50 protein-coding genes (1 of these 50 cut by a window edge) are annotated in these 49,560 nt (G+C 40.2%); 24 read left to right on the forward strand and 26 right to left on the reverse strand.

Annotation, left to right across the window (positions count from 1 at the left end; translation table 11 throughout):
• On the reverse strand, positions 1-41 hold the beginning of the coding sequence (locus tag H5154_RS07300) for a VolA/Pla-1 family phospholipase (RefSeq protein ID WP_182717890.1). The gene continues 2,365 nt to the left of window position 1, outside the view; only the first 41 of its 2,406 coding nucleotides appear in the window; it begins with the start codon at positions 39-41; its stop codon lies beyond the left edge, outside the window.
• 250 nt (positions 42-291) lie between these two features.
• On the opposite strand from H5154_RS07300, the gene H5154_RS07305 reads away from it, so the two are divergent.
• Positions 292-1,038: a YciK family oxidoreductase gene (locus H5154_RS07305; protein WP_149981190.1), complete on the forward strand. Its 747-nt coding sequence runs from the start codon at positions 292-294 to the stop codon at positions 1,036-1,038.
• A gap of 221 nt (positions 1,039-1,259) precedes the next feature.
• On the opposite strand, the gene rluB is transcribed toward H5154_RS07305, so the two are convergent.
• From rluB to H5154_RS07320, 3 genes are all read right to left on the reverse strand, one after another.
• The gene (gene rluB / locus H5154_RS07310) at positions 1,260-2,129 is read right to left on the reverse strand and encodes a 23S rRNA pseudouridine(2605) synthase RluB (RefSeq protein ID WP_145233749.1); all 870 of its coding nucleotides are present in this window, start codon (positions 2,127-2,129) and stop codon (positions 1,260-1,262) included.
• A complete protein-coding gene (gene scpB / locus H5154_RS07315) occupies positions 2,126-2,716 on the reverse strand; it encodes an SMC-Scp complex subunit ScpB (RefSeq protein WP_182717891.1) in 591 nt (196 codons plus the stop codon). The genes rluB and scpB overlap by 4 nt, the downstream gene beginning before the upstream one ends.
• A 169-nt stretch (positions 2,717-2,885) precedes the next feature.
• Positions 2,886-3,317 carry an exonuclease III gene (locus H5154_RS07320; RefSeq protein WP_182717892.1) on the reverse strand — a complete coding sequence of 144 codons (432 nt, stop codon included), beginning with the start codon at positions 3,315-3,317 and terminating at the stop codon, positions 2,886-2,888.
• A gap of 248 nt (positions 3,318-3,565) precedes the next feature.
• Here H5154_RS07320 and xthA point away from each other — a divergent pair, with 248 nt between their 5' ends.
• From xthA to rlmA, 3 genes are read left to right on the forward strand one after another with little or no spacing between them, the layout of a single operon-like run.
• On the forward strand, positions 3,566-4,372 hold the full coding sequence (xthA, locus tag H5154_RS07325; RefSeq protein ID WP_182717893.1) for an exodeoxyribonuclease III: 807 nt from the start codon (positions 3,566-3,568) through the stop codon (positions 4,370-4,372).
• Positions 4,373-4,401: 29 nt separating this feature from the next.
• Positions 4,402-5,049 (forward strand): energy-coupling factor ABC transporter permease, encoded by a 648-nt coding sequence (locus H5154_RS07330; protein ID WP_182717920.1) that lies wholly within the window; start codon positions 4,402-4,404, stop codon positions 5,047-5,049.
• Complete coding sequence (gene rlmA, locus H5154_RS07335) at positions 5,046-5,858, forward strand: 23S rRNA (guanine(745)-N(1))-methyltransferase (protein WP_145233741.1); 813 nt, start codon at positions 5,046-5,048, stop codon at positions 5,856-5,858. Before H5154_RS07330 ends, rlmA begins: the two co-directional genes overlap by 4 nt.
• Here the strand turns inward: rlmA and yfbV are convergent.
• Positions 5,839-6,285, reverse strand: coding sequence for a terminus macrodomain insulation protein YfbV (yfbV, locus tag H5154_RS07340; protein WP_145234096.1), 447 nt, complete (start codon positions 6,283-6,285; stop codon positions 5,839-5,841). The two genes, rlmA and yfbV, sit on opposite strands and share 20 nt — an antisense overlap.
• A gap of 318 nt (positions 6,286-6,603) precedes the next feature.
• Between yfbV and H5154_RS07345 the strand changes: the two genes are divergently transcribed.
• The 7 genes from H5154_RS07345 to H5154_RS07375 all read left to right on the forward strand — a co-directional run bounded on the left by H5154_RS07345 (position 6,604) and on the right by H5154_RS07375 (position 13,263).
• Positions 6,604-7,815: an acetate kinase gene (locus H5154_RS07345; protein ID WP_182717894.1), complete on the forward strand. Its 1,212-nt coding sequence runs from the start codon at positions 6,604-6,606 to the stop codon at positions 7,813-7,815.
• A 2-nt stretch (positions 7,816-7,817) separates the two neighbouring features.
• Positions 7,818-9,968, forward strand: a complete 2,151-nt coding sequence (gene pta, locus H5154_RS07350; RefSeq protein ID WP_182717895.1) for a phosphate acetyltransferase — start codon at positions 7,818-7,820, stop codon at positions 9,966-9,968.
• 224 nt (positions 9,969-10,192) lie between these two features.
• The gene (locus tag H5154_RS07355; RefSeq protein ID WP_145233734.1) at positions 10,193-10,591 is read left to right on the forward strand and encodes an ACT domain-containing protein; all 399 of its coding nucleotides are present in this window, start codon (positions 10,193-10,195) and stop codon (positions 10,589-10,591) included.
• The gene (locus H5154_RS07360) at positions 10,591-11,085 is read left to right on the forward strand and encodes a PTS glucose transporter subunit IIA (protein ID WP_145233732.1); all 495 of its coding nucleotides are present in this window, start codon (positions 10,591-10,593) and stop codon (positions 11,083-11,085) included. Before H5154_RS07355 ends, H5154_RS07360 begins: the two co-directional genes overlap by 1 nt.
• A 5-nt stretch (positions 11,086-11,090) precedes the next feature.
• Positions 11,091-11,438, forward strand: a complete 348-nt coding sequence (locus H5154_RS07365; RefSeq protein ID WP_182717896.1) for an ArsC family reductase — start codon at positions 11,091-11,093, stop codon at positions 11,436-11,438.
• Positions 11,435-12,565, forward strand: a complete 1,131-nt coding sequence (gene dapE, locus H5154_RS07370; protein WP_182717897.1) for a succinyl-diaminopimelate desuccinylase — start codon at positions 11,435-11,437, stop codon at positions 12,563-12,565. Before H5154_RS07365 ends, dapE begins: the two co-directional genes overlap by 4 nt.
• Positions 12,562-13,263, forward strand: a complete 702-nt coding sequence (locus H5154_RS07375) for a M15 family metallopeptidase (RefSeq protein ID WP_182717898.1) — start codon at positions 12,562-12,564, stop codon at positions 13,261-13,263. Before dapE ends, H5154_RS07375 begins: the two co-directional genes overlap by 4 nt.
• On the opposite strand, the gene H5154_RS07380 is transcribed toward H5154_RS07375, so the two are convergent.
• On the reverse strand, positions 13,260-14,126 hold the full coding sequence (locus H5154_RS07380; protein ID WP_182717899.1) for a DMT family transporter: 867 nt from the start codon (positions 14,124-14,126) through the stop codon (positions 13,260-13,262). The genes H5154_RS07375 and H5154_RS07380 overlap by 4 nt on opposite strands.
• A 341-nt stretch (positions 14,127-14,467) precedes the next feature.
• Between H5154_RS07380 and H5154_RS07385 the strand changes: the two genes are divergently transcribed.
• The 4 genes from H5154_RS07385 to H5154_RS07400 are packed head-to-tail and all read left to right on the forward strand — an operon-like array spanning position 14,468 to position 17,401.
• Positions 14,468-15,832 carry a COG3014 family protein gene (locus H5154_RS07385; protein WP_182717900.1) on the forward strand — a complete coding sequence of 455 codons (1,365 nt, stop codon included), beginning with the start codon at positions 14,468-14,470 and terminating at the stop codon, positions 15,830-15,832.
• A gap of 8 nt (positions 15,833-15,840) precedes the next feature.
• On the forward strand, positions 15,841-16,266 hold the full coding sequence (locus tag H5154_RS07390; protein ID WP_182717901.1) for a YcfL family protein: 426 nt from the start codon (positions 15,841-15,843) through the stop codon (positions 16,264-16,266).
• A gap of 11 nt (positions 16,267-16,277) precedes the next feature.
• Positions 16,278-16,913, forward strand: coding sequence for a penicillin-binding protein activator LpoB (lpoB, locus tag H5154_RS07395; protein ID WP_145233716.1), 636 nt, complete (start codon positions 16,278-16,280; stop codon positions 16,911-16,913).
• Between the two features lie 20 nt (positions 16,914-16,933).
• A complete protein-coding gene (locus H5154_RS07400; RefSeq protein WP_149981188.1) occupies positions 16,934-17,401 on the forward strand; it encodes a glycine zipper 2TM domain-containing protein in 468 nt (155 codons plus the stop codon).
• Positions 17,402-17,472: 71 nt separating this feature from the next.
• On the opposite strand, the gene H5154_RS07405 is transcribed toward H5154_RS07400, so the two are convergent.
• Positions 17,473-18,690 carry a pyridoxal phosphate-dependent aminotransferase gene (locus tag H5154_RS07405; protein ID WP_182717902.1) on the reverse strand — a complete coding sequence of 406 codons (1,218 nt, stop codon included), beginning with the start codon at positions 18,688-18,690 and terminating at the stop codon, positions 17,473-17,475.
• Positions 18,691-18,796: 106 nt separating this feature from the next.
• Complete coding sequence (locus H5154_RS07410) at positions 18,797-19,141, reverse strand: Hpt domain-containing protein (RefSeq protein ID WP_145233710.1); 345 nt, start codon at positions 19,139-19,141, stop codon at positions 18,797-18,799.
• Between the two features lie 150 nt (positions 19,142-19,291).
• On the opposite strand from H5154_RS07410, the gene H5154_RS07415 reads away from it, so the two are divergent.
• The gene (locus H5154_RS07415) at positions 19,292-19,897 is read left to right on the forward strand and encodes a tRNA-uridine aminocarboxypropyltransferase (RefSeq protein WP_182717903.1); all 606 of its coding nucleotides are present in this window, start codon (positions 19,292-19,294) and stop codon (positions 19,895-19,897) included.
• The gene (locus H5154_RS07420; RefSeq protein WP_182717904.1) at positions 19,894-20,673 is read left to right on the forward strand and encodes a CLCA_X family protein; all 780 of its coding nucleotides are present in this window, start codon (positions 19,894-19,896) and stop codon (positions 20,671-20,673) included. Before H5154_RS07415 ends, H5154_RS07420 begins: the two co-directional genes overlap by 4 nt.
• Here the strand turns inward: H5154_RS07420 and H5154_RS24040 are convergent.
• From H5154_RS24040 to apbC, 3 genes are all read right to left on the reverse strand, one after another.
• Positions 20,624-23,143, reverse strand: coding sequence for a bifunctional diguanylate cyclase/phosphodiesterase (locus H5154_RS24040; protein ID WP_182783624.1), 2,520 nt, complete (start codon positions 23,141-23,143; stop codon positions 20,624-20,626). The genes H5154_RS07420 and H5154_RS24040 overlap by 50 nt on opposite strands.
• A 217-nt stretch (positions 23,144-23,360) precedes the next feature.
• Entirely contained in the window at positions 23,361-23,948 is a 588-nt protein-coding gene (gene dcd / locus H5154_RS07430; RefSeq protein WP_145233702.1) for a dCTP deaminase, read from the reverse strand.
• 3 nt (positions 23,949-23,951) lie between these two features.
• Positions 23,952-25,031: an iron-sulfur cluster carrier protein ApbC gene (apbC, locus tag H5154_RS07435; RefSeq protein ID WP_182717906.1), complete on the reverse strand. Its 1,080-nt coding sequence runs from the start codon at positions 25,029-25,031 to the stop codon at positions 23,952-23,954.
• A gap of 176 nt (positions 25,032-25,207) precedes the next feature.
• Between apbC and metG the strand changes: the two genes are divergently transcribed.
• Complete coding sequence (gene metG, locus H5154_RS07440) at positions 25,208-27,232, forward strand: methionine--tRNA ligase (RefSeq protein WP_149981018.1); 2,025 nt, start codon at positions 25,208-25,210, stop codon at positions 27,230-27,232.
• A gap of 133 nt (positions 27,233-27,365) precedes the next feature.
• Here the strand turns inward: metG and H5154_RS07445 are convergent, their stop codons facing one another.
• The 3 genes from H5154_RS07445 to lepB form a co-directional block, all read right to left on the reverse strand.
• Positions 27,366-27,755: a hypothetical protein gene (locus H5154_RS07445; protein WP_182717907.1), complete on the reverse strand. Its 390-nt coding sequence runs from the start codon at positions 27,753-27,755 to the stop codon at positions 27,366-27,368.
• A 115-nt stretch (positions 27,756-27,870) separates the two neighbouring features.
• Positions 27,871-28,299 (reverse strand): hypothetical protein, encoded by a 429-nt coding sequence (locus H5154_RS07450; RefSeq protein ID WP_182717908.1) that lies wholly within the window; start codon positions 28,297-28,299, stop codon positions 27,871-27,873.
• A gap of 347 nt (positions 28,300-28,646) precedes the next feature.
• Positions 28,647-29,297 (reverse strand): signal peptidase I, encoded by a 651-nt coding sequence (lepB, locus tag H5154_RS07455; RefSeq protein WP_182717909.1) that lies wholly within the window; start codon positions 29,295-29,297, stop codon positions 28,647-28,649.
• A gap of 163 nt (positions 29,298-29,460) precedes the next feature.
• On the opposite strand from lepB, the gene H5154_RS07460 reads away from it, so the two are divergent.
• Positions 29,461-30,186 carry a flagellar brake protein gene (locus H5154_RS07460; protein WP_257325865.1) on the forward strand — a complete coding sequence of 242 codons (726 nt, stop codon included), beginning with the start codon at positions 29,461-29,463 and terminating at the stop codon, positions 30,184-30,186.
• 54 nt (positions 30,187-30,240) lie between these two features.
• On the opposite strand, the gene H5154_RS07465 is transcribed toward H5154_RS07460, so the two are convergent.
• The 4 genes from H5154_RS07465 to aceK form a co-directional block, all read right to left on the reverse strand.
• Positions 30,241-30,495 carry a DUF2999 family protein gene (locus H5154_RS07465; protein ID WP_182717910.1) on the reverse strand — a complete coding sequence of 85 codons (255 nt, stop codon included), beginning with the start codon at positions 30,493-30,495 and terminating at the stop codon, positions 30,241-30,243.
• A 62-nt stretch (positions 30,496-30,557) separates the two neighbouring features.
• Positions 30,558-31,520: a zinc-binding dehydrogenase gene (locus tag H5154_RS07470; RefSeq protein WP_182717911.1), complete on the reverse strand. Its 963-nt coding sequence runs from the start codon at positions 31,518-31,520 to the stop codon at positions 30,558-30,560.
• Positions 31,521-31,541: 21 nt separating this feature from the next.
• Positions 31,542-31,934: a hypothetical protein gene (locus H5154_RS07475; protein ID WP_182717912.1), complete on the reverse strand. Its 393-nt coding sequence runs from the start codon at positions 31,932-31,934 to the stop codon at positions 31,542-31,544.
• 82 nt (positions 31,935-32,016) lie between these two features.
• Positions 32,017-33,804, reverse strand: a complete 1,788-nt coding sequence (gene aceK, locus H5154_RS07480) for a bifunctional isocitrate dehydrogenase kinase/phosphatase (RefSeq protein WP_182717913.1) — start codon at positions 33,802-33,804, stop codon at positions 32,017-32,019.
• Positions 33,805-33,908: 104 nt separating this feature from the next.
• Between aceK and H5154_RS07485 the strand changes: the two genes are divergently transcribed.
• Positions 33,909-34,856 carry a LysR family transcriptional regulator gene (locus tag H5154_RS07485; protein ID WP_145233680.1) on the forward strand — a complete coding sequence of 316 codons (948 nt, stop codon included), beginning with the start codon at positions 33,909-33,911 and terminating at the stop codon, positions 34,854-34,856.
• Positions 34,857-35,005: 149 nt separating this feature from the next.
• The gene (locus H5154_RS07490; RefSeq protein WP_149981184.1) at positions 35,006-35,455 is read left to right on the forward strand and encodes a hypothetical protein; all 450 of its coding nucleotides are present in this window, start codon (positions 35,006-35,008) and stop codon (positions 35,453-35,455) included.
• A 1-nt stretch (position 35,456) separates the two neighbouring features.
• On the opposite strand, the gene icd is transcribed toward H5154_RS07490, so the two are convergent.
• Positions 35,457-36,716: an NADP-dependent isocitrate dehydrogenase gene (gene icd, locus H5154_RS07495; protein WP_182717914.1), complete on the reverse strand. Its 1,260-nt coding sequence runs from the start codon at positions 36,714-36,716 to the stop codon at positions 35,457-35,459.
• Positions 36,717-36,883: 167 nt separating this feature from the next.
• On the opposite strand from icd, the gene H5154_RS07500 reads away from it, so the two are divergent.
• Complete coding sequence (locus H5154_RS07500) at positions 36,884-37,696, forward strand: hypothetical protein (RefSeq protein WP_182717915.1); 813 nt, start codon at positions 36,884-36,886, stop codon at positions 37,694-37,696.
• Here the strand turns inward: H5154_RS07500 and H5154_RS07505 are convergent.
• The 5 genes from H5154_RS07505 to H5154_RS07525 all read right to left on the reverse strand — a co-directional run bounded on the left by H5154_RS07505 (position 37,685) and on the right by H5154_RS07525 (position 46,626).
• Entirely contained in the window at positions 37,685-40,387 is a 2,703-nt protein-coding gene (locus H5154_RS07505; RefSeq protein WP_149981010.1) for a 7TM diverse intracellular signaling domain-containing protein, read from the reverse strand. The two genes, H5154_RS07500 and H5154_RS07505, sit on opposite strands and share 12 nt — an antisense overlap.
• A 30-nt stretch (positions 40,388-40,417) precedes the next feature.
• Positions 40,418-42,688, reverse strand: coding sequence for a TonB-dependent receptor (locus tag H5154_RS07510; RefSeq protein WP_182717916.1), 2,271 nt, complete (start codon positions 42,686-42,688; stop codon positions 40,418-40,420).
• 106 nt (positions 42,689-42,794) lie between these two features.
• Complete coding sequence (locus H5154_RS07515; protein ID WP_182717917.1) at positions 42,795-45,041, reverse strand: NAD(P)-binding protein; 2,247 nt, start codon at positions 45,039-45,041, stop codon at positions 42,795-42,797.
• A 9-nt stretch (positions 45,042-45,050) separates the two neighbouring features.
• Complete coding sequence (locus tag H5154_RS07520; RefSeq protein WP_182717918.1) at positions 45,051-46,007, reverse strand: acetoacetate decarboxylase family protein; 957 nt, start codon at positions 46,005-46,007, stop codon at positions 45,051-45,053.
• Between the two features lie 67 nt (positions 46,008-46,074).
• The gene (locus H5154_RS07525) at positions 46,075-46,626 is read right to left on the reverse strand and encodes a dienelactone hydrolase family protein (protein WP_149981006.1); all 552 of its coding nucleotides are present in this window, start codon (positions 46,624-46,626) and stop codon (positions 46,075-46,077) included.
• 449 nt (positions 46,627-47,075) lie between these two features.
• Here H5154_RS07525 and H5154_RS07530 point away from each other — a divergent pair, with 449 nt between their 5' ends.
• Together H5154_RS07530 and H5154_RS07535 are read left to right on the forward strand one after the other, a co-directional pair.
• Positions 47,076-47,219, forward strand: coding sequence for a hypothetical protein (locus tag H5154_RS07530; RefSeq protein ID WP_182717921.1), 144 nt, complete (start codon positions 47,076-47,078; stop codon positions 47,217-47,219).
• Between the two features lie 126 nt (positions 47,220-47,345).
• Complete coding sequence (locus H5154_RS07535; protein WP_182717919.1) at positions 47,346-48,233, forward strand: TIGR02285 family protein; 888 nt, start codon at positions 47,346-47,348, stop codon at positions 48,231-48,233.
• Positions 48,234-48,252: 19 nt separating this feature from the next.
• On the opposite strand, the gene H5154_RS07540 is transcribed toward H5154_RS07535, so the two are convergent.
• Both H5154_RS07540 and H5154_RS07545 read right to left on the reverse strand, forming a co-directional pair.
• Complete coding sequence (locus H5154_RS07540) at positions 48,253-48,831, reverse strand: YceI family protein (RefSeq protein ID WP_145233661.1); 579 nt, start codon at positions 48,829-48,831, stop codon at positions 48,253-48,255.
• 3 nt (positions 48,832-48,834) lie between these two features.
• Positions 48,835-49,389: a cytochrome b gene (locus H5154_RS07545; RefSeq protein WP_149981004.1), complete on the reverse strand. Its 555-nt coding sequence runs from the start codon at positions 49,387-49,389 to the stop codon at positions 48,835-48,837.
• Positions 49,390-49,560 lie beyond the last annotated feature (171 nt).

The raw sequence follows: 49,560 nt of genomic DNA on the forward strand, positions 1-49,560 counted from the left end.
AGAGCAGCTGTAATTGCAAGTGAGAGTAGCATTTTTTTCATATTGTTTGCTCCGCACGTAATCTTTTTTTTATGTGTGTTGATAAATAAGTGTAGCTAATTTTGTTACTAATTCTTTTAAGTTTTCGCGTAATATTTAGTTAAAATAATGTAATTAGGTTATTAATAAGACATTAGACCAGTTAAAGTTAACGTAAAGTTTCAAATTTCGCCACCTTATTTTGCAATAAATTCGATAACTTGGTGTTTTGCTATGTTAAAATCAATCAAATTGATTTTTTGGACCTTTATTATGCAAACCTATAAAGCGGCTGATAATGCCCTACAAGACAAAGTGATCTTAGTAACTGGTGCAGGTGACGGCATTGGCCGAGTGGCTGCAATAACTTATGCCAAACATGGCGCAACGGTTATATTATTGGGTAAAACCACCAGCAAACTGGAAGCGGTATACGATGAAATCATTGCCGTTGGCGGGCCAAAACCTGCCATTGTACCGATGGATTTAAAAGGTGCAAGCAAACAAAACTTTCGTGATTTAGGCGCTACCATCGAACAGCAATTTGGTAAACTAGATGGCTTGCTCAATAATGCAGGAATAATTGGCTCACTGGGTCCACTTGAGCATTTTTGTTCATCAACGTTTGATAACATCATAAAAGTGAATGTTACCGCTCAAGCGATGATCACAAAATATATGTTTCCAGTTTTACGTAAATCTCCAAGTGCTTCAATTATTTTCACCTCTTCTGGGGTTGGTCGCCAAGGCCGTGAGTTTTGGGGCGCGTATGCCATTTCAAAATTTGCAGTTGAAGGAATGATGCAAACATGGGCATGTGAAGTAGGTAAAACGAATATCCGGATAAATTGTATTAATCCCGGCGCCACCCACACAGCTATGCGTGCCAGTGTCTATCCAGGCGAAGATCGCGATAAACTAGCCTGCCCTGAAGACTTAATGCCAACTTATTTATACTTAATGAGTGATGATTCAAAAGACGTCAATGGTCAATCATTAGACGCGCAAACAAAGAAATAATACCAGTCGTGTTAAGTACTGAGCATTTATAGCGACAGATAAATACAGTGATAACAAGGCAGGAATTTTGACATGTAATTGTTCTACATAAAAAATCCCTAACGCAGTTAGCGATTTATTTAGCCTGCTAGAATGGTTAAATATTTAAGTCGATTGGTATAAACCAAGTACTAAACATAAAAAAGCCGCTAATTAGCGGCTTTTTTAATGCAAGGCAGATATTAACGGCGTTTAGTTTGTTTAACGCGATTATTATGTTTTTTGACTGCTTTACGAATTTGATTAATTTTAGCGCGTTTATCTTTGCGTTTTTCAGGCATAACAGATAATTTTGTTTGCGTTTCACGGCCAAGCTTAACTGTTTTACGTAAGTAATTTACAGTCTCTAAATCTAGCTCAGCCCAACCACCTTGTGGTAGACGTTTATCGAGCTCTAACTTACCATAACGAATACGAATAAGGCGAGAAACCTCAACGTCTTGAGACTGCCATAAACGACGAACTTCACGGTTACGCCCTTCAGTCAGCGTTACATTATACCAGCGGTTAATACCTTCGCCGCCCAGTGGTTTAATAGTAAGAAATTTTGCCATACCATCTTCAAGCTCAACCCCTTTGGTTAAATTTTTGATAGTTTCTGCTGTTACTTCACCAAATACACGTGCTGAATATTCACGCTCTACTTCGTAACTTGGGTGCATTAAGCGATTAGCAAGCTCACCATCATTGGTGAACAACATTAAACCTGCTGTATTTATATCTAAACGACCAACAGCAATCCAACGTTCACCATCAACGCGCGGCAGGCGGTCAAATACCGTTCTACGTCCTTCAGGATCTTTACGTGTACATAACTCACCTTCAGGTTTGTTATACATAACAACGCGACAGATACGTTCAGCTTTTTCTTCAATTTTTACCGTATGGCCATCAACACGGATCTGGTCGGTTTCTTCAACACGATCACCCAGCTTTGCTACTTTACCATTAACACTGACACGATTTGCATCAATGTATTTTTCCATCTCACGTCGCGAACCTACGCCCGCTCTTGCTAAGACTTTTTGTAACTTTTCACCTTGTATACTCATTCGGATAGTTCTCTCACAGAAGGATCACTCAATAACTGGTCAATTTTACTTTGCTGCTGTTTTGGCAGTGGCGGTAAGTTATCTAAACCTGTTAACGAAAAATAATCTAAAAATTGTTTGGTTGTGGCATATAAAGCGGGCCTACCTGGCACCTCTTTATGACCAACAACATGTATCCACTCACGCTCGAGCAGACTTTTAATAATAGTTGAGCCTACGGTCACTCCACGTACTTGCTCTATCTCGCCCCGAGTTATCGGCTGACGATAAGCAATAAGCGAAAGAGTTTCTAATAGTGCACGGGAATATTTAGGCGCCCGTTCTTGCCAAAGGTTATTTAACCAAGGGGCTAAGCTGGCACACGCCTGAAATCTAAATCCACTACCGACTTCAACTAAGCGAATACCACGGGTTTGATAATGAATTTGGATCTGTTCAATCGCGAGGTTAATACGTGCCATAGACACACTTAACTCAGTTAATACGGTGTCTTTTAAATGCCGTTTACTGACTGGTTTTCCCGCAACAAAAATCGCCGCTTCAATGATCTCAACAAGCTGCTCATCACTGATTCGTTTCGTAGCCATTTTCGTAGCAGATTTTGTCACCATAGGCACCAAGACGTTGACGTATATTCAGCGCGCTATTATGCCAGATCAATACAAAGGTTGGAAAAGTTATTCTATAAAAATGTAAAATAGCAGCGATTAAAGCGCTGCTATTTTAGATAAACGAGCTAGTGCGTTACATTTTTAATCAAATTGTCGCACCTTGATAGCGTTTCACAAACTCAGTAACCACTTCACCATTACAAATCAATGAGTTTAAGTTTGCTATTTTTTCTTTCACTGGAGCCAAACCTTGCTTCAAGGCAGTAATACATAGCTGTGTTTCTGCCTGTGAGTTTTTAGCAAACAGTTCAATTACTTTTTCTTGGCGAACTTTATCATCCACTTTTTTTGCAATATCACGAATATCATCACCATTACACAAAATACTTTTTGAATAACGTGATAAATACACCCCGTGCTGGGCTGCAACTTTGCGTGCTGCAGTAAATCCTTCGTTAGCACTGATTGAGCATAATTTAGATTCAATTTTATGATCAGCATTATAATAATGTGCTGCACTAGCAGTCTCAGAGAAAGCAGTCGCTGCGACGAATAATGCTAATAATTGTAGTTTCATGATTTACCTTTAAGTGGAGTTATATTGTGAGCAATTTTTGCGCATTATATAGACCAAAGTTTACAAATCAAACGAATTATCTATTTAATTTTTTATTTAAAAAAGCGTTAACAATGTTTAATCAAAATTCATACTTTGTTCAACAATTGAGCGGCTTATTATTATAAATAAGCGCATGTACCATACGCTAATTGATGGTAGAATTTGCCATAATCTGCAAAAAGATAACTCTAATTAAAGGTCAAGCCATGAAAGTAATTTCATTTAACATTAACGGGCTGAGAGCTCGTCTGCACCAATTACAAGCAATCATAGATAAACATCAGCCTGATATAATCGGCTTACAAGAAATAAAAGTACATGATGAAGCTTTCCCACTCGAAGATGTTCAAAATATGGGTTACCACGTTTATTTTCATGGTCAAAAAGCACATTATGGCGTAGCCATGTTATGCAAAACTGAACCTAAGTCTGTGGTTAAAGGATTCACAACAGATACTGATGAATCACAAAAGCGCATGATCAGCGTCACTGTTAGCCAAGAAAATGGCCGTGATCTAACCGTAATGAATGGCTATTTTCCACAAGGCGATAACATTACTCATGAAACAAAATTTCCGTATAAGCGACAGTTCTACCGTGATCTAATGACTCACTTACAAAGCCACCACAGTAACGACGAGGATGTCATTGTCATGGGCGACATCAATATTTCTCCTACTGATCTTGATATTGGCATTGGTGAGGTTAATCGCAAGCGTTGGTTAAAAACTGGCAAATGTTCATTCCAGCCTGAAGAACGTCAATGGCTTGCAACCTTGCTAGATTGGGGCTTTACAGACACCTTCCGTGAACTTCACCCAGACACAAGCGAACAGTACTCTTGGTTTGATTATCGCTCTCGAGGCTTTGATGATAATCGTGGTCTACGCATTGACGTTATCCTAGCGACTCCAACTTTGGCTGCTCGTTGTATTGAAGCGGGAATTGACTATGAATTACGTGGTATTGAAAAGCCATCAGATCATGCGCCAATATGGTCAACCTTTAGTTAACGCTAATGGATAAGCTAACGACAATCCCGATAATAAGCATTGAACTTCAGGCAATTGCTTGGCTTGTTATCGGCAGTGTTTTTTGGTCGAGTGTCAATAAATCACACTACCAACATTTAATAACCACGCCAGCCCGTCAAACAGGCCTATTTGTCTGTGCGTTAGCATTTGCCTTATTGTGGCGAATTAAAGCCGGCATATTACCCGGTCTTGAACTGCATATTTTAGGTGTAACTGCCATAACGCTTATTTTAGGCTGGCGCTTTGCATTATTGAGCGCCACCCTAGCAAGTCTGCTATTAACGGCTTTCAACCAAATAAGCATTGCGCAATTACCTATCCACTTATTGTTAACCGCTTACTTACCCATTTTAGTCAGTTATGGGGTATTTATACTGTGTTATAACCTATTACCACGGCATTTTTTCATTTACATTTTTGTATGTACTTTTATTTGCGCCGCTTTCATCGCCTGCTTTAAGATTATCACCATTAGCTTATTTTATTATTTAACCGGCAATTACAATTGGTTTGAGTTAAGTGAAAACTATCTCTATTTATGTGTCATTATTTGCTTTCCTGAAGCGATGTTAAACGGCATGGCTATTACCCTATTGATCACCTATCGCCCACATTGGGTAAAAACATTTTATGATAAGGATTACCTAGATCCATGAGTCTCGATTACCAATGCCCGCTCTGCCAACAATCGCTTGAGTTACATGCCAAAGTGCTAAAATGTATTAACAACCATAGCTTTGACACTGCAAAAGAAGGCTATGTGAATTTATTACCTGTGCAACAAAAGAACTCTAAGCAACCTGGCGATAATCTTGACATGGTACAAGCAAGGCGTGCTTTTTTAACCACTGGGCACTACCAGTTTTTACAACATGCCGTTGCACAGCGAGTTGCTCTGCAAGCACCACAACAGGTAATTGATTTAGGGTGCGGGGAAGGTTTTTATACTCATGCGATTGCCAATGCATGTACTGCACACGTTTATGGCGTCGATATATCAAAATCAGCGGTTAAATATGCTGCAAAGCGATACAGTAATTGTAATTTTAGCGTTGCATCAATCAGCCAAGCTCCATTTAATGATGGCTCAGCAGATGTATTAGTGAGTATTTTTGCCCCATTATTTGATGCTGAATTGGCTCGATTAGCAAAACCAGACGCTACATTGGTAGTTGCAAGCCCTGGCCCTTGGCATTTAAAAGAACTCAAGCACTATATTTACCGAGACGTCAATGCGCATACACCGATTGCTGCGCCTGTAGGGTTTGAGCTTATAGAGCAAACATTATTAGAACAACAGATAAGCTTGCCATTTAAAGATGTGAAGAACTTGATCACCATGACTCCCTTTGCTTGGAAGTTTCGTCCTGAACATTGGCAACAACTAGAACAACAAGGTGAGCAAGTCGTCACCCTGTCATTTTATGTTAGTCAATTTAAACGTGTTACAGATTCTCTCGGGTAAACGCGCGGTCCATTTTATCAAACATATCATTGAGTAAATGGGCCAACTCTGCATAACGTGGTTTATCTTTAGGGACATGCCCTTGGTAGCCATTGGCTACCATTTTTGTATGAAGCTCTTTATACCAATGCTCCATCGCAGGCTCAAGTACAGTATCTGCACGCTTGCCTAACCACAGCAATCCCTGTAGCGGTAGAGATAAAAAAAACAACGCGATAGCGACTGCTTGAGGTAAAAAACTGCTGCCTAAATAATTAATTTGCATAAATAAAGTGAGCATTGCCAAAATCGGCATTACTGTAATTGCCAGCTCGGTGGCTTTGATCACTCTAAACTCCGTGAACAGAGGCGCTAATTCTTTACGCATAGGCCATTTTTTTGCATATTCACGACCAGTTTGGACTTGTGACATCACACTTTTTTGCATCATGACTCCTAGGTGTCGCTGGTATATTTATTAATGTTACCGCAATGAGTGTATCATATTCACGGTAACATTCCTGTGTAAAATCCCTTCCACCTTTTTCGTCCAAAACGTGTTTTTGATCATGGTTTAAACTTACCTTAAAACAATTAATGAGTTAAAATAAGCGCACGTTAAGTCAACTAGACTTTAGTATAGTCATTACAGATATCCATAGCAATTTATCGACCAATGACTCTTTTACTTTAATCACTATGCTCGAGTACTTGGTTATATAACAACTAAGCTTAATGCGCAATTGTCAAAAAATGGGATCCTGTTATGTCTTCGCAATCATCACCTCATCATGTTCTTGTACTGAACTGTGGAAGTTCGAGTTTAAAATTCGCTATTTTAGATGCCACCACATCTGAAGAAATCATTTCAGGTCTTGCTGAACGCCTAGGCTCATCGTCGCCATCTGTGAAATACAAATACCTTGGCAAAAAACAACTGATTGAACTTGCGCCTAATCAAGCTCACAGTGCAGCAATCGATACCTTAGTTAGCCTTATTAACGAACACCATTTAGCTGAAAACCTTATTGCAGTAGGTCATCGCGTGGTTCACGGCGGCGAGCACTTTACTAAATCGGTACTGATTGACGACGATGTAATTAAAGGAATCACTCAAGCCGCTACGCTTGCGCCATTACATGGGCACGCTAATTTATTAGGCATTGCTGCTGCGCAAGCATCATTCAAGGGACTACCGCAAGTAGCAGTGTTTGATACCGCGTTTCATCAAACCATGGGCAATGTTGCCTATTTATATGCCCTCCCTTATAAACTTTATACTGATTATGGTGTTAGACGTTACGGCTTTCATGGTACCAGCCATTATTATGTTTCAGGTCAAACAGCAGTCCTTTTAAACCAGCCTATTGAGCAAAGTAATTTTATCAGCGCTCACTTAGGTAATGGCTGCTCTGTGTGTGCTATTAAAAATGGCAAAAGTGTTGATACCAGCATGGGCTTAACTCCACTAGAAGGCTTAATGATGGGCACCCGCAGCGGAGATATTGATCCGGGTTTATTTAACTTTTTAACCACCCAACTTAACTACGATGCACAACAAATTGATGACTTATTAAACCAACAAAGTGGCTTACTGGGTATCAGTGAACTTTCTAATGACTGTCGTACAATAGAAGAAGCTGCTGTTGCCGGAAATGAAAAAGCCATTTTAGCATTGGAGATGTTTTGTTATCGTTTAGCAAAACAAATAGCCGCATTTATGGTGCCATTGCAACGCCTTGATGCGTTAATTTTTACCGGTGGTATTGGGGAAAACTCCGATATTATTCGTGATAAAGTAATAACACAGCTGAGCTATCTTGGCCTTGATTGCGACAGTGCAGCCAACCTTGCAGCCCGATTTGGCACACAAGGTGTTATCAGCAGTAATAATGCAAAAACAAAAGCAGTAGTAATGCCAACAAATGAAGAGTGGATCATTGCTCTTGATGCCGCCTCAATTGCACAGGAGTTATAATTATGGCACGTCGAATTATGCTAGTACCTATCTCTACTGGGGTTGGTTTAACATCGGTCTCAGTCGGGTTAGTGCGTGCATTAGAACAAAAAGCGGTCAAAGTTAATTTTTTCAAGCCCATAGCCCAGCCTCGCTCAGGTGAAACGGGCCCTGAAAAATCAACACAAATTGTCACCCAAGGTTCGCCTATTACACCACCTACTCCCTTTGCACTAAATTATGCAGAGCAAATGATCGGGGATGGTAAAGGTGATGATTTACTTGAAGAAATTGTTGAGCGCTTTGAAAATGCCATAGGCAACGATGTGGTCGCAATTATCGAAGGTATGGTCCCTACTCGCCGCCAACCTTATGCAGGTAGAGTAAACCGCGAAATAGCACAAACTCTCGGCGCTGACATTGTGTTTGTGCTCACTCCTGGTAATGACAGTAACGATCAAATTGAAGACCGCCTAGAAATTGCAGCCGGGTATTATGGCAGTGTTGACCATGCCCGCGTATTAGGCTGTATTTTTAATAAAGTAAATGCACCACTGGATGATGAAGGCAGAGCACGCGCCGATCTCGTGGAAGCACATAAACCCGACGAGCTTGACAATGAGCTCAATCGCTTAGCATCTTTACCTATTTTTAGAAAACATCCGTTTATGTTACTTGGCTCGATCCCATGGGATTTTGAGCTGGTTGCGCCGCGCGTTAAAGATTTATGTTCGTATTTAAAAGCTGACGTGATCAACGAAGGTGATATGGCTCATCGTCGTCTTCGCCGCGTAACATTTTGTGCCAGAACAGTGTCAAATATCTTAAATCATTTCACCCCAGGCGCACTGCTGGTGACCCCAGGCGATCGTTCAGATGTGTTAGTTGCGGCCTGTTTATCAGCCATGAATGGCACTAAATTAGGAGCTATCTTATTAACTGGTGGTTTTAAACCTGAGCCACGGATCATGACCTTGTGCGAACAAGCGATGGCCACCGGCCTGCCAATCCTCAGTACAGATGCTGACACCTGGCGTACTTCATTGCTACTGCATAACTTTAATATGGAAGTACCGTGCGATGACGTACAACGAATTGATAAAGTAAAGCATCATAATGCCAGCCATATTGATTCTGACTGGTTAGATACGCTTGCTAAAAGTGTCGGCAAAACTCGTAAAATGTCACCTCCAGCATTTCGTTATTTACTCACGGATAAAGCCCGCCAAGCGGCAAAAACTATAGTGTTACCTGAAGGCAATGAGCCTCGCACAATAAAAGCCGCCGCTATTTGCGGTCAACGTGGTATTGCGAAGACCATTCTATTGGGCGATCGAGAAGAAATTGAACGTATCGCTATACAACAAGGTGTTGAGCTAAACGAAAATGTAACCATTATCGAACCTCATGATGTGATCAACGACTATGTTGCGCCTATGGTTGAAATTCGTAAAAGCAAAGGCCTGACTGAAGTGGTTGCCCTTGAACAGCTCCAAGACAACGTTGTGCTTGGCACTATGATGTTAGAGCGTGGTCAAGTTGATGGTCTGGTTTCGGGTGCAGTAAATACAACTGCCAACACCATTCGTCCGCCGCTGCAATTAATAAAAACCGCACCAGGGTCATCATTAGTCTCGTCGGTGTTTTTTATGTTGCTGCCTGATCAAGTACTGGTATACGGAGATTGTGCTATTAATCCTGATCCAACCGCTGAGCAATTAGCCGATATTGCCATTCAATCCGCAGACTCAGCCGCCGCATTTGGTATTGAGCCACGAGTAGCGATGATAAGCTACAGCACCGGCACATCAGGCACTGGGGCTGATGTAGAAAAAGTCCGTCTGGCAACAAAGTTAGCGCAACAAAAGCGCCCTGATCTGATCATCGATGGTCCATTACAATATGATGCAGCGATTATGGAAAATGTCGCACTTAAAAAAGCACCAAATAGTCCAGTGGCTGGTAAAGCGACGGTGTTTATATTTCCAGACTTAAATACCGGGAATACCACTTATAAAGCGGTGCAACGAAGTGCTGATTTGATAAGTATCGGCCCAATGTTGCAAGGTATGCGCAAACCCGTCAATGACTTAAGCCGCGGTGCTTTGGTTGATGATATTGTCTATACCATTGCGCTTACTGCCATTCAAGCGGCACAAGCCGAAAATATTTAATACCATGGGTAAAGTGATTGCGTGGTGATCACTTTACCCTGAGCATTTCTTTAGCTAATAATAATTATAAATAAAATAAATAACTTAGCGTTGTTATACCTCCCTATTCCCAACCTTATCCACAGAAATTGTGGACAACATTGCTCTTTTATTTAAGTAAGATAATCTATACTATTGATCAGTATACACAGATGGGAAGTCTCACAATTAAAAAAGGGGTAGCAATGTCTAAGCAAACGTTACAACTGCATAGTACGGCCTTTACCATTCATAGCCTTGATGTTGATAGCGAGATCCCCGCTGCTTTATTCAAACAATCAATGTTTATTATCGCCAAAACCAACGATGAGTTATCTATTGTTTGCCCTAGCCAGTTCGCCATTGAAAGCCTTGATGCTGAGCACGATTGGCGCGCGTTAGAAGTGATCGGTCCACTTGGTTTTTCATTAACCGGAATAATGGCAAATATTTCTGGAGTTTTAGCCAGAGCAAATATCTCTATTTTTGCTATTTCAACCTACGACACCGATTACGTTTTAGTAAAACAACAGCGTATTAAAGATGCCATCAGCGCGTTAAAAAAAGATGGCTATCAGTTCCTCAATGAGCCCAAATTAACATAATGAAATACACGGATATTAGTTATTTACCACAACGTCAGTTAGCGGCTAACAGCATTGCAATTTGTAGCCCTTTTAGTGGTAAAGTTGCCCCATTAAGCGAGCACCCAGAACCCTTCTTTAGCTACGGCACACTTGGCCCAGGGATTATGGTTGCCCTGAGCAATCATAAAATATTAGCGCCCTTTGATGGTACATTAATGCAAGTAAAAAATGCCGGTACTGAATTTATTTTACAAGCCAACAATGGCTTAAAAGTACTTCTAAATTTATATTTAGACCAACAGCAACACATTAAACACACTCATATAGCCCAACTCAACGGCAGTAAAATAACCAAAGGGCAACGGCTCGCTTATTTTGATCTTAGAGATCTCAATAGCCCCTTACTTGCCAGCCTTATTTTACTTAACGGGCATCAACTTAAACCAATACATTATTCTTTATCTCAGGTTACAGCTGGGGTAGATACTCTTTTAACACTAACTAAGAAGTAATTAATATGACGACTCTTTACGGCATTAGTAACTGCGACACTATAAAAAAAGCCAAAAAATATTTAACCGATAACAACATTGACTTTAATTTTCATGATTACCGTAAAGACGGCATAAGCCTTGATATGATCACTGAGTTTGCAACGCACATCGACTGGCAAGATCTGGTCAATAAACGTGGCACAACCTATCGCCAATTATCAGATGAGCAAAAACAGAACCTTGATAAAGACACTGCCTTGGCAATTTTGGTAGCACAACCAGCAATGATCAAGCGCCCAGTGCTTATTCGCAACAACAGCTATCATTTAGGTTTTAAACCAGCGCAATACGATGAGATTTTTGCATCATGAATCATCCCGTCATCGAACTTGCGCAAGCCTTAATACAGCGTCGCTCAGTCACCCCTGAAGATGCAGATTGCCAAACTATAATGAATGAGCGATTGGCACAGCTTGGTTTTAATATTGAATCACTGTTTTTTACTGACACCCAAAATACATGGGCGCGAAAAGGCGACAGCTCACCGCACTTTTGCTTTGCAGGTCACACTGATGTAGTACCAACTGGACCAGAAAAGAACTGGCAGCACCCGCCTTTCTCTGGCTTTCTAGCCGATGGCATGTTGCATGGCCGTGGTGCGGCTGATATGAAAGGCTCTTTAGCTGCCATGGTGGTAGCAACCGAGCGATTTGTAACTAAACACCCCGATCATAAAGGCTCAATTTCTTTTTTAATTACCTCTGATGAAGAAGGCCCTTTTATCAACGGCACCACGCGAGTAATCGATACGCTGGAGGCCCGAGGTGAAAAAATAGATATGTGTTTGGTTGGCGAGCCTTCATCGCGTGATGTACTGGGTGATGTCGTTAAAAATGGCCGCCGAGGCTCACTGACTGGCTTTTTAAATGTTAAAGGCATACAAGGTCATGTGGCTTATCCGCAACTTGCTCTAAACCCGATTCATATTGCAGCGCCAATGCTTGCCCAGTTGAGTCAAACGGTATGGGACAACGGCAATGAATTTTTCCCTGCTACTAGTTTTCAGATTTCAAATATTAATGGCGGTACGGGAGCTGGCAATGTGATCCCAGGCGAGCTTGAAGTGCAATTTAATTTTCGCTTTAGTACCGAAGTAACTCATCAGCAACTCCAGCAACGAGTTAACGACATTCTGGCTGAATATGATTTTGCATACGAGCTGAGTTGGATTGTTAACGGTCAGCCATTTATCACCGAAGGCGGCCCGCTTATTGATGCGACGGTTGCAGCCATCAAATCAATAACTGGCTTAAATACCGCACTTGAAACCACTGGCGGTACTTCAGATGGACGTTTTATAGCACAAACCGGCGCTAAGGTTATTGAACTTGGACCACGTAACGACACCATTCATAAAGTGAATGAGTGCGTTAATTGTGATGATCTCATTGCACTTGCTGATATTTACGAGCAAATTCTAGAGCAACTTTTAACATGATCCCTGCTAAGCTCACATCGCAACAGTTGGCTGAGTGTGCCTGTGGTAAAGACGAGCTACTGCTTGTTGATTATCAAGCTCATAAACTGCATAAAGACATTATTGATGACTTTATGCAGTTGCAAAATGCAGCTCGCGATGCAGGCTTTGCACTGACTATTGCATCAAGCTTTCGTAACTTTGAACGTCAAGCATTGATTTGGAATGCTAAATTTAATGGTCATCGACCTGTGCTCAATAAGCAGCAACAGCCCGTTGATTTAGCCTCCATGACAGACATTGAAAAATGCCATGCCATTATGCTTTATTCAGCCCTACCGGGAAGCAGTCGCCATCACTTTGGTACTGATCTGGATATTTTTGACAAAGCCAGTGTTTCTGATGACTATCAGCTGCAGTTAGAGCCGCACGAATACCAAGACAATGGCCCTTTTGCAGCGCTGACAAAGTGGCTTGATAGTCATATAGAAAAGTATGGCTTTTATCGCCCTTATCAACATGATTTAGGCGGCGTTGCGCCTGAACCTTGGCATATTAGCCACATAGTGCAATCTGACATTTTACTACAACATCAGAGTTTAACCGTATTAGCTGATACTATAAATAACAGTCAGCTTGCTGGCAAAGCTGCTATTTTGGCGAATTTGCCGCAACTGTATCAGCGTTACGTGCTGAATGTCAGCCCTGCGGTTGTTTAGCCAGTAAAAAAAACCAGCACAGCGCCAAGAATAACGGCGCTGGCAATAACAAACTGAATGCTTAGTTCTTCCGCTAAAAATAACATCCCTGCCAGTGCAGCTATCACTGGCACACAAAGCTGAACCACTGCGGCTTGACTGCTTTTTAATAAGGGTACGGCAACATACCAAACACTATAGCCAATACCCGACGCAAGAGCACCAGATGCACATGCAAGCGCGATCCCCTGCCAACTGATCCCCGATAAATAACCAAAACCCACGATCAACAATATCGGTAATGCAAATAAACTACGCACAAAATTAAACGTTGTGGTTTTCAGTGGGGATAGGCACACTTTTCCGCGAATACTGTATATCCCCCACGCAATACCGCTAATCGTCATTAATAATGCAGGGCTCATTGACGGCATCGTTGCCGATGGCAGCATTAAATACACAAAACCAAGGACAGCGATAATAAGTGCACACCACTGTACAGTCGTGAGTCGCTCCTTGTTGAAAATCCCCCAGCCAATCATAGTCAATTGAACAGCAGAAAATAAAATCAACGCGCCAGTTCCAGTGTCCAATTCTACATAGGCAATTGAAAAACATAACGCATAAACCAGTAAGCTAACACTGCTGCGCCAACTACCACGTTCATGCTCTGCATTATTAAGATTGTTATCTTCCCTAGCTAAAGACTCTGTTGGTACTGCTTGTATAAGGAAAATAAATCCTAAACACAATGCGCCACTGAATAGCCGCAAAGCTGTGAAATTCCATGGATCAATGTAATTTTGTGCTAATGCCATACGACATAAAAGAGAATTAGCTGCAAATGCCACTAGGGCGAGTACCGTAAACAATGTTGCTTTCAAAGTGATCCTTAGTTTTAATCTTGCTAAGCATTAAACCCTATGAGGTGAGTTATTCTTTCGATTAGTAGTCGGCAACCACTCGAGCCATTAATTTAATCAACATAATAAGAAAATCAGCTACCTGTTTGCCTGAAGTATCTATTTATACAGGATTGCCATAATAGCGCAAAGCTTACCTATTGTTTTGATCATTCGAATGTATCGTGCAACAACTCAGTGACCAATGATCGCGTAACTATTTCTTATAAACACTGTGATTACTACGCTTTTTTACATTGTTTAACATCTCCTCTGGATTAGATTATGCTAATCTGTATTAACGCTTATAAAAGGAGTGCCATGTGCAACGCAGTGTTATTTTTGGCTTTTGTGTCATGCTAAGTGGATGCAGCACCATTGGGTTTAGTGATCTGTTTTCAGATTACGCTACCCAAATGACGCCTGTACGCCAAGCTATTAAGACCAACAATATCGACCAAGCCCAACAGCTTTTGCCGACTAATGGGCAGTCACATAGTAACTACTTGCTCAATCAATTAGAGCAGGCCCGTTTAAGCAATTTAAATAATCAAAATGAGGCTGCAAAACCACAGTACGAAGCGGTATATCAGCAAATGGAAATAAAACGCCAAGCAGCAAAAATACAAGTAAGCGCAGGGCTTGAACAAAGTAACGCCCTTTTTACCAATGATTCAGTCATTAGCTATACGCCAGCGGCTTATGAAATGAGTATGCTGCACAGTTACCAAGCACTTAATTATATATATCAACATAATATTGAAGGCGCATTTGTCGAAGTTCGCCGTGCAAATAAAGTACAAACAGATGCGTTAACGGCTAATCAAGACGACATAGATGCTAGCGTAAAAGCAGCACAAAAACATTACCCAAGTATGGATGAGGTGATCAAAAACGTAAAAAATGGCTATCAAAATGCGTTTACATTTTATCTGTCAGGTTTGCTCTATCAAAGTAATAAGCAATACGATGATGCATATATAGATTATAAAAAGGCACTAGAGATCAACCCTGAAAACACCTATTTGCAGCAGGTTGTGCTGCAATTAGCAAAACAGCAAGGGTTTGATCAAGATTTTTCCGAGTATAAAAAACGCTTTGCTGAATTACCAAAACAAGTCGCCAACAGCGGTGACGTTGTGGTCTTGATCGAACAAGGTTTAGTGCCAGAAAAAGACGAATTTGTGTTGCGTCTGCCTATTTATACATCCGGTGGTGATGCCCGTTTTTATAGCTTAGCGATGCCCGTTTATAAAGATAGAGCTTATATACCAGCGGTTAGTGATATTAGTATCGGAACACAGATTTTACCTTTGAGTCCATTGGTAAGAATAGAAGCGTTAGCGGCTAAAACACTTGAAGAGCAAACACCGGCAAGAGTATCGAGGCAAATACTGCGGTTAGTCGCTAAAGAAAAAGTACGGGCAGAGCTGGCTAGAAGTGGCGGCGATGTGGGTAATATACTCGCTAATCTATACAACCTAGCCTCTGAGCAAGCAGATACCCGCAGTTGGTTAACTTTACCTAATCAAATCAGTGTTGCGCGCACCCAGTTAACAGCAGGAGACCATGTTTTAAAACTTGCCAATCAGAAAGACATAAACTTTACGGTTAGTAAGCAAGGGTTAACCTTGATTTATCTAACCTCTATTAACAACTATTTTAATTCCCATGTAGTGCAACTTTAGGAGCTATCATGAAATATTTAGTGCCATTATTAACTGTCTGTCTACTTGCTGCCTGTACCAGTAGACCGACTACATCAGGTATAAGTGTTGAACAAGCTTCAGCGCAATACCAACAACAGCTAAAAGTCGATAATCCTGCACTAGGTAGAAAGCTGGCCATTAGTGATGTAAAGACTCGCCAAACGAATCAATTAACTGATGTTGTTGTCACACTTTCGAGTCAGTATAAAAAATCACAATATTTACAGTATCAATTTACCTGGTATGACGGCGATGGATTTGTGATCAAAGGCAATCATTCCCCTTGGCAATCATTGACTTTATTTGGTTTTGCTAACGTGCAACTGCCAGGCCTTGCACCTACATCTGATGCGGTTACATTTTCATTAGCGGTACGCGAAGTATCGACACAAGCACAAGAATTTAAAGATTAAAGGACACCATTATGAATACAGTAAACACAACTAAAAAACCAACGCTTAAAACACTCTCGGGTTTTGCGTTGTTAGGTTTGAGTGCGCTCGCCCTCAGTGGCTGTGCCAATAAAGCCGTAGTCAGCTACGGAGACGCACAAGCCGTAGAAACAACTGATATTAACTTCGGTTCAACTGACTTACAAAAAGTCGCCAGCCAAATGACGGATTCACTGTTGGCATCACCTGTGGTCGGCACATTAACAGCTAATACTCGACCAATCGTATTTGTTGAACGTATAAAAAACAAAACCAGTGAACACATTGATACTGAATCAATTACCGATTCAATTTCAACACAATTATTGCGCAGTGGTAAATTTCGTTTTGTTGATATGGGCCGCGTAGAAGCCGCTCGAGAACAATTGAACTTTCAAAATGATGATGCCCTAGTAGACCCAACTAAAGCGATTGCATTTGGCCAACAAGTTGGCGCGCAGTATATGCTCTATGGCAACCTGTCGAGCATCGTAAAATCGAATGCCGATAAAGCCGACGTATACTATAAATTCACAATGCGCTTAATGGATTTAAAAAGTGGCTTAGTAGAATGGGCGGACGAAACAGAAATTCGTAAAACCCGCGAAAAATCAACCTTTGGCTGGTAATTCAGCTGAGGAGGTAAATGATGAATAAACTCATACTTGGGCTGTGTACAGCCCTGCTCATCAGTAATCCAAGCTTTGCCGCATACGAACGCAATAAAGCCGTTCCTGTCCAGCAAGTACTATTTGGCAGTGTTCAATCTGTACGTAATATTACCGAGCAAGAACTTGTTCAAGACAAAAATAGTGGCTGGAAAACCTTTGGCGGTGCATTACTTGGTGGCGTTATTGGTAACCAATTTGGCGGCGGCAGTGGTCGCACCGCAGCGACTATTCTAGGCTCGGTCATCGGTGGCAGTGTGGCGAACAACAGGCAACAAAGCAGCCATTATAATCAATACCACTTAGTCGAGTTAATGATCAAAGTTGAAAACGGTGAACAATTTATGGTGGTACAAGACAAAGACAATCAAATGATATTTAGAACTGGCGACAGCGTGCGCTTAGTATATTTATCAGATAATACAGTCCGCGTTGATAAAGCCTATTAAGCTATTACATTAAACTAAAAAGCGAGCAGTATTAATGCTCGCTTTTTAGTATTTATAACTTTATTACTACGTTAGCTTTGTCTGTAATCGCTGAAAAAGCGTTCCATCTTACTCATAGCAGTCGTTAAATCATCTTTGTTAGGTAAAAATACCAATCTGAAATGATCTGGATTTGGCCAGTTAAATGCTCTTCCGTGAACCAGTAAGATCTTTTCTGCTTTGAGTAAATCTAAAATCATTTTTTCATCATTTTTGATATTAAAACGCTCAGTATCTACTTTGGCAAATGCGTACAATGCTCCTTTTGGTTTTGCACACGAAATACCTTCTATCGCATTTAAACCACGCCATGCAATATCACGTTGTTCGTATAAACGCCCACCGGGATTTATTAAATCATCAATCGACTGTACGCCACCTAATGCTTGCTGGATCGCATATTGTGCCGGCACATTGGCACATAAACGCATAGAGGCTAAAATATCTAAACCTTTACGTAAATCATCCATCAATGCAGTACGGCCACTTAATACCATCCAGCCCATACGCAAACCCGCTGCGCGATAGGTTTTTGCTAAGCCATTAAAAGTAATTATCGGCACATCATCACACAGTGCACCAATGGAGCTGTGCGTGATCCCATCGTATAAAATCTTCTCATAGATTTCATCACTCAATAACAATAATTTATGTTCACGTGCAATATCAATTAACTGCTGTAAAAGTGCGTCGTCGTATACTGCACCCGTCGGATTATTAGGGTTGATCAGCACTAATGCTTTAGTTTTTGACGTGATTTTACTGCGAATATCAGCAATATCAGGGAACCAATCTTGCTCTTCATCACATAGGTAATGGACTGGATTACCACCCGCAAGTTTGACTGAAGCGGTCCACAATGGATAATCAGGTGCTGGGATCAACACCTCATCATCATTATTCAGCAAAGCTTGGGTCGTCATTTGAATTAATTCACTGACCCCATTACCAATATAAATATTATCGACGTCTAGGTTATATAAACCACGTTGTTGGTAGTGCTGATAAATAGCCACACGGGCTGAGTAGAGGCCTTTGGAGTCACAATAACCTTGGGCTGAATACAAGTTACGAATAATATCGCGGTGCATATCTTCAGGCATATCAAACCCAAATGCCGCAGGATTACCAATATTCAATTTTAAAACTTTTTGGCCTTCATCTTCCATTTTGCGAGCCTGAACTAACACCGGCCCACGAATGTCATAACAAACGCCTTGTAATTTATGACTCTTTTTAATTTCTGACATTTTTACCTCTACTAGTGGAACAGCTAGATTAACCTAGTAGAGGGGCTAAATACCAGTGGATTTAATACCTCAAAACTGAAATAAATTCACGTCTGGGTATAGCTAACTAACGGCTTTGTAACCAATCAGTTAACTTAGCTGCTGATCCGGCAACTTGGTTGTCAAGCTGCTGAGCTGCCGCAAGCGCCTGAGAAACATCATTATTATTTAAGCTTTGTTCAATTTCTCTGGCCACCTGAGATAGACTGCTGGCACCAAACTGCGCGGCATTTGATTTTAAACTATGAGCATGGCGACTTGCGACTTGGATATCACTATGTATTGTAGCCAATACTTCAGAGCCTAATCGTTCAAATTCAGCACAACAAAAAGTCAGCGTATCGCTAAATTGCTCGCCTAATAACGATTCCATACTTTCCAATGCGCTTTCATCAATGACTATTGTATTCATTATTCATCCTTTTGTATTTAGCAACACTAAACCAGTAACTTATACTATTTTTATACTTTATCGTTCTATAGAAAAAAAACCAACTAATTGTCTCATTAAGCGTATAATTAGCGGGTTTTTCAACTTATTGCTACTAAACAAGATTCTTTTATGTCCCGTTCTTTGTGTGTTAATTGTAAATTTAGTCTACAAACGTGTCTTTGTGAAGATTTGTCGGTACTGGAAAATAAACTCAAAGTTATAATTTTGCAGCATCCTAGCGAAGTAAAGATCACTAAAAACACCGCCCGTTTACTCACATTGTGCCTAACGCAATACGACATCATGGTAGGAGAAACGCAGGCTGATTTTGCACAACTAAACACACTACCCGTTGCCACAACTGCATTACTCTACCCTGATGATAATGCCATCTTACTGGATGATGAAAGTACCGCAGCACCACAATTTAAAAGCCGGTTAAGTCATCTAATTGTAATCGATGGCACCTGGAAAAAAGCATTTAAGATCATGCAACTTACCCCAGCCCTTGCGGCTTTTAAAAAGGTCAGCTTTACGACGATCCCACAAAACCGATATCGTATTCGCAAAGCTCCCCGTGCAGATAGCCTCTCCACATTAGAAGCGGTTGCACATAGTTTAGCCTTGATTGAACATATTAACCCTGAGCCTTTATATCAGGCACTGGAAGCGCTCAACAGAAAACAAACCCAGTTTATGCCTGAGCATGTTAAAGCGCGTTATCAAGCCAAATGAGTGCCAGCAATCGCTTAAAGCGCGGGTTTTACCGCCAAGGACCGGATTACCGATTTGATGACCAAGTTGACTTTAGTGATATCCGCGATACATTTGGTTTTCGTACTATGGTGGTGGGTAAATGGGTCACCAAAGAAGAACGCTTTATTAGTGCTAATTTAATTTACGACGCACTAGCCGATTTAGCGCAAATACTGCAAGTGCCGCCAAAGACCATTGGTCTGAGGGGGAAACTCAATTTTGCTTTTGGCCATGGCGGGCAACAACACGTCCAAGCACATTATAATAGCCGTACTCGTACCCTTGCGCTGGCAAAAAATGCAGGCGGTGGCGCGCTGGCGCATGAATGGTTTCATGCGTTTGATCATCACATAACTAAACACATATTTCCCCAGCATTCGCCACAGCATTTTGCCTCTAAACTTTGGCTGGAGCACACGATTGGGCAAAGTCACCCACTAAACTTAGCATTAAATAAGTTTTACCAAGGGGTATTTCTAGAACCAACCGGTCAACACGCTAATCAGTATGTATTAGATTGTATAGAATTTGATAAACGCCATCAGCAGTTTTATATGAGTATGCCTGAAGAGTTAGCTGCACGTAGTTTTGAAGCATGTATTGCTTGTAATGAGCAGATCGTTAATCACTTTTTAGTCTCTGGGCTCAATAACTCAGCGCTAATTTACCCTAAGCGCGATAGCTTAAAAATTTGTAATAACGCGCTCAATGATTATTTTTCCCAATTAGGTCAACTACTTTTTCAAGATCATTGACAAATACGGTGGTGGTTTCAAGATTTTCTTCAAGCCACTGCATGTAATCGTCAAACGGTAATGGCCGTGAAAAAAAGTATCCCTGACCAACTTCACAGCCATAGCTTTGTAATTTAGCCATACTTTGGCTATCTTCTATCCCTTCAGCCACTACGTATGAACCCAGTGATTTGGCAATATCACAGGTAGCACGACAAATTGTTTGATCATTTTTAGAGTATTCAATATTCATTACAAATTGCTTATCTATTTTTATTTCATCAAAGCCCATTTTGCTCAAATACGCGAGTGACGAATACCCCGTGCCAAAGTCATCAATTGCTATTTTAACGCCAATTAAACGGTAATCATTCAGGGCATTTTTTATATCAACCCCCTCAAAGAGTGTTGCCGATTCCGTTAGTTCTAACATTACATTAGCCGGGTTGAGTTGATGCTCATTCAACAACGTTATAAATAACACGGGTAAATCTTTACGCAGCAAATCTTTAGCCGAAATATTGATAGATACAATATGCTCAGGCAATAATACAATCATTTTCTTTTGATATTGCAGTGCTTGCGTAATAACCCATTCGGTTAAATCTGAAATTATCCCTGATGATTCAGCAATAGGGATAAATAAATCAGGGGGAACATTACCCAACTGTGGATGCTCCCAACGTAATAAAGCTTCCGCGCCGTGCACTTTACCGGTGTTTAGATATATCTGCGGTTGAAAAAATAAACTAAGCTGATCGCATTCAATGGCTTCTTTTAAAGCTGATGCAATCGCAATGCGCCGTTGCGATAACGTCACATTCTCTATATTAAACATATGCCAGCGTTCACCATGAAGTGGTTTAACCGCCAATGCTTGCAGCCCTCGCTGGACTAGTTGTAATGAGGTACTGGCATGTAAGGGATAATTTGCTACACCAATTTCAACTTTATCAATTAAGTGAATGCGTTGATGAGTGAGACCCTCAGCAAAAACGCTATTGATCACACATACAAACTGCTCTACTTGGCTTAATTCTAACTTGCCGACTATTACAACCCCATAGGTGCTGTCATCTAACCTGGCAATACAACGGCTATGCTGAAGATTAGCTTCAACACACAGCACATTCATTGACGCTAATTGCTGGGCTAATTTGCCCATGGTTAATTTTATCTGCTCATTTACATGCTCATAGCCAAAATTTGCCCGAGCATTAATCAGTACAGCAGGCCTAAATAACAGTAAAGAATGCTCTGTTGATAATTTCACCTGACTATCAAGACGCTCTATTAGTAACTGTTTATTAGGTAATTTTGTATCGTCGTCGTGAGTGAGGCTGTAGCTATATTGCATAACACACTTACGCTCGTGAATGAGTAACACCATCACAAAAGTAATTACATTTAGCACCAGTAACATATCATTAAGTTGCTGTATCTGTGCACCTGCCACCAGCGTTGCTTGCCAACATAAAGTTTGTAAAACCACTGCAAACCAGACCAGTACAAACTTAAATTGCATCGCTTTTTTGGTATTACTAAGCCAATAAAAAAATAAATAACTCAGCACCACCAACATAGAACCCAAACACACGGTCACTACAGCAAACTGCACTGATTGCTTCATAAAACAGCTAAATAGTGCTGCAACACAAAATAAGCTTATATAAACTGTTAACTTATCTTGTCGAGCGTTTAAATGATTTTGCGACTGTAAATAATGAATAAAGTAAAAGTTGACCACCCCTAAGGCTATAACTTGAAATGAAAACTGTAACTTTGTGTACCATAAAGACGCAAATTCAATATTAAAGTAATTCAACACCCCTTTTGCTATTAAAAACTCACTTAATACACACACTAGGTAAGCAAGTAAATAAAGCGATTTTGCTTGATGAGATAAACCGTATACAGTGCCAACAACGGCAAGACACAGCAGTAATAGCCCCGTAATTAAAAAGAAATTTCGCAGTTTCTTGTTTATCAAATTGGCAAATTCATTACCAGTTGCAAGGCCAATGCTCAGCCTGTCATCTTCACTATGGCGAGCGTAAATTACAGCCCAACGAGCCTCATCTTTAGGTAACAGTGCGTGTGGCAGTACTTTATCAACATAACGGTATGCATCATTTTTTACTTCAACTAACGGGTTGAAACTCTCATCAAGAATATAAAAATTAAGCTGCGCTAAATGGGAATTGTCTGCATAAATCACCTCAACTTTTGATTGCGACCGTTTATTTAAATCAACAATAAACCAATAACCTTGCTCTGCCTTGATACGAACATGTGATAAATCTGTTTTTGAATCGGTAGTGACAACTTGTTCTAGTAAGGGTTTGGTAGTTTGAAAGGGCGTATTTGCTGGCACTAACCAGCCACTGGCAGGCACTTCATCAGCCATCACAGACGCTGTAGCAGTAATGCTTAACAGTATTAAAAAAATCTTTATACAATATGCTCGCGCTAATATGCTTGCCTGATCCACTGTCACTCCATGTGCATTGAACAAATAGTAAATTATAAAAAGATAATTAAAGTATGGAGGTATTAAATGAAATAGCCAGTAAATAACCTGAACCGTGGATAATATATCAATAAAATGCTTAAGCAGTGTTTATGGTAATAAAATCGAGTGAGTGTATTTCCAAGCAATAAAAAAGGCCTATCAAGTGATAAGCCTTTATTTTAAAACTATATTTTAATTAGTTACTATCATCACTAATACGACTTGCAACTGCGCTGGTTTGATCTTTATATTTGGCATCTTTGCGTGTATTGTACGGATTTTCAGCAGGACCTGACATGGTCTCAAAGCTCATAGCGCCGATTTTCATCATAGGTCGTAATGCCAACGGCAATTTACCCGAGTTATAAAACTCTAAAACAATATTACCAGACCAACCGGGATCAATCCGATGGGCCGTCACATGCACCATTAAGCCAAGACGTGCCAAAGATGAACGGCCGTCAAGCCAGCCAACGATATCTGCCGGCAACGTGACTTTTTCATAGGTCATCGCAAGGGCTAATTCACCTGGGTGTAAAAAGAATGCATCGCCCTCTTTTAACACTATTTCATCGCTCATTATTGATTCCATTGCTTTATTAAGCTGATCTTTTGGACCACTTAAATCAACATAAGCTGCTGTATGATCTTGAAATACACGAAACTTATTACCTAAACGTAAATCTGCCGTTACCCCAGAAATCATTTCATCGGTCGGACTTGGCTCAATAATAATACGCTGTTGGGCAATATATTCTTTAATATGGGTATCTGATAATCTCATTAGTTAATCATCCGTAATCACAATTTCGACTGAATTATGATGGGGTTGTTGATAGTAAAGCATACTGGCAATCAGCCGCGCAGCGTCAGCATAAGTTTCACTCACCGCAGCCTGATTATCCATGGCGATTAATTTGCCTTGCTCTGAGTATTCGCGAATATCAATCGCCAAAGGAATTTGCGACAACACTGGCACACCATGACGCTGAGCTAATTTTATTGCGCCATCCTTTCCAAATACATGGTTTGGTTCGCCGCAGTGTGAGCACAAAAAATGACTCATATTTTCAATCAAGCCCAATACTGGCACATTCACTTTATTAAACATGGCAATGCCTTTTTGCGCATCAGCAAGTGCTAAATCTTGCGGAGTCGTCACAATCACCGTGCCACTGGCAGGTACTTTCTGACTCATAGTAAGTTGAATATCCCCAGTTCCTGGTGGCATATCTACAATCAGGTAATCAAGCTCACCCCATGCAGTTTCATTTAACAGTTGCGTTAATGCGCCCGACGCCATCGGTCCGCGCCAAACTGTGGCATCATCACTAGGCACTAAAAAGCCAATTGATTGTGCTTTGATGCCATTAGCGTCAAATGGTAGCAATTGCTTGTCATTTTTAGCCGTGGGTGTTGCTCCTTCAAGGCCTAGCAACATTGGAATAGACGGGCCATAAATATCCGCATCTAAAATCCCCACTTTCGCGCCTTCAGCTTTGAGTGCGCCCGCTAAATTTACCGCGGTGGTTGATTTACCCACACCACCTTTGCCTGATGCAATCAACACAATATGTTTTATCGCTTTGAACTTACATGCTTCAGTCAGCTCAATGCTTGCGTTAATTGTCACTGCTTGATTAAGTTGTTGGCTTACAAACGCTGCTACCTTTGGCATTTCAGATAACGCAGCAAATGGCAGCGTTAAATGAAGCAATATTGATTTATCATTTTTTGATTCAATGCTTTTAATGAATTTTTCATCAATGCCGACAGCAAAAGCGGCACTGCGATACCCTGCTAAGGCAGTAAGAATCGGTTGTTTTTGCACCGATTTAGAGGAGAATAGTTTCGACAATCCAAACATAACAATAAAATAGTGTTTCTTTGATGAAAATTGCCTCGGAATTATGTAACATTCAGGGCATTAACACCAGTCAATTAATGAAAATCGGCCAACCACGAAGATGTTTCCTTTAGGTTTGCTGATAATATTATGATTTTCATCCGTTCCTTAACAGGAACCGTCAATTCGGAATGATTATGGCACAGCGAAAGATCCTCATTACCAGTGCATTACCTTATGCCAACGGCCCAACACATTTAGGCCATTTATTGGAATATATTCAGACTGATATCTGGTCACGTTTTCAAAAACTACAAGGCCACGAAGCTTATTATGTTTGCGCCGACGATGCCCATGGCACGCCAATTATGCTCAATGCACAAAAGCAAGGGATCACGCCGGAAGAAATGGTAAAAAATGTCAGCATTGAACGTCAACGTGACTTTGCAGACTTCAATATTAAATTTGATAACTACCACAGCACCCACAGCCAAGAAAACAAAGAATTCAGCGAGCTTATTTATAATCGCTTAAACGATGCCGGTCATATCAAAAAGCATACTATTTCACAGTTATTTGACCCTGAAAAAGGCATTTTCTTACCCGATCGCTTTGTAACTGGTACGTGCCCAACTTGTAAGTCTGAAGACCAAAATGGCGACAGCTGTGACGCATGTGGCGCAACATATAGCCCAACAGAGCTTATCAACCCGCGCTCTGTGATGTCAGGTGCTGAGCCAGTACTTAAAGACTCTGAGCATTACTTTTTTGACCTGCCAGCATTTGAAGGCATGTTAAAAGAGTGGCTTCACTCCGGCACTATTCAGCAAGAAATGGCTAACAAACTAGACGAATGGTTTGCCGATGGCCTGCAACAGTGGGATATCAGCCGCGATGCGCCCTACTTTGGCTTTGAAATCCCTGGTGCGCCTGGTAAATATTTTTATGTCTGGCTTGATGCGCCAATTGGTTACATGGCCAGCTTTAAAAACTTATGCGACAAACAAGGCATCGACTTTGATGCATTTTGGCAAGAAGGCTCTGACGCTGAGCTTTACCACTTTATCGGTAAAGATATTATCTACTTTCACAGCTTATTTTGGCCAGCAATGCTTGAAGGCGCAAAATTCAGAAAGCCAACCAATGTATTCGCGCATGGTTTTGTAACGGTTAATGGCGCTAAAATGTCTAAATCGAAAGGCACGTTTATTAAAGCGCGTACATATTTAGACAACCTCGACCCTGAGTTTTTACGTTATTACTACGCTGCTAAACTTAACAGCGGCATCACCGATCTTGACTTAAACTTAGAAGACTTTGCACTACGTGTAAATTCAGACTTAGTTGGTAAAGTGGTTAACATTGCCAGCCGTTGCGCCGGTTTTATTACTAAAAAGTTTGACGGTAAATTAAGTGACACTGTCATGGAGCCGCAATTATTAGCTGAATTCCAAGCAGCTACCGATACCGTTGCTCAGCACTATGAAAACCGTGATTATAGCCGTGCTATTCGTGAAATAATGGCGCTTGCTGATAAAGCAAACCAATTTATTGATACCTCAGCACCATGGGTATTAATCAAAGACGAAACGAAACAAGAACAAGCTCACCAAGTGTGTTCGCTTGGGCTTAACTTATTCCGCGTGCTAATGACTTACTTAAAACCAGTATTACCGGGTATGGCGGCAAACGTAGAAGACTTCTTAAATGATGATCTATCTTGGCAAGGCGCGCAAACTGCGCTTGTTAGCCACCCGATCAATAAATTTAAACCGTTAATGCAACGTGTAGAAATGGATAAAGTAAATAAAATGGTCGAAGAATCAAAAGAAAGCTTACTCGCTGCAAAAGACAAAATCGATCCAAACAGCCCTTTGGCAAAAGAGCCTATTGCAGCTGAAATCGAATTTGACGATTTTGCCAAAGTAGATTTACGTGTAGCTAAAATAGCCAAAGCAGAGCACGTTGAAGGCGCTGATAAGCTACTTAAACTAACGCTCGACTTAGGCGGCGAAACACGCCAAGTATTTGCTGGTATTAAATCAGCTTATGCGCCAGAAGATATTGAAGGCAAACTAACGGTTATGGTTGCCAACCTGAAGCCACGTAAGATGCGCTTTGGCATGTCAGAAGGCATGGTACTAGCAGCAGGCCCTGGCGGTAAAGAAATCTATATTTTAAACCCAGACGACGGCTCAGAGCCAGGTATGCGTGTAATGTAATTCGACTTTAACTAGTTAACACTAAAAAGCCGTTGTTTTAAACAACGGCTTTTTTAATTGCCACAACAAATTGTTTTTCCAGCACATAAAATTGTAGGTGCTGAAGTTAGCGACCTGCGGCTACCCGGTTAACTTAAAGTTTGGATGACCATAGCCAAATCATATAATTGGTAAAAGAAAAAATTATAAGTGGTATACCGAAAAACATTAGACCAAAATAAGGCCCTGTTAGTGCTGATATTAAGTAGTAACCTACACCTTTAAAAGGCTCACCTGAAATTAACTCAAATATACTTCTTAAAAAGCTCGATAAATACAGAGCTAGAAAGCCCATGCCCAAACCTAAAAGCTGTACTTGGTACTTTTTGGTTTGTCTGTGAGTTATTGGAGCAAAGTAATAGCCAACTATAAACCCTGAAAGTGCGCAAAAGCTACCGACGAGATCTGTGCCCAGCCAAATGAATAGTGGCCAACTGGCGAAAGATAAGATGACTGCATATTTCAGCCTTTCAGAAACTCTCAATATGGGCACCATGTTTAGTTAAGTTAACACGCGCATAAATTGCGGAAAATGCTTGGCTATAATTAGCGAAGAATGAGCGCCAGCCAAGCGTTTGAAGTCATTTCTGATGCGTTTATTATACCTTCTTTATCGGTAATTCACTTATTTTATAGACTCGAAAAGGTCCCATACAAAAAGTGATTAAGCCATCATTTTTCTTCGGAGCTCGGTAATTCACAGTAATATAAGCCTCATTTATCGTATCAGTCTTAATTGTAAAGGTTGATACTTTATAATCAGCTAGCTCATGATTGCTTTCAAAAGCATGTGGTTCAGAAATAATTGTAGGAACATACAAGGTTACCCTATCAATTTCACCTAGAGAGATTACAGCTCTTACAGCCTCAGCAACACCATAATTAACAGGGTAATAAACCGTTATTTCTGATAAATCAGCGAAATTATCTTGAGTTATAAACGCCGCTACTTTCTTTATTTCGCTTTTTTTATCACAAGAAAAAGTTGATATTGAAGTAAATAAAAATAACAAAACTAAAAGTTTCACTGAGCTTCCTTGAAGGTATAACAATTTTATCTACGACATTTATCTTTTTACAAACAGAAAAATATCCATATATTATAATGCATTTATCTTAGCTATCAAACAGATACCTGTAAACAACTAGTTAACTTCACCTCATTTTTTACAAATGCAGAAATATACAAAAATGCTAGAGATCAGTAATATCTGACAAAATCATAAACACTATTTTTATATACAGTTTATTGTTAGGTGAGAGTCAACAACGCTAAATTTAATCGCTAAGCTATTTTAAGTTTTAGCGCTGTTATTTTTTGCACTACTATCTTTTATCAGTGCTATCCTTTACCAGACTATAACAGCGCTTACTATTACTGTAATTCTTTTAGAAGCCTGTTTTTACGTGGTAAATAATAGTCATCGTAATCCAGTGAAACTATCACCCGCTTTGCCCTTCCGAGCAATTCAGCTCTTGGTACTAAGCCTATTACTCGTGAATCAGCACTGTTATCACGGTTATCCCCCATTGCTAAATACATATCTGTAGGGATGATAAGTGGATCAAAATTTTGCATATAAGAGCGCTGCTTAGCGAGTTTTACGGTATGTTTTATGCCATGCAAATTCTCTATTTCCACTCGGTTTATGGCGGTTTCAGCTACAGTTTCGTAATTAAGCTTTTCACCATTAATAACAAGTTGATTATTAACTAAAGCAACAGTGTCGCCCGGTACACCTATTACTCTTTTTATTAGGCGATTTTGTGCAGCAACAGAATCAAATACAATAATATCACCGGCCTGTGGCTCGGCTAGTTTAACCAGCGAAATTTTAGTAAAAGGCACTCGTAGGTCATACGCCATTTTATCTGTCAATATACGGTCGCCCTCAACAATGGTTGGCTGCATTGAACCTGTGGGTACTTCGTACCAGTCAGCCACTGCACTTCTAAAAACACACATCAGCGAGATAAATACGATTAACGAGCGGTTATTTTTCCATATTTTATAAAGGTATTTCACAGTTTTGTTCCATAAGTTAGTATGTTATTTAATAGACAAAGCAGATATTTATCAGTTCAATCAACTTTGTAACAAGGCGTGTATTACTTTTATTAATTAAGGCTTATAAACTAATACCAGTCGTTTTTCGTAGTGATTTTTTAGTTCTTTTGATGGATACTATTTGGAAACAAATAATAATAACTACGTATATATGGAAATTACACAAGACAGACCAGCGCAAGCTAGCAAAGCTAAGTTTTGCTTAGACTTACTGCCAGGTAAATTAATCGACATTCAGTTCACCAACCCATTAAGTGTCAGATTTAAACTCTCTTTAGTTGGCTATGAAGCTGGTAAGTATTTAATTTTAAAGTACCCTGTCCAAGCAAAAAAAAGCCAATATGCTGATGTGTTAAAAGAAGGCAATGGCGCAATTGTACGCTATATAGTCGAAGGTGAACGTGGGGAGTGCGTCGCTTTTTCGACCACTATATTAGCTATTTCTTTTCGACCAGAAAAATTACTTTACCTTGCTTACCCTAAGAATATTGAGAGTCGGCAACTGCGTGAAGTCAGCCGTTTACAAACCCATATACCAGCAAAGATTAGCATTAATAAATCGCATACTTATGACAGTGAAAATCTATTGCAAGGTTTGATCATCGATATTTCACCGACTGGTTGTCGCTTTACTGTGCATGTTAATTCAGGGTTTTTAGCGCTTAAAAAACGCCCCGTGTTTGTGCATGTTCTATCGCCTATCGACAACAGTGCCGTGGTGATCAGTGCGCATGTGCGCAACAATCAAATGCAGGGAGATCGTTTAAGTGTGGGCATCGAGTTTGCCGCACATGAACAACAAAAAATGCAAAACTTATTGGCCGCTTACACGATAGACATTGCTTAATAATTGCATGCTTAACAAATGAGAGTAACTAAATGTACTCTCATTGATAGCTCGTTATTGGTTTTTCAACTGCTGCTTAGCTTTTTCAAGCTCACCTTCACCAATACCAAGTGAATCAGCGGCTTCTTTGATTAAATGAGGCTGAGTCATTACCAAGCCCATTAGTGCTTGTAACTTCTCTGGTGGAATACCGAGTTGCTGCACAAGTGCCATTGCCATCATTGGGTTTTGAGTAAATGTTTGAAAAAGTTCGTGTACTTTTTCATCGCTAACATTGTGCTCTTTTAATGTTGCTATAATTGGGTTCATGTTTTTGCCTTAAATCGCTTTATAGTTGCCCATAGTTATATGGGCAAATATTGGTTTTTAAACTACTGAACTAATAATACAACTTTTCCGGCATTTTCGTTTCGTTCAAGAATCGCGTGTGCCTCACCAGCGTCTTGCCAAGGCAACGTTTTATAAATATTAAAATCAAACTGTTGATTTGCTATATCGTCATAAAATTTTGCTACAAACTCATCGCGTAGTTGGCGTTTAAACGCTTGACTGCGATTGCGCAGTGTTGAGCCATGAAACGAAATACGCTTTTGTAACAAGAGTGCAAAATCTACTTCTGCGAAGCGACCATCTAAAAATGCCAGCATAATTATTTGGCAATCCATTGCAGCGATTGCTGCATTTTTACTTAAATAGCGCCCAGATACCGGATCAACAATCACGTTCGCCGTTAAACCATGGTTTTGCATGTAAGCAACAAAATCGTCGGTTTTGTAGTTGATTACATGATCGGCACCAAGCGCTTTGGCATGTTCGCACTTTTCATCGCTACCTGCGGTAATAACAACCGTTGCCCCAATACGTTTAGCCATTTGTATAGCTGCCCCACCCACGCCACTTGCGCCTGCATGGATCAGTGCTGTTTGCCCTGCTTGTAACTTACCAAGTTGAAATAACGCACCAAACGCGGTTAAATATACTTCGCTGATCGCTGCACCTTGCGCCATAGTTAAATCACTTGGTAAAGCCATTAATTGTGCGGCATCGACCGCCACATATTCGCTATATGCACCGCCTGCACACAAAGTAAATACCGCTTTATTAAGCCAGCTTTGATCAACCTCGGTGCCAAGCTCAATCACAGTGCCTGCGCATTCAAGCCCTAGAATGGGGCTGTCGCCCTGTGGCGCTGGATACTTACCTTGACGTTGCATACAATCAGCGCGGTTCACGCCGATAGCAGCAACTTTAATTAACACTTCATTAGTTTTTAATTGCGGTTTAGCGGTGTCGCTTAATGTTAAATGCTGATCTTGATGAGAAATAAATTGCATTGCAGCTCCTGAATTGATGAGTTAATCGATTTTACGCCACACTTCGGCTTCAACTAACTTACCATTTTCTGTTAAAGAATGATGCCACAAATCTCCTTCAATTTTGTAATCAAAAGCCATGGTTTTGCCAAGCAACGATTCAATGTTACCGTAAACAAAAGTCTCTACAAATTGTTGGTTTTTTAAGGTGTACTGCCCGCCACCTGCATAATGAAACTGGCCATTTTTTTGGGTGATGTAATTAAAATGAGTGGCGGTTATTAGTTTAACTGAGGTCAACTCTGGTGCTTTGGCAGTCACATAACCTTGTTCAACTGCATATTTCCCTTCCACAAACTCCCAACTACCTAATAGCGGGTTAGCTAAAACCAGCGGTGAGGTGATGAGTAAACTTGCTAATAATAGAGATTTCATGATTTTCCTTGGATTTTGTTTTATGAAACTTTACCTTTTTACACGCCCAAAATTAATCAGACTTATGGGTAATAACCCCCGGCTAAAATCGCCAACTTTGTTTGTATGGATACACATCAGCCAATTGCCCAGCATTGATATCAGCTTGGCACTGCAGCCAAAAATCAGGACTAAATAAGTCTTGATGTTGCTGGCAAAAATGACTAAATGCTTGCTGATCAGCACTAAAAAACACTTTAAACTGACTCGGGAATACATCATTTTCGGCAACATCAAAATAGCTTTCGCTGCTTAGTTCATCAAAACTATTTTCACTGCTCGGTAAGTCTCTAAAGTTACAATCCGTTAATGGGCAAATTTCATCATAATCATAAAATACCACGCGCCCCCAACGGGTCACACCAAAGTTTTTCATCAACATATCACCGGGGAAAATATTAGCCCCGGCTAACTCTTTAATCGCCTTGCCGTAATCAAGCATTACATTATTCAGTTGTTTATCGTCACATTGATTGATGTATAAATTAAGTGGTGTCATTTTGCGCTCAACGTATACATGCTTAAGCACTAAGGCTTTATTTGCAATAGCCATGCTTGAGCCGATACTCGCTCGCATATGGGTAAGCAATTCATCGCTAAAACGATTTAAATCAAATGCTAAATAGCGAAATTCATGGGTGTCGACTAAACGGCCGACTCTATCCGCTTGTTTTACAAAGTCGTATTTTGCCATCACCTGTGCTTTGGTTGATGTTTTAGGCGCGCTAAATTTATCTTTTATTACCTTATAAACATAATCTGAGCCAGCAGTGGTAAATACTAGCATTACCATGCCTGGCGTGCCGGGGGCAATAATGTACTTATCATCTATGGGACTATTGTTGGTGGTGTCGACCTTATAGCGATAAAACTCTGTTTTGGCATGTTTAATAAAGCCAATGGCATTGAATAATTCAAATCGTTGCTTATGTGGCATTAGCACTGATAAGTAATCTACATAGCGCGCGGGTTGGTCGGTATCAACCATAAAGTAGGTGCGAGCAAAGCCGAATAATAAACTCAGTTGATCTGCGCCCATCATCACCGCATCAAGCTTTAAACCGCTTTGGGTATGTAAAATAGCGACAGCAAAGGGCATGTTATCGCCATTTTTAGCAATACAACGACCTATTAAGTAGCAGGCTTTATTTCTAAAAAACAGTGAATTAGCGTATTCAATATAGCCATCGTTTAAATTCATCAGCTCATACACTTGACGACATTGCTGCTGCGCACCTAACGCCAAAGTACGCTGCAAAATATCAACATCATGAGCTAAATCTGTAAATCCAACCCGAAAAGCTTGTCGATAAATAAGTTGCTCCACCGCCTGGCTAAAGCCATTTTGCAATGAAATACGACTTACTAAATTATCAAATGGCCGAGATTTAGCGCGGTATTTGGCTTTTAAAACAAATAAATGCACGGTGCGAATTTTTTTATCATCCCAAATCGAGCCAAAAGTTGAATTAAAAAATGTATGCGCAATCGGTTGGTTTTCATGATCTTGCACCATTTGGCCATAAATATGCTTTGCCTGCTGCCACAGTCGCGGATCGTTGAGCTCTTTAAATGCAATGACTCGCACCGCTTCACTAACATTTTTAACTTGCCTTTCATATACTTGTAAACGCTCACGCATTGCCGATTGTACATTTTGCCATTGCCGTTGCTCAAAACGACTTTGTGCACCTAAGGTAATATTTAAAAACTCAGCAAACATCGCTTCAAAGCCTGCGAATACGGCACGCGCTAATTTGGTCGCAATGACTTGCTCAATTGCGTTGTTAGTTTGAGTCGATAACGTATTTGCTGTTTTTAGCTCTAGCATATTTCTATCACTTATGATGACTATGTCTATTTAGTGGTTTACACACCTTAGCAAGCACGCTTTAATTTAGATAATTAATACAGCGAATGAATAAGATTGATCAAATGAATATAAGAAATGTCGATCTCAACTTGCTTGTGTACTTAAATGTACTGATAGATGAGCGAAATGTCTCGAAAGCGGCAAATAAATTAGCATTAACCCAACCTGCAATGAGTAATGCACTAAAACGTTTACGTGATTTATTTGACGATCCGCTCCTAGTTCGTGCCGCAGGCTCTATGACTCCTACTGCAAAAGCGCTGAGTTTAAAACCTGAAATAGAAGCGCTGTTAAAAATGGCTGAGGCAATAACCCAACCCAGTGATATGTTTGATCCAACCACTGGCGAACTCACCTTTAGAATTATGGCGAATGATTATTTAGAATCAACGCTAGTCGCGCCTTTTATTACCCAGCAACTCAATAAACATCCAGGACTTAATTTTGATGTGCTTAGCCCCAGCGATGTTAGCCTGCAAGATATGGAAAAGGGCAGCATTGACTTAGCCATCAATCGCTTCAACGGCCTACCACGGTCTTTTCATCAGGCCAGTGTCTGGCGCGATAACTATTGCTGTTTAATGCATCCAGCTAACCCATACTTAAAACAGCCTGATCTAGAGCAATACTTAGCGTCAGAGCATATTTGGGTAAATCGTGCAGGCTGGGGGGCTGAAGCTGCCGTCACGAATAAATCAGGTAGCCAAAAGCTGGGATGGGTAGACGAAGCTCTTTGGCAGCTTGAACAAACCCGTCATATTCGGGTGTTTACTCGTCATTACATGGTGGCAAGTTTGCTATGCCAATCGCCACAACTGATCGCCACACTACCAAGACGACAAGCAATGCTGCTAACTAAACATACCGAGTTAGTGATTAGTCCTGTGCCGTTTCAAATTGTCCCAATTGAAGTAAAAATGCTATGGAGCCCATTACTGCATCATGCCAGCCCACACCAATGGTTACGCCGCGAACTGCAAGCGTTCGCTAATACGATTGCTGATCGCTAGAAAGCTCTAATTAAAATGGAGCTCTCTCGTTATTATTGATTAAATCAATATCAGTTATTGAAAACAACAATTTCATAAATAGTGTGCTTAGGGCTACAGTGAAGTCATACCAAATGAGTTAACCACTAACACTGAGAGACAACATTATGATGCAAACTACAGCAAGCTTCACCCAACAAGACGGATTATTTATCGACGGCCATTTACATGCGTTCATCGAACAACAACTTTGTAAGCAAACCACCCTTGAGTGTAATGATGTTTACCAAGCATTGGCGACTCTGGTTGATGAATTTGGCTGTCAATGTCGTAAAAACAAACATTTTGACAATGACAGTTTAGATGTACAAACGTTATTGCATGCGTATCAAGTTGAGCATAATCACCCGCATTGTCATGTTGATGCACAAACAACAACTGCGGTATTAGATGAATATTGCTGTCAGGTGCCAGCTATTATTGTTGTTGCTTTAATGGATACATTAAGCGGTACACCAAGCGATGAACACAATGCAAAAGCAATTTATCAACGTGCTGCAACACTGACTAATCGCCCTTGCATGTATCGTGCAAAGCTCTACAACGCCAATGCAGCGTAGCTCATGAAACTTTTAAACGCTCGATTATCCTTTGTGTAAAATCACTGCAACTGAGGATGGTCGAGTTTTGCTGCTCTGCTTGTAAATCAAAGGTCACTTCACCGGCTATGAATGTCTGTTGCAAAGCCAGCTCTATACTGTTGGCCGCTTCGTGCCAATTCATAAACCGTAGCATCATCACCGCACTTAAAATACTACTGGTAGGATTTGCACTATTTTGTCCAGCAATACGCTCAAACGTGCCATGAGTTGGTTCAAAAAAAGCCACTTCATTATTTAAATTTGCTGCGGGCATAATACCAATACCACCCACTTGTGCAGTCAACATATCTGCTAGATAATCGCCATTTTGGTTGGTTGTTACCACTACATCAAATTGCTCAGGATTCATTAACGCTTGCTGGAGCATGTTATCTGCAATCACTTCTTTAATAACTAACGGTGCCAAGCCCTCACGTGGTATTTCTAGCCAACGGCCATTACTGTGTGGTATTGCTGAGAACTCAGTTTGCGCCACGGCAAACCCCCAACGCTTAAACGCACCATCAGTAAATTTAAGTACATTGCCTTTATGCACAACCGTTACCGAGTCACTATTTTGTTCAAGCGCATACGCTATTGCATAGCGCACTAGCCGCTCTGACCCTTCTTTAGAAATATTTTTAATGCCAATACCACATTGTTGATCAAAGCGCAGACGGGTTACGCCCATTTCTTGGCATAAAAAATCCAGCATTTTTTCGGCTTCGACACTGCCAGCTTGCCATTCAATTCCAGAGTACACATCTTCAGAGCTATCGCGGATCACAACAATATTGGTATTTTCAGGTTTTTTTAACGGTGACGGTAATGCGCAATAGCCTTTAATCGGCCGCATATTTACAAATAAATCCATTTCATGACGAAGAGCAACATTGAGTGAACGAAAACCTCCGCCAATCGGCGTGGTTAAAGGCCCTTTAATCGCTATTTTAAATTGCCGAACCGCATGAATCGTCTCTTGCGGAAACCAATCCCCATCATATAGCTGCGCAGCTTTTTCACCGTTAAAGACTTCCATCCAGTGAATTTTTCGCACTCCTTGATAACATAACTGCACAGCATGGTTCACAATGTCACGCATACACGGAGAGATATCCTGCCCTACTCCATCACCATCAATGTAAGCAATGATCGGCTGCGCCGGAATATGCCACATGCCTTTATTATCAATGCTAATTTGTTCACCCTGAGGTGGAATTTCAATGTGTTGATAACCCATAACTTGCCATATTTTTATTATAAAATATCATATAAACATTAAACCATGGTTGGCAGTGAGTGTCGTGGTTTTAGCATCTATACTTATCATTCAACAATAAAATAATGAACGGATTTTATGCTTTACTCGGTCTTCTGTGAGCAATTAAAAACCATTAAGTACCAGATATGAAACTGTTTAATCGAATTTTATTCGTTACTTGTTTAGCGAGTACATCTGTTTTCGCAGCCCAGCTTGATCCTCAAGGATTAACCGAGCTGTCAAAAAGCAAGCAGCAAATAATACTGCAATGGCTGAATTTTAGTCTTGAGCAAACTCAGGCAACTTTAGGCCCACTGCCATACTCTAATTTACCCATTTATTTACACCCTCGGTATATTGCATTTGAACCCGTGCCTTGGGGAAGTGTGCGCCGTGGTGATCCAGGTGGCATAGAGTTACATTTTGATCGCTTTGCCAGTTTTACACAATTACGCGATGACTGGACCCTCTACCATGAAATGGCACACCTTTACTTACCGTTACTACCCTATTCGGGCTTCTGGTTAAGTGAAGGATTTGCAACCTATATGCAAAATATAATAATGCGTGATAGTAAAGTGATCACTAGAGAGCAATTTATACAACGACTATCTGCAGGGCTTGAACGCGGACGTCAGCAAACGCGAACAAAGCAACAGCCATTAAGTGAACTTGCCGACGATATGTGGCAACAAGGTGCACAACAAAGAGTTTATTGGAGTGGTAGCGCATTTTTTATTGAAGCAGAGCTGGCTTTACAGCAACAAGGACAAAGCTTGACACAATTAATAAAACGCTATCGCGAGTGTTGTTATAGCTCAAAAACAACAGCAAAAAAACTGATCACAACATTTGATCAGCTTTCACGCAGCGCCATTTTTTCAACCTTATATGCCCGTTATACACAGCGTACTGATTTTCCGGACATTACCCGTGAGCAGCTTATTTTACTGAGGTGAGTGACATAAAATATCATCAATTTCATCAAACACTTGATAAACTAAATGGCTATCTAACATCACGCTATCGGCTTTAAGGGCTTTGTCTAACTTGATTGCATGTTGGTACAATGTTTCGCACTCAAACATTCCAGCAGTTCCTTTTAGCATATGAACACTTTGTGCAAACCCTGTCATATCGCCATCTGTATATTGCTTGGTTATTGTTTCTCGCTGCTTTTTAAGCCCTTCTATGTACACCTGTTTAAGCACCTCAAATTCATGCTCTGGCAATTTTACATCTTCAAGCATTTCGATATCTAAATAACTAGCAATTTTATGACTAAATTCACTGCGGTCAATTGGTTTGCCTATATGATCAATAAACCCTTGTTTTAGATAGCGATCAACTTCATGCTTCATAGTATTTGCTGTAAGGGCAACAATGGGTGTCGTTAATCCTGTTGCCTGCATAATATGAATCGCTTGTTCACCATCCATTACTGGCATTTGAATATCTAATAAAATCAAATCAAATTGATGATCTAGGGTCGCTTGCACTGCATCTTTGCCATTTTCTACCGCAGTAACCGTTAACCCCATTCGCTCTAAAATACGTTTGATCAGTTCACGGTTTTCAGGATGATCTTCCGCTACCAGCACTTCACCCACGAGATTTCGCTGATCTTGACTTGGCAGCTCTTTTTCTTTGCTTATAGAGATCTCATCAAAACTATTGATCCAACGCACTCGTTCAGGCATATATAGCGCGATATTGAGGCTAAACTCACTGCCACTGCCAACATGGGAATGAGCGGTGATATTACCATCTAACTTTTCGGCTAAACTTTTTGAAATATTTAAACCGAGTCCTGTACCGCCATATTTACGTGAGATCGATGAGTCAGCCTGATAAAACGGCGTGAACAAGTCTTGTTGCTCAGCCTCTGTCATCCCAATGCCGGTGTCTTTAACTTTAATGATAAGCTGCTCTTTAGTGCAACTCACCACTAATTGAATATGCCCTACCGTGGTAAATTTTAATGCATTAGCTGTTAAGTTTAACAATATTTGTCGTAATCGGGTTGGATCAGAAATAATCCAATCAGGCAGTGGGAATTGGTAATCAACTTTAAATTTAAGACCTTTATCACGAATTTGTTTGCCTAATAGCGATTCTATATGCGCAATGGTTGCAAATAAGTCAGTCTCGACTAAATCAATTTCAAGGCGATTGGCCTCTATTTTTGACATATCAAGTATGTCGTTTATGAGTCCTAAAACATGGCGGCTGTTTTGTAAAATAACCCGAATACCATGATTTCGTTCGTGAGGCTTAATATCGCCTAAAATAATACCATCTGCGTAGCCTATAATAGAGGTCATTGGCGTACGTATTTCATGACTCATATTTGCTAAAAAACGGCTCTTAGCTTCACTGGCATCAGTGAGTTCTGACGCCAATTGTTGTAACTCCTGCGTACGCAATTGCACTTTTTGCTCGAGGTTTTTAGTAAGCTCAACATTCTCATCATGTAAAATACTAAATTTATTTGCCACTGCAAACGCGAGTAACATCGCATCTAAGGCGGTGCCAATCAAACCTAATAGGTACAAATCGATTGCAATCGGCGTCAGTACACCTAAATTAGTTAAATTTCCCACCATATTAGGAATTGCCATCGCTAGGTAAGCAAAGACAAAGTATCGCGCGGGTTTAAAACCACTCATCCAACTGCGAACCCCTATGTACATGCCTAAGCATAAGGTGCACCCCGTTACTATTGTTGCCCAAATAAACCCAAAACCTGGCCACATAGCAGCGAAAGGCAAACCTGCGGTTGCCACCACAGCTAATATAATTGATGCTTTGGCTAATTGTGGAAAACTGTCTTTTAGCTTAAGCAAATTATTGAAAAATAATATGTTAGTTAATGGTATTAAAACAAACCCTAGCCAATGAAAATGGGCATTATAAAAACCAAATAGTTGATCTGGAATATGGAAAAACTGGCTCCAGGCAAATACCCAGCATGCTGTAAATAAGGCGTAATAAAGGTGGGTTACATCCCGTGCGCCAAAATATATTAATAAGTTATACAAACCCAGCGCAATGCCTACTCCAAAGCACAACATCATCACCATATTTTCGATGGTGACCTGGGTAAAGAAGTCTGCATAGGGTTTTAATACCAGTTTAGGAGGAGTGTAAAAGTAGTCACTTTCATACTTGGTGATCAAAAAGTAACGCTTGCCTGGTGTAAGGGCTATTTTATTGCCGTAATGAAAAGCAAATTCGTTTTTTTCAATCCCCCCTGTTACGTAACGCGCGGCCTCAGATGTGGGATCGGCCATATCATATACACGTGTTTCAATACGCGATACTAAGGTGTTGTAAGGGAACAACACTAATTCAGCTAGCTGAGTCTGATTTTCAAGTTCGACAACTAACCAATAACTTCCGCCATAATATGTGGTACTTGTTTGTGGTTTTTTATTGTCAAGCCACGTCGCAATCTGAGTACTGTTATCAGGAAACCCTTCATAACTTGCCGCTAATAAGGTACCAACTTGAAACAAATTTATATCTTGTTGTTGCTCTGTATAAACAAACACATCCGCTGACTGTGTTGCACGCACTTCGCAGACATATATTGTTAGCAAGCCTAAAAAGACTACATAGCAAAAACCTTGTATTGCTTTTAACAGCATACAATACGCCTCAGTTTAATGACAAAAAGATTAGAACTGATAACTGATATCCAAACCATAGCGGCGACCTTCCCCTTTAAAATCTTCCAACATGCCAAGGAAAGAGCTCAAATCAAACTTCAAATTACTGTACTCACTGGCAAATAAATTTTTGCCCCACAGTACAAAACCTAGGTTATCTAATTGATAACGAATATTACCATTGACTAAACTGTAACCATCTTGCATAGCATACGGATTTTGGTTTTGATCAAAATAATAGTCTGATTGATAATCCACTAGTAATTGTGTTGTTAAGGGATTACCAGCAAGCTCTAAACGATATTCTACGCCAGCACTCACATTCCACTTTGATGTAAATGGCAGCCGATTATGAGTCAAACTGTTACCCAAAGGATCAACAAATTCTTCAAATTCCGCATGGGGAATGTAACCCATCGCAAAACGCATTGAAAGTGCTTTAGTCGCTTGATAATCGAGTTCAGCTTCAAGGCCATAGATCACTGAATCACCAACGTTTTCTAATAGTTGTACGGGTGGCTTTTGTGGTGAGTCTGATGGTTGGTTCATAAACACTTGCTGATCATTATAATCATAATAAAAAGCAGCCCAATTAAACCGCACACCTTGCTCAGGCCACCATGATTTAGTACCAATTTCATGCGCATTGAGACGCTCTTTGCCATAGTCAGCTAATTCGGCTTGCTCAGGGGAAGATAAAAACCCGCCATTATAACCCCCACTTTTAATCCCATTTGCAAAACGGTAATAGCCATGGGTTGTATCGTTAATAAGGTAGTTCACAGCAAACTGACCAGAAAAACCATTATCGGATTGCTCGCCTTGCACATGATAAAATGGCACTAAAACCCCTGCTAAATCACTCGGATCAACTACCATATTTAATTGTGCCACTGAGTCATAATCAAGTGACTCATAGGAATAACGTAGTCCAACACTTAGCAACCAATCTGAATTAAGTTGATAGTCTAACTGGCTGAAAGCGGCAATATTTTGCGTGTCAATTTGGTTATCATAGAAGAAGGTTGCGGTTAAGTCGGTGGCTAATATACCGCGATAATCTCTTAAAATATCGTTAATATTATCTTGTTTGATTGATTCATCTGCGTAATATAAACCACTAGTTAAAGTATGTTTGTTCCATTGCGTTTGCAAGCGTAACTCTTGGCTAAATAAGTGAGTATCTAAACCTAGATTTCCTTCGCATAATCGCGCTGATGAGCCATCACAATTAAATGCATGATCGCGCTCTAATTGGTTATAACTACTAATCGAAATAATTTCGTTAAACTCATTTAATTGCCAATTAATATGTGCACTAAACCCTTTACCATCCGTTTTATGCGGAGAATCGTTATTAACTTTAACCGTGTAAAAGTCATCACTGGCATCATTGAAGCCAAAGTTATCATAGCAATTTGTCGAACCAGCTTCGCTAGGACTACATAACTGACCTGTTAATGGATCCGCCACTACACCGATATTACCGACAGGCTGCACAATACCCTGCCAATCTTCGAGCTGCGCTTGTAACAATACCTGTACAGTATCAAAATCACTTAATAGTGATAACCGTGCATTGGTTTGTTGCATTCCAGCGGTAGGTGATTGTGCAAAAGTATTGCTGGTTGAATAGTCATAGTCTTGATGATTTAAAGCAACACGAAACGCGCTGTTATCACTTAATTGATTGTTATACATAGCATCAATACTAAACGCGTTATTATTTGCTATACCCGCTGTTAAATACCCCGACTCGTTAAATTCAGGGCGTTTAGTGCGAATTAAAATTGCTCCGCCAGTTGAATTGCGGCCAAATAAAGTCCCCTGCGGACCACGCAAAATATCCACTTGCTCAATATCAAAGAAGTTAACGATCTGATTACTTGCAGATCCTACGGCAATGTCGTCTACATAAATAGCCACAGGCGAGGTGTTCGCCGTATTGTAGTCAACTAAACCAACCCCCCGGATATTTACCGCCGGTGGCGTACCTTCAGCCGCATTTTGGCTGATTTTTAAATTAGGCGCGAATACCGATAACTCTGTTGAATCTTTATAATGTTGATTTTTAAGGCTATCACCTTTGACCTGACTAATGGCAATACTAACATCTTCAATTGCCTGCGCGCGTTTTTGGGCGAACACCTCAATGACTTCGAGGCTTTGGCTAGAGCCACTCGAATCGTCATTTTTTGCCTGTGCAGCCACAGCAAAAACGAGGCTCGACGAGCACAGCAGCAATATATGATTTGAAAAAGGATAACGTTGGCTTTTCATTAGATGGTGAACCTTAATACCGACAATGTAAAGATATTGTAATTATTTACGATTATAGACTAATTTATTGATTAAAGTCGCCAAGTTATCCATTAATTAGCTAGTTTTACTGCGCTTCAAAGGCATTTTCACCACTGATCTGCTGCGGATACCCACACAGTGCTCGTGCTGTTTGCATTCCAGCCATAACCGCAGCTTCAACACAACCTGCATTAACACCTGTTTTGATCCAATCGCCGGTAATAAATAAATTACTAAATTGCGTGCCATCAGTTGCTAAACGATATTGACTGGAACCTGAAACCGACAGCACATAACGCTCACTTGGATCAACATTCACTCGCCAGTACTGTTGATCTAAGCGCGCTGATTCTGGCACGTCATGCTGTGTATATAAAATAGACCAATCAAAGTCATTATCGTTATAAGCTAACGGCCATAATGGCTGCATATTAGTTGTTAATAGTTGTGTTAAGTTAGTTTTTACTTGTGCTTTTGCCCGTGCAGGGAAACCATGATCACTCTGTGGTGGGTACTCTTGACAAGGAAATGCACTACAAAAATAGGCAATATTCTGCGGACTATTGCTTGCAGGCCACTGCTCTTTATCAATTAAGTTTTGCATTGCAGCCCAAGTATCAAACGGTTCGCTAAAACCACTCAAAATAGGCCCTTCTTCACTTGGCGGCATATACTGCCAACCTAACTGTTGATCTGTTTTATTTAACCAAATCTGACTGGCTTGTGTTGCTACCGAAAGAACATTTTTAGCCTGAGCAGCAAAGTTGTCGTCTATTGCTAATAATTGTGGGCAAACATGCTCTAATGAAGCAACTGAGACCCCAAGGATCAGCCGGTCAAAATCATCTTTAAACTGCAGTGTTTTAGTTGGTAGTTGTGCGCCAAAATGTGCTTGGTAACAGCTGGGCCAATCACTCCAAAATGATTCTAAATTAATATTATTCTGCTTTAGTAACAGGGCCTGCTCGTGGTTTATCTGCTGATAAAGAGGCTCACTTGGCCAGCAAGCTAAGTTTTTCACATCAATTAATGGCTGATACTCTGATGAGTTATTTAAACTCACTTGCTGTTGTAATAACACAGAAGCAACACAGTTTTGGCCACTTTCATCAATCCCAGGTGTAAGTTGCTGTAGTTGATGGAAGAATTCAAAGTTGACGCCTCTTTGTTTTAATAGTTCATACAATGGCGCAAAAATAACATCGCCCATTCCCGCCTGCATTTTCCACATTACCCCACCGCGATAACACAATGCGATTCTAAGCATGGCAAGTGCAGCAACTCCAGCTTCTACATTTGGTTTTTTAAAATCACCTTGTGGGTAGGCAAACACTAAATCATAAAAACCACGCACGGGCGAAGAATCGACACTGTATTGTTTATTCGCACCATTTTTTAATAACCATTGACGAAAATCATACTTGTTAATGACCCCAAAACCATCGCGATAAACTTTATCTTTAATCAATCCAACCAGCATCGCTATCGCTAAATCGGCACAAATATAAATACGCCTCAACTCTGCATTGTCATCCAGTAACTCGGTTAACTCTTGGTTAATCCAGCGTTTTAGTTTTCTGACAATATACCAAATCACTAAACTATCTTTCTTCTCAGAAATTTGTGGCTGCAGTGTGTTGTTACTTTGCACAAAGCTATTTAATTTATCGACAAGTAAGCTAGGTGTTGAAGTGATTTCTTGATTGAGATTTTGTATATCGTTGGTAAACGTTTGCCATGCCTCACTGCCATCAGAAACCAAGGTCTGAATTTGTTGATGAAAATGACGTAGTAGGTATCTATCTCGTGGTTTTTTTGTCGTTAATTGTGTGCTCTTAGCTTGGACTCTGGCGGCCAGTTCAAATTGTGGTATCCATTTTTTTAGCCATGCAAGGGTCATTTTTACAAAGTCCCACACGGTAATATCTAAACTCCCATTCGCTGGATTGCCAGGTAAAACAGGAAACTCTATAGGCCACGTTTGCCACTGTTCATCAATGTGCTCCTCAAGGGCAATAAAACTATGCGGTTTAAGTGCTTGTTGCCAGGTACTCAGTGCACTCGTTGGCGGACGCTGTAGCTTGTCGTATACAGTTTCAATGGTTTTAAAACTATTAACATAGGCACCAAACCAGACATGTAAACCATGCTCTTCTATGCGCTGCCCCATAACAGCATTACGGCCACTGGCTCCTTTTCCTCCTAAACGCCAACCTTGTTGGTACACTGTAATATGTCTTTTTTGCTGCCAATTAGGTTGTTCAGTCAGGTATAAAGCAGCCGTCATTGCGGCAACACCACCCCCTATAATAACTATTTTTTCTTGCTCCATAATGGATCCTTACTTAGGGAGTATTTGTGTAGCTTGAAGTTGGTCAAAATCCATCTTGATATAAAACGGCAAATACACAGCTTGCGCTCCTAGCTGTAAACCAAACATTTGCGCTAAAGGAAAACTATCTAGTTGCTGTAAATGTAGCTGATAAGCACCACTGAGTAGCTTAAATTGATGGATTTTCTTTATTTCTGAAGGAGAGTGCATAACCGCTTGAAAAACAGCCTTATCGCCTTGCCCGTCAGGTAATTGCTTAAATAGTATTTGATCCATCTGTGGATTCACAAAACCCTGTAACAGCTGCTTTAATAGCGAAAAATCAATACCAATATGATCCCCATCAAACAAATTGGCGACATGCTCGCCAAAGTCCTCTAATACAGATAATAAGCCATCGCTTTGCGTCTTGACGTTTTTGGTGACTGAAAATAAATGCTGTGATTGTAATTTTGACGTTGGCGAAAAATGCTTAAAACAATCCAATGAAACTGAAAAGTCGGTTATATCACTTACCGAACTGGGCATCTGGTAATCACATAAATATTTATTGTAACCCCATGTTTCTCTGCCGTTTATTAATGCATAAACATTATTTACGCAAATAAACGCCGGATACCAATAAAGATGAGTAATATCTTCATCATTGCCTTGCTTTTCTACCTTTGCAACTGGTAACCAAATAATAATATCAGTCTCTTGCATCCAACCGTGCTCACTAAAAGGCGGCGTTAATGAGGCAATTTTTTCTATGTCGGTAAAAGTTAATAATGCATATTCGCCTATGCCTTTAAAATATAACTCATCCGTTGCAACAATATTAAGCGTTGTATCGATATACTGTTGAACTTTATCCTGATCTATTTTTGCAAAAAAACCATACATATTTGCATTAGTCATTCGACATGGTGGCTTTGCAACAGGGTTTGATAAAAAGTGACTATAAGGAGGTAGTTGTACGGTCATGATTTATAATTATTTTATTGGATAAAAATAAGTATAGCCAAGATTTTTTACAAGGTAGTAATTTCAGTTAATTATTTTCAGTGAGCAAGTATTGGCTATATTGTTGATAACCAAAGCTATCGAAGCCTTTTGACAAGGGATTCATAAACCCATGACCGTAGTCTGCACGCTGGCATTGCACTTTGATTTGCTGCTCTAAACAAGCGAGCACAGGATGAATATCAAAGTGCACTTCTTGCTTCGCAAAAATAAACTCGCAGGCCACGCTGGCAGACAAATCTAAATAATGACGAACTTGATTTGGATAAAATGCCACTAATCTTTTTATCTGTGAATTTTTCACAGTTGCTTGGCTTCGCCACGCAGCGGCTCCACCAGCACTAAAACCGATTACCGTAGTTGGTTTAGTTACTCTACTAAGAATGGTATTAAGCTTGTTGAAATAGTTATCGTGACCACACTCAGTGATAAATAAATCATACTGTAATTGCTCATCAATCACTGGCTGCAATTGCCCATCGTACGGATCGACAATTATGCTTTTAGCGTTAAATTGCCGTGCAAAGTGACTCAAATGAGCGGTTTTACCAAAAATATCACTAACGATAATGTATTCCATAGCCAAATCTTATTATTTACAGTTAAATTACCGCACAACAGTTAAAATACCGCTAAACGCCTTTTTCAGATTAGCTAATTAAAATACAGCAGTTAAAATACAATGGCTAGAATAAAGTTAAAATAATGCTTGCGTAAATAAAATTACTGGGGTAAATTGTCCTCTTGGTCCTAAAAAAGCCTCGCGGTTAACCTCTTTACCCTGATCCAGTAATCCCCGCAAAACGTATATTATAGAGCTAAGTTATTGTACGGCGAGAACCCCAATTCAGACTACGGCATATTTTTAAATAGTCGCATAAATGTCATAAAGATCGTCAACACTGTAATGAAGCTAAACACAACACGGTCTATCTAATTGTGCTTTGAAAGCTAATAAAGAAATTAGCGCACATTAAAGATAACAAGAAAAAAGTGAGTTTTATTATGTCTTATAGTTACAACGGATCTATGATCCAAATCGCACATCCAGTGCAATCAATTTCAGTAAATAAACAACGTGTTATTTTTTCTGATACACAAGGTTTAAAAAATACCTTATTTACAAAAGCAAGTGACGCACGTCAATTTGTTAAATGGTTAAAAGCCAATTAATCGATACTGATTTGCTTCCTCGCAATTTAAATGACGCCAGCTAATGCTGGCGTTTTGCTTTTTTTAAGCTAACTATTTAACAGCTGCTACACTTAGTATATTAATAATTTATCTGTGGTTGAATTAATGCATTATGCCTTTCGTTATGCTTTTTTATCATTGTTAATTAGCACTCCTTTGCATGCTAAAACAATTGATTGGATAGTCACTGACTTTGCCCCTTATTATATTTTTAACGATCAATACGCAGGAACAGGCCGCGATGAAGGTGTTATCGCCTTATTAGAACAACAGCTTCCTAGCTATACATTCAACCGTACTATTTTTCCATCAAGTCGCACAATACAGGAGCTGTCTAACCCAAATCATACTTACTGCATGCTCTCGCTATACCAAAGCCCGCACCGCAAACAACACATCAGCTTTAGTGAACAGACTTCGACGGTTGGCTTATCGCCTTCTATTGCTATTCACCAAGAGCTTGTGCAACATCTCAAGCTTGAAACAAGTACACCTGCATCATTGAAAACCCTACTCAATCAATACCAACTTGCACTGGGGATTTCTATGAGCCGATCATACGGTAATGCTATTGATGCAGTAATTAATAATAGTGCCGACGCATCGATAATTATTCGACCTGGTCGCGATACCCTTGCCAGTTTGACTTACATGTTAAAGAAAAAGCGCATTGATATTTTATTGGGCTACCCAAGCGAGCATTACTATTTAGCAAAATCGATGGGGTTTGAAGATCAGTTAATGCAATTGCCTCTGACTGAAGCTCCCGATCTGAGTTATGGCTATATTGGCTGTACTAACACCGAGCAAGGTATCGCGCAAGTTGAAGTGCTTAATGCAGCACTGAAAGAAATAAAACAACAACCAGCCTACCACGAAGTGTTATTACGTTGGTTACCAGATAATTTAAAACCGTTACTAGAGCAACGTTACAAGCAAACAAAAACGCCCCAACTGAGTGAGGCGTTTATCAATATTAGCATATTTATTTAACCTGAATTCAGGTTAGGTTTTACTTACGCACACCTTCAATATACAAACCAATATCAACATGTGTAGATGCAGGACCTAGGTTGTAATCAATACCAAAATCAGCAAGCTTTAAACTGGTTTCACCTTCAAAGCCAACTCGGTAACCACCCCATGGATCTTTACCTTCACCAATTTTATCGATTTCAAAGGTAATCGTTTTTGTTACACCATGAAGGGTAAACTCACCTGTTACATCAGCTTCATCACCCTCTTCATCAAACTTAATTGACGTACTTTTGAAGGTCGCTGTTGGAAACTTATCAACATTTAAAAACTCTTTACCACGTAAATGCTTATCACGTTCAGCATGGTTCGAATCGATACTTTTAGTATCAATATTAACCATGATCTGTGATGCGTCTGGGTTAGCTGCATCGTAGCTAAAGCCGCCGTCAAAAGTATTAAAACGACCGTGTAACCAGCTATAACCTAAATGCTTAATTTTAAAGTTTACAAATGCATGGGCACCTTGAGTGTCAATAACATAATCTGCAGCGTGTGCAGTATTAGCACCAAACAATGTTGCTGCTACTGCAGCTGAAAGTAATATTTTTTTCATTTATTAATCATCCTTTTGTGGTTTTATCATTCTAACTAAGGTTTTATCTTTATCGATAAAGTGATGTTTTAACGCCCCAAGAGCATGTAAAACCACTAATCCTATGAGGCTACACGCCACATAGTAGTGAACTTTACCTGCAATATCTGCTTGATTAGCTACTGAAAAATCAATTGCGGGAATACTAAATAAGGTAAACACCTCAATTGCACGACCATCCGCAGTAGAAATCAAATACCCTGAAATCACAATGACGCTAAGCAGTAGATATAAAAATATATGTACTGTATGCGCTACATTATTTAACGCTTTACTGCTGCCCGCTACTGGCTCAGGCTGCGTGCCCAATGCACGCCAAGCAAATCTAAAAATTAATAAAGCAACTAAGGTGATCCCTACGCTTTTATGTAAATCCAAAGAACCTTTATACCAACTATCGTAATAAGTAAGTTCAACCATGTACAAGCCAAGGCCAAATAAGCCAATCACCATTACCGCCATTAACCAATGTAATAAAATGGCAACCACACCGTACGAAGATTTTGTATTTTTAAGCATGTGTTATTAATTCCATTATCGAATGACATCAGAATAGCGCGTACCTAGATAGAAGAAAATAGCGATAAAACCAAAATCATCGGCTTTACGTGGATACGTTGCAGTATCGCCGTGAGTCATAGCAAGACCACCACCTACTAGCACGTTAAAACCAACTAATTTACCGTTATC

Origin of the sequence: Pseudoalteromonas sp. SR44-5 (genome assembly GCF_014163675.1) — a bacterium.
GTDB classification, from domain to species: Bacteria; Pseudomonadota; Gammaproteobacteria; order Enterobacterales; family Alteromonadaceae; genus Pseudoalteromonas; species Pseudoalteromonas rhizosphaerae.

Coding starts and splice junctions, on each gene's coding strand:
- H5154_RS07305 (WP_149981190.1), top strand. CDS start 292: ATGCAAACCTATAAAGCGGCTGATAATGCCCTACAAGACAAAGTGATC.
- rluB (WP_145233749.1), bottom strand. CDS start 2,129: ATGAGTATACAAGGTGAAAAGTTACAAAAAGTCTTAGCAAGAGCGGGC.
- scpB (WP_182717891.1), bottom strand. CDS start 2,716: ATGGCTACGAAACGAATCAGTGATGAGCAGCTTGTTGAGATCATTGAA.
- H5154_RS07320 (WP_182717892.1), bottom strand. CDS start 3,317: ATGAAACTACAATTATTAGCATTATTCGTCGCAGCGACTGCTTTCTCT.
- xthA (WP_182717893.1), top strand. CDS start 3,566: ATGAAAGTAATTTCATTTAACATTAACGGGCTGAGAGCTCGTCTGCAC.
- rlmA (WP_145233741.1), top strand. CDS start 5,046: ATGAGTCTCGATTACCAATGCCCGCTCTGCCAACAATCGCTTGAGTTA.
- yfbV (WP_145234096.1), bottom strand. CDS start 6,285: ATGCAAAAAAGTGTGATGTCACAAGTCCAAACTGGTCGTGAATATGCA.
- H5154_RS07345 (WP_182717894.1), top strand. CDS start 6,604: ATGTCTTCGCAATCATCACCTCATCATGTTCTTGTACTGAACTGTGGA.
- pta (WP_182717895.1), top strand. CDS start 7,818: ATGGCACGTCGAATTATGCTAGTACCTATCTCTACTGGGGTTGGTTTA.
- H5154_RS07355 (WP_145233734.1), top strand. CDS start 10,193: ATGTCTAAGCAAACGTTACAACTGCATAGTACGGCCTTTACCATTCAT.
- H5154_RS07360 (WP_145233732.1), top strand. CDS start 10,591: ATGAAATACACGGATATTAGTTATTTACCACAACGTCAGTTAGCGGCT.
- H5154_RS07365 (WP_182717896.1), top strand. CDS start 11,091: ATGACGACTCTTTACGGCATTAGTAACTGCGACACTATAAAAAAAGCC.
- dapE (WP_182717897.1), top strand. CDS start 11,435: ATGAATCATCCCGTCATCGAACTTGCGCAAGCCTTAATACAGCGTCGC.
- H5154_RS07375 (WP_182717898.1), top strand. CDS start 12,562: ATGATCCCTGCTAAGCTCACATCGCAACAGTTGGCTGAGTGTGCCTGT.
- H5154_RS07390 (WP_182717901.1), top strand. CDS start 15,841: ATGAAATATTTAGTGCCATTATTAACTGTCTGTCTACTTGCTGCCTGT.
- lpoB (WP_145233716.1), top strand. CDS start 16,278: ATGAATACAGTAAACACAACTAAAAAACCAACGCTTAAAACACTCTCG.
- H5154_RS07400 (WP_149981188.1), top strand. CDS start 16,934: ATGAATAAACTCATACTTGGGCTGTGTACAGCCCTGCTCATCAGTAAT.
- H5154_RS07405 (WP_182717902.1), bottom strand. CDS start 18,690: ATGTCAGAAATTAAAAAGAGTCATAAATTACAAGGCGTTTGTTATGAC.
- H5154_RS07410 (WP_145233710.1), bottom strand. CDS start 19,141: ATGAATACAATAGTCATTGATGAAAGCGCATTGGAAAGTATGGAATCG.
- H5154_RS07415 (WP_182717903.1), top strand. CDS start 19,292: ATGTCCCGTTCTTTGTGTGTTAATTGTAAATTTAGTCTACAAACGTGT.
- H5154_RS07420 (WP_182717904.1), top strand. CDS start 19,894: ATGAGTGCCAGCAATCGCTTAAAGCGCGGGTTTTACCGCCAAGGACCG.
- dcd (WP_145233702.1), bottom strand. CDS start 23,948: ATGAGATTATCAGATACCCATATTAAAGAATATATTGCCCAACAGCGT.
- apbC (WP_182717906.1), bottom strand. CDS start 25,031: ATGTTTGGATTGTCGAAACTATTCTCCTCTAAATCGGTGCAAAAACAA.
- metG (WP_149981018.1), top strand. CDS start 25,208: ATGGCACAGCGAAAGATCCTCATTACCAGTGCATTACCTTATGCCAAC.
- H5154_RS07465 (WP_182717910.1), bottom strand. CDS start 30,495: ATGAACCCAATTATAGCAACATTAAAAGAGCACAATGTTAGCGATGAA.
- H5154_RS07470 (WP_182717911.1), bottom strand. CDS start 31,520: ATGCAATTTATTTCTCATCAAGATCAGCATTTAACATTAAGCGACACC.
- H5154_RS07475 (WP_182717912.1), bottom strand. CDS start 31,934: ATGAAATCTCTATTATTAGCAAGTTTACTCATCACCTCACCGCTGGTT.
- aceK (WP_182717913.1), bottom strand. CDS start 33,804: ATGCTAGAGCTAAAAACAGCAAATACGTTATCGACTCAAACTAACAAC.
- H5154_RS07485 (WP_145233680.1), top strand. CDS start 33,909: ATGAATATAAGAAATGTCGATCTCAACTTGCTTGTGTACTTAAATGTA.
- H5154_RS07490 (WP_149981184.1), top strand. CDS start 35,006: ATGCAAACTACAGCAAGCTTCACCCAACAAGACGGATTATTTATCGAC.
- icd (WP_182717914.1), bottom strand. CDS start 36,716: ATGGGTTATCAACACATTGAAATTCCACCTCAGGGTGAACAAATTAGC.
- H5154_RS07500 (WP_182717915.1), top strand. CDS start 36,884: ATGAAACTGTTTAATCGAATTTTATTCGTTACTTGTTTAGCGAGTACA.
- H5154_RS07505 (WP_149981010.1), bottom strand. CDS start 40,387: ATGCTGTTAAAAGCAATACAAGGTTTTTGCTATGTAGTCTTTTTAGGC.
- H5154_RS07510 (WP_182717916.1), bottom strand. CDS start 42,688: ATGAAAAGCCAACGTTATCCTTTTTCAAATCATATATTGCTGCTGTGC.
- H5154_RS07515 (WP_182717917.1), bottom strand. CDS start 45,041: ATGGAGCAAGAAAAAATAGTTATTATAGGGGGTGGTGTTGCCGCAATG.
- H5154_RS07520 (WP_182717918.1), bottom strand. CDS start 46,007: ATGACCGTACAACTACCTCCTTATAGTCACTTTTTATCAAACCCTGTT.
- H5154_RS07525 (WP_149981006.1), bottom strand. CDS start 46,626: ATGGAATACATTATCGTTAGTGATATTTTTGGTAAAACCGCTCATTTG.
- H5154_RS07530 (WP_182717921.1), top strand. CDS start 47,076: ATGATCCAAATCGCACATCCAGTGCAATCAATTTCAGTAAATAAACAA.
- H5154_RS07535 (WP_182717919.1), top strand. CDS start 47,346: ATGCATTATGCCTTTCGTTATGCTTTTTTATCATTGTTAATTAGCACT.
- H5154_RS07540 (WP_145233661.1), bottom strand. CDS start 48,831: ATGAAAAAAATATTACTTTCAGCTGCAGTAGCAGCAACATTGTTTGGT.
- H5154_RS07545 (WP_149981004.1), bottom strand. CDS start 49,389: ATGCTTAAAAATACAAAATCTTCGTACGGTGTGGTTGCCATTTTATTA.